Annotated in this window: 58 protein-coding genes, 1 tRNA gene and 1 pseudogene (2 of these 60 cut by a window edge); 38 read left to right on the top strand and 22 right to left on the bottom strand. The window is 64.3% G+C overall.

Features of this window, described 5'->3' with window-relative positions; genetic code table 11:
• On the top strand, positions 1 to 909 hold the 3' portion of the coding sequence (mutY, locus tag A9995_RS03200; protein WP_082992430.1) for an A/G-specific adenine glycosylase. Its footprint begins 111 nt before the window's first position; the window shows 909 of its 1,020 coding nt (coding positions 112-1,020); the start codon falls outside the window, past its left edge; its stop codon occupies positions 907 to 909.
• Here the strand turns inward: mutY and A9995_RS03195 are convergent.
• On the bottom strand, positions 906 to 1,127 hold the full coding sequence (locus tag A9995_RS03195) for a hypothetical protein (RefSeq protein ID WP_067609006.1): 222 nt from the start codon (positions 1,125 to 1,127) through the stop codon (positions 906 to 908). The two genes, mutY and A9995_RS03195, sit on opposite strands and share 4 nt — an antisense overlap.
• A gap of 143 nt (positions 1,128 to 1,270) precedes the next feature.
• Between A9995_RS03195 and A9995_RS03190 the strand changes: the two genes are divergently transcribed.
• Genes A9995_RS03190 through A9995_RS03180 form a run of 3 tightly spaced genes read left to right on the top strand, consistent with a single transcriptional unit; the run spans position 1,271 to position 4,124 of the window.
• A complete protein-coding gene (locus tag A9995_RS03190; protein ID WP_067609003.1) occupies positions 1,271 to 2,578 on the top strand; it encodes a serine hydrolase in 1,308 nt (435 codons plus the stop codon).
• Complete coding sequence (nudC, locus tag A9995_RS03185; RefSeq protein WP_067609000.1) at positions 2,578 to 3,435, top strand: NAD(+) diphosphatase; 858 nt, start codon at positions 2,578 to 2,580, stop codon at positions 3,433 to 3,435. The genes A9995_RS03190 and nudC overlap by 1 nt, the downstream gene beginning before the upstream one ends.
• A complete protein-coding gene (locus tag A9995_RS03180) occupies positions 3,432 to 4,124 on the top strand; it encodes a DsbA family oxidoreductase (RefSeq protein WP_067608996.1) in 693 nt (230 codons plus the stop codon). Before nudC ends, A9995_RS03180 begins: the two co-directional genes overlap by 4 nt.
• Here A9995_RS03180 and A9995_RS03175 read toward each other — a convergent pair.
• From A9995_RS03175 to mgtE, 4 genes are all read right to left on the bottom strand, one after another.
• Complete coding sequence (locus tag A9995_RS03175) at positions 4,121 to 4,666, bottom strand: hypothetical protein (RefSeq protein ID WP_067608995.1); 546 nt, start codon at positions 4,664 to 4,666, stop codon at positions 4,121 to 4,123. The genes A9995_RS03180 and A9995_RS03175 overlap by 4 nt on opposite strands.
• A 100-nt stretch (positions 4,667 to 4,766) precedes the next feature.
• Positions 4,767 to 5,012: a hypothetical protein gene (locus A9995_RS03170; RefSeq protein WP_067608991.1), complete on the bottom strand. Its 246-nt coding sequence runs from the start codon at positions 5,010 to 5,012 to the stop codon at positions 4,767 to 4,769.
• A gap of 52 nt (positions 5,013 to 5,064) precedes the next feature.
• Positions 5,065 to 5,454 (bottom strand): DUF1489 family protein, encoded by a 390-nt coding sequence (locus A9995_RS03165; RefSeq protein ID WP_067608988.1) that lies wholly within the window; start codon positions 5,452 to 5,454, stop codon positions 5,065 to 5,067.
• Positions 5,455 to 5,490: 36 nt separating this feature from the next.
• A complete protein-coding gene (gene mgtE / locus A9995_RS03160; RefSeq protein ID WP_067609511.1) occupies positions 5,491 to 6,939 on the bottom strand; it encodes a magnesium transporter in 1,449 nt (482 codons plus the stop codon).
• 132 nt (positions 6,940 to 7,071) lie between these two features.
• Between mgtE and A9995_RS03155 the strand changes: the two genes are divergently transcribed.
• From A9995_RS03155 to A9995_RS03130, 6 genes are all read left to right on the top strand, one after another.
• On the top strand, positions 7,072 to 7,536 hold the full coding sequence (locus tag A9995_RS03155) for a peptidylprolyl isomerase (protein WP_067608986.1): 465 nt from the start codon (positions 7,072 to 7,074) through the stop codon (positions 7,534 to 7,536).
• A gap of 120 nt (positions 7,537 to 7,656) precedes the next feature.
• Complete coding sequence (miaB, locus tag A9995_RS03150) at positions 7,657 to 9,000, top strand: tRNA (N6-isopentenyl adenosine(37)-C2)-methylthiotransferase MiaB (RefSeq protein WP_067608983.1); 1,344 nt, start codon at positions 7,657 to 7,659, stop codon at positions 8,998 to 9,000.
• Between the two features lie 162 nt (positions 9,001 to 9,162).
• Positions 9,163 to 10,206, top strand: a complete 1,044-nt coding sequence (locus tag A9995_RS03145; protein ID WP_067608980.1) for a PhoH family protein — start codon at positions 9,163 to 9,165, stop codon at positions 10,204 to 10,206.
• Positions 10,207 to 10,346: 140 nt separating this feature from the next.
• The gene (gene ybeY, locus A9995_RS03140) at positions 10,347 to 10,835 is read left to right on the top strand and encodes an rRNA maturation RNase YbeY (RefSeq protein WP_067609509.1); all 489 of its coding nucleotides are present in this window, start codon (positions 10,347 to 10,349) and stop codon (positions 10,833 to 10,835) included.
• A 20-nt stretch (positions 10,836 to 10,855) separates the two neighbouring features.
• Positions 10,856 to 11,773, top strand: coding sequence for a hemolysin family protein (locus A9995_RS03135; RefSeq protein ID WP_067608977.1), 918 nt, complete (start codon positions 10,856 to 10,858; stop codon positions 11,771 to 11,773).
• 44 nt (positions 11,774 to 11,817) lie between these two features.
• Entirely contained in the window at positions 11,818 to 12,702 is an 885-nt protein-coding gene (locus A9995_RS03130; RefSeq protein ID WP_067608974.1) for a LysR family transcriptional regulator, read from the top strand.
• On the opposite strand, the gene A9995_RS03125 is transcribed toward A9995_RS03130, so the two are convergent.
• The 7 genes from A9995_RS03125 to A9995_RS03095 all read right to left on the bottom strand — a co-directional run bounded on the left by A9995_RS03125 (position 12,699) and on the right by A9995_RS03095 (position 17,022).
• Entirely contained in the window at positions 12,699 to 13,610 is a 912-nt protein-coding gene (locus A9995_RS03125; protein WP_067608972.1) for a 1-acyl-sn-glycerol-3-phosphate acyltransferase, read from the bottom strand. The genes A9995_RS03130 and A9995_RS03125 overlap by 4 nt on opposite strands.
• Complete coding sequence (locus A9995_RS03120) at positions 13,582 to 14,004, bottom strand: Fur family transcriptional regulator (RefSeq protein ID WP_067608970.1); 423 nt, start codon at positions 14,002 to 14,004, stop codon at positions 13,582 to 13,584. The genes A9995_RS03125 and A9995_RS03120 overlap by 29 nt, the downstream gene beginning before the upstream one ends.
• Positions 14,005 to 14,076: 72 nt before the next feature.
• Positions 14,077 to 14,517 carry a MucR family transcriptional regulator gene (locus tag A9995_RS03115; protein ID WP_067608967.1) on the bottom strand — a complete coding sequence of 147 codons (441 nt, stop codon included), beginning with the start codon at positions 14,515 to 14,517 and terminating at the stop codon, positions 14,077 to 14,079.
• A gap of 136 nt (positions 14,518 to 14,653) precedes the next feature.
• The gene (locus tag A9995_RS03110) at positions 14,654 to 15,121 is read right to left on the bottom strand and encodes a GNAT family N-acetyltransferase (protein ID WP_067608963.1); all 468 of its coding nucleotides are present in this window, start codon (positions 15,119 to 15,121) and stop codon (positions 14,654 to 14,656) included.
• A complete protein-coding gene (gene tsaB, locus A9995_RS03105; RefSeq protein ID WP_067608960.1) occupies positions 15,118 to 15,747 on the bottom strand; it encodes a tRNA (adenosine(37)-N6)-threonylcarbamoyltransferase complex dimerization subunit type 1 TsaB in 630 nt (209 codons plus the stop codon). The genes A9995_RS03110 and tsaB overlap by 4 nt, the downstream gene beginning before the upstream one ends.
• Before the next feature lie 45 nt (positions 15,748 to 15,792).
• Positions 15,793 to 16,401 carry a malonic semialdehyde reductase gene (locus A9995_RS03100; protein WP_067608956.1) on the bottom strand — a complete coding sequence of 203 codons (609 nt, stop codon included), beginning with the start codon at positions 16,399 to 16,401 and terminating at the stop codon, positions 15,793 to 15,795.
• 39 nt (positions 16,402 to 16,440) lie between these two features.
• On the bottom strand, positions 16,441 to 17,022 hold the full coding sequence (locus tag A9995_RS03095; RefSeq protein ID WP_067608955.1) for a NifU family protein: 582 nt from the start codon (positions 17,020 to 17,022) through the stop codon (positions 16,441 to 16,443).
• 112 nt (positions 17,023 to 17,134) lie between these two features.
• Between A9995_RS03095 and A9995_RS03090 the strand changes: the two genes are divergently transcribed.
• The 8 genes from A9995_RS03090 (at position 17,135) to trxB (ending at position 27,677) form a co-directional block, all read left to right on the top strand.
• A complete protein-coding gene (locus A9995_RS03090) occupies positions 17,135 to 20,095 on the top strand; it encodes a pitrilysin family protein (RefSeq protein ID WP_067609507.1) in 2,961 nt (986 codons plus the stop codon).
• 200 nt (positions 20,096 to 20,295) lie between these two features.
• Complete coding sequence (locus A9995_RS03085; protein WP_067609505.1) at positions 20,296 to 21,669, top strand: class II 3-deoxy-7-phosphoheptulonate synthase; 1,374 nt, start codon at positions 20,296 to 20,298, stop codon at positions 21,667 to 21,669.
• A gap of 155 nt (positions 21,670 to 21,824) precedes the next feature.
• Positions 21,825 to 23,099 carry an ergothioneine biosynthesis protein EgtB gene (gene egtB / locus A9995_RS03080; RefSeq protein WP_233998074.1) on the top strand — a complete coding sequence of 425 codons (1,275 nt, stop codon included), beginning with the start codon at positions 21,825 to 21,827 and terminating at the stop codon, positions 23,097 to 23,099.
• Complete coding sequence (gene egtD, locus A9995_RS03075; RefSeq protein WP_067608951.1) at positions 23,099 to 24,097, top strand: L-histidine N(alpha)-methyltransferase; 999 nt, start codon at positions 23,099 to 23,101, stop codon at positions 24,095 to 24,097. The genes egtB and egtD overlap by 1 nt, the downstream gene beginning before the upstream one ends.
• Positions 24,098 to 24,112: 15 nt before the next feature.
• Positions 24,113 to 25,054 carry an NAD(P)/FAD-dependent oxidoreductase gene (locus A9995_RS03070; RefSeq protein ID WP_067608949.1) on the top strand — a complete coding sequence of 314 codons (942 nt, stop codon included), beginning with the start codon at positions 24,113 to 24,115 and terminating at the stop codon, positions 25,052 to 25,054.
• 70 nt (positions 25,055 to 25,124) lie between these two features.
• A complete protein-coding gene (locus tag A9995_RS03065; protein ID WP_067609503.1) occupies positions 25,125 to 25,787 on the top strand; it encodes a TIGR02281 family clan AA aspartic protease in 663 nt (220 codons plus the stop codon).
• Positions 25,788 to 25,830: 43 nt separating this feature from the next.
• A complete protein-coding gene (locus tag A9995_RS03060) occupies positions 25,831 to 26,610 on the top strand; it encodes a tyrosine-protein phosphatase (protein WP_067608946.1) in 780 nt (259 codons plus the stop codon).
• Between the two features lie 62 nt (positions 26,611 to 26,672).
• Positions 26,673 to 27,677 carry a thioredoxin-disulfide reductase gene (gene trxB / locus A9995_RS03055; RefSeq protein ID WP_067608941.1) on the top strand — a complete coding sequence of 335 codons (1,005 nt, stop codon included), beginning with the start codon at positions 26,673 to 26,675 and terminating at the stop codon, positions 27,675 to 27,677.
• Between the two features lie 20 nt (positions 27,678 to 27,697).
• On the opposite strand, the gene A9995_RS03050 is transcribed toward trxB, so the two are convergent.
• Genes A9995_RS03050 through A9995_RS03040 form a run of 3 tightly spaced genes read right to left on the bottom strand, consistent with a single transcriptional unit; the run spans position 27,698 to position 29,672 of the window.
• On the bottom strand, positions 27,698 to 28,132 hold the full coding sequence (locus A9995_RS03050; RefSeq protein WP_067608938.1) for an MAPEG family protein: 435 nt from the start codon (positions 28,130 to 28,132) through the stop codon (positions 27,698 to 27,700).
• A 58-nt stretch (positions 28,133 to 28,190) separates the two neighbouring features.
• Complete coding sequence (locus tag A9995_RS03045) at positions 28,191 to 28,643, bottom strand: MAPEG family protein (protein WP_067608937.1); 453 nt, start codon at positions 28,641 to 28,643, stop codon at positions 28,191 to 28,193.
• Between the two features lie 48 nt (positions 28,644 to 28,691).
• On the bottom strand, positions 28,692 to 29,672 hold the full coding sequence (locus A9995_RS03040; RefSeq protein WP_067608935.1) for a threonine/serine dehydratase: 981 nt from the start codon (positions 29,670 to 29,672) through the stop codon (positions 28,692 to 28,694).
• Between the two features lie 85 nt (positions 29,673 to 29,757).
• On the opposite strand from A9995_RS03040, the gene A9995_RS03035 reads away from it, so the two are divergent.
• The 7 genes and pseudogenes from A9995_RS03035 (at position 29,758) to A9995_RS03000 (ending at position 36,092) form a co-directional block, all read left to right on the top strand.
• Positions 29,758 to 30,969, top strand: a complete 1,212-nt coding sequence (locus tag A9995_RS03035; protein ID WP_067608931.1) for a saccharopine dehydrogenase family protein — start codon at positions 29,758 to 29,760, stop codon at positions 30,967 to 30,969.
• On the top strand, positions 30,969 to 31,532 hold the full coding sequence (locus A9995_RS03030) for a hypothetical protein (RefSeq protein WP_067608928.1): 564 nt from the start codon (positions 30,969 to 30,971) through the stop codon (positions 31,530 to 31,532). Before A9995_RS03035 ends, A9995_RS03030 begins: the two co-directional genes overlap by 1 nt.
• Positions 31,532 to 32,710 carry a carboxynorspermidine decarboxylase gene (locus tag A9995_RS03025; protein WP_067608926.1) on the top strand — a complete coding sequence of 393 codons (1,179 nt, stop codon included), beginning with the start codon at positions 31,532 to 31,534 and terminating at the stop codon, positions 32,708 to 32,710. Before A9995_RS03030 ends, A9995_RS03025 begins: the two co-directional genes overlap by 1 nt.
• A gap of 168 nt (positions 32,711 to 32,878) precedes the next feature.
• The gene (locus A9995_RS03020; RefSeq protein ID WP_067608924.1) at positions 32,879 to 34,081 is read left to right on the top strand and encodes a type III PLP-dependent enzyme; all 1,203 of its coding nucleotides are present in this window, start codon (positions 32,879 to 32,881) and stop codon (positions 34,079 to 34,081) included.
• 120 nt (positions 34,082 to 34,201) lie between these two features.
• Positions 34,202 to 35,196: pseudogene (locus A9995_RS15880) on the top strand (choice-of-anchor A family protein).
• A gap of 56 nt (positions 35,197 to 35,252) precedes the next feature.
• Entirely contained in the window at positions 35,253 to 35,780 is a 528-nt protein-coding gene (locus A9995_RS03005; protein WP_067608915.1) for a hypothetical protein, read from the top strand.
• 24 nt (positions 35,781 to 35,804) lie between these two features.
• On the top strand, positions 35,805 to 36,092 hold the full coding sequence (locus tag A9995_RS03000) for a PRC-barrel domain-containing protein (RefSeq protein WP_067608911.1): 288 nt from the start codon (positions 35,805 to 35,807) through the stop codon (positions 36,090 to 36,092).
• Between the two features lie 170 nt (positions 36,093 to 36,262).
• Here the strand turns inward: A9995_RS03000 and A9995_RS02995 are convergent, their stop codons facing one another.
• The 4 genes from A9995_RS02995 to murI form a co-directional block, all read right to left on the bottom strand.
• The gene (locus tag A9995_RS02995; protein ID WP_067608908.1) at positions 36,263 to 37,036 is read right to left on the bottom strand and encodes a hypothetical protein; all 774 of its coding nucleotides are present in this window, start codon (positions 37,034 to 37,036) and stop codon (positions 36,263 to 36,265) included.
• A gap of 53 nt (positions 37,037 to 37,089) precedes the next feature.
• Positions 37,090 to 37,785 (bottom strand): nitroreductase, encoded by a 696-nt coding sequence (locus A9995_RS02990; protein WP_067608906.1) that lies wholly within the window; start codon positions 37,783 to 37,785, stop codon positions 37,090 to 37,092.
• 63 nt (positions 37,786 to 37,848) lie between these two features.
• Positions 37,849 to 39,069, bottom strand: coding sequence for a 5-aminolevulinate synthase (hemA, locus tag A9995_RS02985; protein WP_067608905.1), 1,221 nt, complete (start codon positions 39,067 to 39,069; stop codon positions 37,849 to 37,851).
• 105 nt (positions 39,070 to 39,174) lie between these two features.
• Positions 39,175 to 39,978: a glutamate racemase gene (gene murI, locus A9995_RS02980; RefSeq protein ID WP_067608904.1), complete on the bottom strand. Its 804-nt coding sequence runs from the start codon at positions 39,976 to 39,978 to the stop codon at positions 39,175 to 39,177.
• Positions 39,979 to 40,089: 111 nt separating this feature from the next.
• On the opposite strand from murI, the gene plsY reads away from it, so the two are divergent.
• From plsY to A9995_RS02960, 5 genes are all read left to right on the top strand, one after another.
• Entirely contained in the window at positions 40,090 to 40,719 is a 630-nt protein-coding gene (gene plsY / locus A9995_RS02975; RefSeq protein ID WP_067608901.1) for a glycerol-3-phosphate 1-O-acyltransferase PlsY, read from the top strand.
• A gap of 2 nt (positions 40,720 to 40,721) precedes the next feature.
• Positions 40,722 to 41,822 carry a DNA-processing protein DprA gene (gene dprA / locus A9995_RS02970; RefSeq protein ID WP_369815801.1) on the top strand — a complete coding sequence of 367 codons (1,101 nt, stop codon included), beginning with the start codon at positions 40,722 to 40,724 and terminating at the stop codon, positions 41,820 to 41,822.
• Positions 41,813 to 42,049, top strand: a complete 237-nt coding sequence (locus A9995_RS16945) for a hypothetical protein (RefSeq protein ID WP_168157314.1) — start codon at positions 41,813 to 41,815, stop codon at positions 42,047 to 42,049. The genes dprA and A9995_RS16945 overlap by 10 nt, the downstream gene beginning before the upstream one ends.
• Positions 42,050 to 42,198: 149 nt before the next feature.
• A complete protein-coding gene (gene topA / locus A9995_RS02965) occupies positions 42,199 to 44,790 on the top strand; it encodes a type I DNA topoisomerase (protein WP_067608895.1) in 2,592 nt (863 codons plus the stop codon).
• The gene (locus tag A9995_RS02960) at positions 44,790 to 44,972 is read left to right on the top strand and encodes a hypothetical protein (protein ID WP_067608889.1); all 183 of its coding nucleotides are present in this window, start codon (positions 44,790 to 44,792) and stop codon (positions 44,970 to 44,972) included. The genes topA and A9995_RS02960 overlap by 1 nt, the downstream gene beginning before the upstream one ends.
• 14 nt (positions 44,973 to 44,986) lie before the next feature.
• Here the strand turns inward: A9995_RS02960 and A9995_RS16485 are convergent, their stop codons facing one another.
• Complete coding sequence (locus tag A9995_RS16485) at positions 44,987 to 45,235, bottom strand: hypothetical protein (RefSeq protein WP_145916769.1); 249 nt, start codon at positions 45,233 to 45,235, stop codon at positions 44,987 to 44,989.
• 94 nt (positions 45,236 to 45,329) lie between these two features.
• On the opposite strand from A9995_RS16485, the gene A9995_RS02955 reads away from it, so the two are divergent.
• The 4 genes from A9995_RS02955 to A9995_RS02940 all read left to right on the top strand — a co-directional run bounded on the left by A9995_RS02955 (position 45,330) and on the right by A9995_RS02940 (position 49,054).
• Entirely contained in the window at positions 45,330 to 46,202 is an 873-nt protein-coding gene (locus A9995_RS02955; RefSeq protein WP_082992427.1) for an N-formylglutamate amidohydrolase, read from the top strand.
• Between the two features lie 86 nt (positions 46,203 to 46,288).
• The gene (locus A9995_RS02950) at positions 46,289 to 47,413 is read left to right on the top strand and encodes a tyrosine/phenylalanine carboxypeptidase domain-containing protein (protein WP_168157313.1); all 1,125 of its coding nucleotides are present in this window, start codon (positions 46,289 to 46,291) and stop codon (positions 47,411 to 47,413) included.
• The gene (locus A9995_RS02945; RefSeq protein WP_233998056.1) at positions 47,410 to 48,528 is read left to right on the top strand and encodes a glutathione synthase; all 1,119 of its coding nucleotides are present in this window, start codon (positions 47,410 to 47,412) and stop codon (positions 48,526 to 48,528) included. The genes A9995_RS02950 and A9995_RS02945 overlap by 4 nt, the downstream gene beginning before the upstream one ends.
• Before the next feature lie 100 nt (positions 48,529 to 48,628).
• Positions 48,629 to 49,054 (top strand): YidH family protein, encoded by a 426-nt coding sequence (locus A9995_RS02940; protein WP_067608880.1) that lies wholly within the window; start codon positions 48,629 to 48,631, stop codon positions 49,052 to 49,054.
• A gap of 380 nt (positions 49,055 to 49,434) precedes the next feature.
• Here A9995_RS02940 and A9995_RS02935 read toward each other — a convergent pair.
• Together A9995_RS02935 and yghU are read right to left on the bottom strand one after the other, a co-directional pair.
• A tRNA-Gln gene (locus A9995_RS02935) sits at positions 49,435 to 49,509 on the bottom strand.
• A 124-nt stretch (positions 49,510 to 49,633) separates the two neighbouring features.
• The gene (yghU, locus tag A9995_RS02930; protein ID WP_067608878.1) at positions 49,634 to 50,485 is read right to left on the bottom strand and encodes a glutathione-dependent disulfide-bond oxidoreductase; all 852 of its coding nucleotides are present in this window, start codon (positions 50,483 to 50,485) and stop codon (positions 49,634 to 49,636) included.
• A 95-nt stretch (positions 50,486 to 50,580) separates the two neighbouring features.
• Here yghU and A9995_RS02925 point away from each other — a divergent pair, with 95 nt between their 5' ends.
• The 4 genes in view from A9995_RS02925 to A9995_RS02910 are tightly spaced (at most 54 nt apart) and all read left to right on the top strand, a layout consistent with a single transcriptional unit that may run on beyond the window.
• A complete protein-coding gene (locus A9995_RS02925) occupies positions 50,581 to 51,582 on the top strand; it encodes a DNA topoisomerase IB (protein WP_067608876.1) in 1,002 nt (333 codons plus the stop codon).
• Between the two features lie 52 nt (positions 51,583 to 51,634).
• Positions 51,635 to 53,689, top strand: a complete 2,055-nt coding sequence (locus A9995_RS02920) for an NAD(+) synthase (RefSeq protein WP_067608873.1) — start codon at positions 51,635 to 51,637, stop codon at positions 53,687 to 53,689.
• Between the two features lie 54 nt (positions 53,690 to 53,743).
• Positions 53,744 to 54,781, top strand: a complete 1,038-nt coding sequence (locus tag A9995_RS02915) for a type III polyketide synthase (protein ID WP_067608871.1) — start codon at positions 53,744 to 53,746, stop codon at positions 54,779 to 54,781.
• 6 nt (positions 54,782 to 54,787) lie between these two features.
• Positions 54,788 to 54,957, top strand: the 5' end (the start) of a protein-coding gene (locus A9995_RS02910; protein ID WP_067608868.1) for a methyltransferase domain-containing protein. The gene runs 517 nt beyond the window's last position; 170 of the gene's 687 nt are visible here — the first part of the coding sequence; the start codon lies at positions 54,788 to 54,790; its stop codon lies beyond the right edge, outside the window.

Genomic DNA, 54,957 nt, shown 5'->3' with positions numbered 1-54,957 from the left:
CTGTCCGAGGTGATGCTTCAGCAGACCACGGTCGCGGCGGTGAAGCCCTATTTCGCCGCCTTCACCGCGCGCTGGCCGGATGTCGCGGCGCTCGCTGCCGCGCCCGAGGAAGAGGTGATGGCCGCCTGGGCCGGGCTGGGCTATTATTCGCGCGCGCGCAATCTGGTGAAGGCGGCGCGGGCGGTGGCCGGGCGAGGCGGTTTTCCCGAGACCGAGGCGGGCTTGCGCGAATTGCCCGGGCTGGGCGCCTACACCGCCGCGGCAGTGGCGGCGATCGCGTTCGACCGGCGCGCGGTGGTGGTCGATGCCAATGTCGAGCGGGTGGTGGCGCGGCTGTTCGCCATCGAGACCCCGCTGCCGCAGGCGCGCAAACCGATTCGGGTCGCCGCCGAAACGATAACTCCCGAGACCCGTGCTGGCGATTTCGCGCAGGCGATGATGGATCTTGGCGCGACGATCTGCACCACACGCGATCCCCGCTGCCTGCTGTGTCCGCTGGCGGAGGGCTGCGCGGCGCGGGCGCAGGGCGACCCCGCGCGATTGCCGAGGAAAACAAAGAAGAAGCCCAAGCCGCTGCGCCTGGGCGTTGCCTTCTGGATCGAGCGCGACAATGCAGTCTGGCTGGTTCGCCGTGCGGGCAAAGGGATGTTGGGCGGGATGCGCGCGCTGCCCGACGATGGCTGGTCGGCGCAGGCCGATGGCTCGGGCGAGCCGCCGCTACCGGGCGATTGGGAGGCGCTGGGACGCATCAGCCACACCTTCACCCACGCCCAACTCGAACTAGCGGTCAGCCGCTATGCCGGTGACGGTTCGCCGGAGGGTGAGGGCGAATGGTGGCCGCTCGCAAGGCTTGAGGAAGCCGGCCTGCCGACGCTGTTTGCGAAGGCGGCGCGGCTGGCGCTTGCCTAGAAGATGCCGCCGCCAAGGCTAAGCCGGATGATCGCAATCGCCAGCACCACCAGGCAGAAATTGCGCCCGCTGCGATGCGAGGACAATTGCCCGATCACCACGCCGGCGACGATGATCGGCAGCGCGAACCAATTGCCCCAGCCCAGGAAGGGGATGGTGGCAGGGATGACGATCAGGAGCGAGAAGATCCCCAGCAGGATCGAGACGATGTTGAGCATGTGATTTAGATAGATAAGACAGCTCGGTGTTGCAAGCCTCGGGTTGCGAGCGAGCGCTGATCCAAGGTTGCAATTTGCAATCGGGTGTTCACAAGCGCGGATGCACCGGTGCGCCTTGCGCCCCGTCCATGGAGAGGAACCGAATGGCCTATCGCGAATTCGACAGCACGCAGATATCCCGCCGCAGCCTGCTTCGCGGGGGCGCGATGCTTGGCGCCGGAGCGGCCTTTGCCGGCGTCCCGGGCGCGGGCCTGTTCGCGCAGACCAGTGCCCAGCCCGGCCAGTGGCCGGCGGTGGCGGCGATGGTCGAGAAATATGTCGGTGAGCGCAAGGTCGCCAATATGGTCGCGACGATGGGCTGGGGCCAGCGCGATCCCTTCACCATCGCCAGAGGGACGCTCGCGATTGGGCATTCGGCGCGCGCCGACATGGACAGCCTGTATCGCATCTACTCGATGACCAAGCCGATCACCGGGATGGCGACGATGATGCTGATCGAGGATGGCAAGCTCGGCCTCGACCAGCCGCTGGCGGAGATTCTCCCCGCGTTTGCCAATATGCAGGTGCAACGCACCTATGATGGCTCTGCAACCGATCTGGTGCCGGCCGAGCGCCCGATTACCATTCGCCAGATACTCACCCACACCGCCGGTCTTGGCTACAACATCGTCCAGAAGGGTCCGATCTCGCAGCTCTATGTCGAGCGTGGGATCGTGCCGGGCCAGGTCAGCCGCATTCAAATTCCCGGTCTTGGTCGCGCCGAGGCGGTGCGTGGGCTGGACAATTTCGCCGACCGGCTGGCGCAAGTCCCGCTGGTGCTCCAGCCGGGTTCCAAATGGAGCTATTCGGTCGGGCTCGACCTGATGGGCCGGGTGATCGAGGTGGCGAGCGGAATGAGCTTCGATGCTTTCCTGCGCGAGCGGCTGTTCGAGCCCGCTGGCATGAGCAGCACTTTCTTCCGCGTCCCGCAAAGCGAGACCGGGCGTTTCACCACCAATTACGGCATTATCAATTCGACTCCGCTGCCGATCGACCCGGCGCGTGCCTCGATCTATCTCGACGAGCCATCCTTCCCCTTCGGCGGGGCGGGGCTGGTCTCGAGCCCGCGCGATTTCGATCGCTTCCAACGGATGCTGCTGGGATACGGCATGCTCGATGGCCGAAGGATCATGGGCGAGCTGGCGGTCCGGGTCGGCACCTCGGATATGCTGCCCGAAACCGCGACCACCGAGGGGACCTGGGTCGAGGGTCAGGGCTTCGGCGCGGGCGGGCGGGTGACCGACGGTTCCTACGGCTGGGGCGGCGCCGCGGGCACCGTGGCCTTCGTGAATTTCGACGCCGGGCTACGCGCCGCGATGTTCACCCAGTACATGCCGTCCGAAGCCTACCCGATCCACGGCGGCTTCCCGGTCGCCGTCGCCAAGGATCTCGCTGCAATGCAGGGCGCCTGATGCTGGCATTCACAGGGTCGCGGCTCGACCGGGCGGACAACGACCGCGCCGATCCGGAGCGGTTGGCAGGATACATGAACTGGCGCGCGCGACTGCTCGCGCTCGACGGGCTGATGCCCGGGATGGACGAGACCGGTGGCCTCAGCTGGGGCACGCTGGCCGATGCGTCCGAGGATGCCGAGCTGGTGTTTCTCGGACTGGACGCGGGTAAGCCCTGCTTCGCCTGCGTCCCGCCGACGGGCGATGCCGCGCCGCGGATAGCCAATCCGGCGCTGTGGCAGGCGATGTCCAGCCTGACGCCCGACGATCTGGCGATCTATGGCGGCGCGCGCAGCATCGTCGACTGGCACGCGCGGCACCGTTTCTGCGCCCAGTGCGGCGGTGCGACCACGATCGCCAAGGGCGGCTGGCAGCGTAATTGCAGTCAGTGCGAGGCAAGCCATTTTCCCCGTACCGATCCGGTCGCGATCATGCTGGTCGAATATGACGGCAGATTGATGCTGGGCCGCGGCAAAGGCTGGCCCGAGGGGCGGTTCTCGGCGCTGGCGGGCTTCGTCGAGCCGGGCGAGAGCATCGAGGAAGGCGTGGCACGCGAGGTGCTCGAGGAAAGCGGCGTGCGCGTGCGCGATGTCAGCTATATCGCCAGCCAGCCATGGCCCTTTCCCTCGCAATTGATGATCGGCTGCCACGGCTATGCCGACGACGATGCGCTGATCGTGGACGAAACCGAACTGGCCGAGATCCGTTGGTTCACGCGCGAGGAAGTGACAGCCTCGCTTGCCGGAGATGGCCCCTTCGCCGCGCCGCCCGCGCAGGCGATTGCGCATCACCTGCTGATTTGGTGGAGAGACCGATGACCCAGACCGCGAAATTGACCATCGATATCTGGTCCGACGTCATGTGCCCCTGGTGCCTGGTCGGCTGGGGTAATCTGCGGCAGGCGCTCGACCGGCTGGAAGGCGAGATCGAGGCGGATCTGCGCTGGCATGCCTTCGAGCTCAACCCGGATATGCCTCCCGAAGGCGAGGAGCGCACCGCGCATATCGCGCGCAAATACGGACGTACGCTGGAGCAGTCGAAGGATGTTCAGGGCCAGATGCGCGGCGCGGCGCAGAGCGCTGGTGTCTCGCTCGATTACGAAGGCGAGGAGCCTGCGCCCGAAGCGATGATGTGGAACACTTTCGCGGCGCACAAACTGCTCACCTGGGCGGGCGAGGCGCATGGCTACGAGCGCCAGACTGCGCTCAAGCTCGCGCTCTTCGCGGCGCATTTCAACCAGCGCCGCCCGATCGGCGAGCCCAGGGTGCTGCTCGATATCGCCGAGGAAACGGGTTTCGACCGCGCGGAAGCTCAGGCCGCGCTCGCCAGCGAGGAGATGGCGCGCAAGACCCGCGCCGAGGAGCGCGCCGCCTGGGACCTTAACATTTCGGGGGTTCCGGCGATGGTGGTAGCGGACAAGTTCCTCATCCCCGGGGCGCAACCGCCCGAAGCCTACATCGATGTCTTGCGCCGGGTGGTCGAAAAGACCGCGGAACCGGCCAGCTAGCGGATCGGGCCGGCCCCTCGCTCGCGCAGCGTCAGATAAAGACCCGTGAGAAGTTCCACAACCGCGACTGCAATGATGACCGCCAGGGTCTCGAATGCGGGCTCGAACAGCGCGACCGTGCCGATGGCGGTGAGGATGGCGGCCAGCAGCCAGAAGGTGCGGTCGCCATACAGTGTCGCAAAGGCGAAGTAGTGGGTCCCGACCGCAATCGCAGCGAACGGAAACACGGCGTCGGGCCGGAACGGCAGCATTAGCCAAGCCGCCGCCAACAAGGCGATCATCGCGATGGTGCTTTCCAGCCCAAGCATCCCAACCGCGTTATGAGGTGAGGGGGCGGGCCGCATCAGGAGCTTGCGGCAAACAAGCTGGGCCAGCGGAAAAATGGTCATTCCGCCGATGAACAGCGCGATGAAGCCGGTCCGCACATCCCACCGCGAGACGAAATAGGCTGCGATCCCCCAGACTATTCCAGAGACGATGATTCCGGGGCCGCCGCCAGCGTAGGCCCTTCGCATTTCGTGCTGCGCTGCGATCCCGCTCATGATTGCCTGCTCCCATCCCCGTCAATTGCGGGATAGTTCAACGCGCCACAAAAGCAAACGCCGCCCCGGGGGGCGGCGTTCGTTGCGCGTGGTAGCAGGGTCAGCTGTTGCGTTCGTCCTGAATTGCGGCACGGGTCTTGGGACCCTTCTTCGCATCCTGAGCGGGATTGTCAGAACCGACCTCGGGTTCGCGATTGTCGGGATCGGTGGCGCGATTGAGTTCGCCGCGCTTGCCGACATCGCGATTGACGTTGCCGCCCGAACTGCTCTGCTGCGAGGGTGTCGGGTTCTGGGTCAGTTCGTCGATCAGCTTGTTGTCGGGGTGCATGGATTGGCGTTCGGGCATAGAATATCTCCTTTCCCCACCAACGCATGACCGACCGTCGATGTTCCGTTTTTCAGATGAGGCCGAGCTTCTGGAGCCGGCCTGCGAGGCGCCCGGGCATGATGTCGCCGATATCCTCGCCTTCTTCCAGATCCCGCGGCGGATCGCCCTTGAGGTAGCGCCAGCCCTGATGCGCGCGTTTGGGCTTGGGGAGAACCGCGATCAGCCGCGGTTCGAGATCGATGAACCAGCGGCCATTGTCCTGTTCGGTGAAGCCGATGATCGGGCTGCGCGCGACCAGATTGTGCTCGTGAATCCAGAACAGCGAGCCGCCGATGCATTCCTCCCAGCGCGTCGGGCGATAGCGGGTGTTGACGCTCACCCGCGGGCGGTCGGCGTACCAGCCCTCGATCCCGGCATAGGATTTCGCGCCGAAGGCGATCTTGGTCAGATGAAGAGGCATGACAGCCTAGATAGGGCTATGGCGGCGGGCCTCAAGTCAGCCGACCACGCCGCTCACGACCGCCAGCCCGAGAAAGGCGAAAAAGCCCATCGAATCGGTGATCATGGTGACGAAAACGCTCGATGCGACCGCGGGGTCGGTATCGAGCCGGTCGAAGATCACCGGGACCATGACCCCCGCCAGTCCGGCGATGATCACGTTGACGATCATCGCCGTCGCGATCACCAGTCCCAGCATGGGGGTGAAGATCGCACCCGTCGCGAGGCCTATCAGCAGCGCGATGGTTGCGCCGTTGAGCGCCGCGACACGCATTTCGCGCATCAGCATGCGCTTGGTGTTGGAGCGTGTCAGCTGGTTCATCGCGATGGCGCGCACGGTGACCGCCATGGTCTGCGTGCCGGCGTTACCGCCGATGCTGGCGACGATCGGCATCAGCACCGCGAGAGCCACCAATTGCTCGATCGCGGCCCCGAAGGCGGCGATGATGAGGCTGGCGACGAGTGCGGTACCGAGATTCGCGACCAGCCAGCGCACCCGGCTGAAATAGGCGTCGCGGATCGGCTCGTTGATGTCGCCGTCGCCCGCGCCGCTCATCAGCAGGGCATCTTCACCCGCTTCCTCGGCGATAATGTGGACCACGTCGTCGACCGTCATCTGCCCGACCAGCCGGCCGCTCTCGTCGACCACCGCGGCGCTGATCAGCGCATATTTCTGGAACATGTTGCCGACCTCTTCCTGGTCGAGCGTGGCCGGAATCAGCGTCTGGTCGCGCTTCATCACATCGACCAGCGGGATCGTGCGCGGGGTGCGCAAAACCCACGACAGCTGGCAGGTACCCACCGGATGATGCTTTTCGTCGACCACGAAGATTTCGAAGAAATCATTGGGCAGCGCACGATCGTCGCGCAGGAAATCGATCAGATCGCCAACCGTGAGATGTTCGGGCACCGCGACGAAATCGAGGTTCATCAGCCGCCCGGCGGTCTCATCGGGATAGGCAAGCGCGCTCTCGATCGCGTGCCGGTCTTCGGCATCGAGTTCGGCGAGAATCGCCTGCTGGTTCTCCCGGCCGAGATCTTCGATCAGCTGGACCGCATCGTCGGTATCGAGCTGCTCGGCGATCAGCGCCACCCGCGCGGCGGGCAGCGATTCCATCATGTCGTCGCGGACGAAATCATTGAGTTCGGCGACGACATCGCTGGTCATCAGATCGGTAATGGCGGCGGCGAGCTGGTGGCGCTCGTCGCGCTCGAACAATTCCAGCAGATCGGCGATGTCGGCGGGATGGAGCGGTTCGACCAGCTCGTAGACCTGCGCGTCGTCGCCAGCCTCCAGGGCATCCTGCACGCTGCGGACATATTCGGGCTTGAGGATGTTCTCCTCGTCCATCCGCTCGTCGTCGATGCGATCGTCGGGGCGGCCATCAGGGCGGGGTTCGTGGCGATCCTCGGGCCGCGCGGACGTCTGCCGGCGCTCGCCCAGCATCGTTTCGTCGTCCGGGCGCTCGCGTTTTGCCATGGCGCCGCTCTAGGCGAGGAGGCACCAAAAGCAAGCCGCAGGTGGTGACATTGGCCGTGCATCGCCTATATCGGCGCCGCAACCTCAGGAGACAATATCATGGCCGACGAAAAGCTCACCCTCACCCTCGATTGCGGCGACGGAAAGGGCGGCGATGTCGTCATCAAGCTGCGCCCCGATCTGGCCCCCGGCCATGTCGAGCGGATCACCGAACTGGCCAAAAGCGGCTTTTACGACGGCGTGGTGTTCCACCGCGTGATCCCCGGCTTCATGGCGCAGGGCGGCGATCCCACCGGCACCGGCATGAGCGGCAGCGACAAGCCCGATCTCAAAGCCGAGTTCAATTCCGAGCCGCACACCCGCGGCACGTGCTCGATGGCGCGCACCCAGGTGCCCGACAGCGCCAACAGCCAGTTCTTCGTCTGTCTCGACGACGCGCATTTCCTCGACGGGCAATACACCGTCTGGGGCCAGGTCGAGAGCGGCATGGACCACGTCGACGCGCTCCCCAAGGGCGAGCCGCCGCGCGAGCCGGGCAAGATCGTAACGGCCGTTGTGAGCTGACCGGTTTGGGGGCCTCCGCCGACGCGGGGGCCTCCAACCGTCGCAAGTCCCCCTTGCGCTATCTCGCGCTATCCCGCGCCATTGAACCGGCGCCTTCTTTCCCTTAAAGCGCGGCCTCCCATGAAACCGACCAGCGCCCCCCGGACCTACAGGGTCAAGAGCTTCGGCTGCCAGATGAACGTCTATGATGGCGAGCGGATGGCCGAAATGCTCGGCGAGCGCGGGATTACACCTGCGCCGGAAGGCGAAGAGGCCGATCTGGTGGTGCTCAACACCTGCCACATCCGCGAGCGCGCTGCCGAGAAGGTCTATTCCGACATCGGACGGCTGGTGAAGGCGGGCACAAAGGCGGGCAAGACGCCGCTTATCGCGGTCGCGGGCTGCGTGGCGCAAGCTGAGGGCGACGAGATCATGGCGCGCGCCCCGGCGGTGTCGATGGTGGTCGGACCGCAGGCCTATCACCGCCTTCCTGCAATGATCGACAGGGCGGTGCAGGGCGAACGCAACACCGACACCGACATGCCCGCGATCGCCAAATTCGCGGCGCTGCCCGAGCGTCGCAGGAGCGCGCCCGCCGCCTTCCTCACCGTGCAGGAAGGCTGCGACAAGTTCTGCACCTATTGCGTGGTGCCCTATACGCGTGGCGCAGAGATTTCCCGCCCTTACGCCGATCTGACGCTGGAGGCGCGCAAGCTGGTGGATGCCGGAGCGCGCGAGATCACGCTGTTGGGCCAGAACGTTTCCGCCTGGAGCGGCGAGGACGAGCGCGGCCACAAGGTCGGGCTTGCCGGGCTGATCCGCGCGCTGGCGCAGGTCGATGGCCTGGCGCGGATTCGCTACACCACCAGCCACCCCGCCGACATGGACGACGATCTGATCGCCGCGCATGGCGAGATCGACAAGCTGATGCCCTATCTCCACCTGCCGGTGCAGAGCGGCTCCGACCGGGTGCTCAAGGCGATGAACCGGAGCCATAGTGCGGACAGCTATCTGCGCCTGCTCGAGCGCTTCCGCGCGGCGCGGCCCGATCTGGCGCTGAGCGGCGATTTTATCGTCGGGTTCCCGGGCGAGACCGAGGCCGAGTTCGCCGAGACACTCGCGCTGGTCGATGCGGTGGGGTACGCGCAGGCCTACAGCTTCAAATATTCGTCCCGCCCGGGCACGCCCGCTGCCACGATGGCCGATCAGGTCGGCATGGAGGTGATGGACGAGCGGCTCCAGCGGCTCCAGGCCGCGATCAACCGTGACCAGCACGCCTTCAACCGCGCGAGCGAAGGGCGCGATTGCGAGGTGCTGGTCGAGCGCAAGGGCAAGCTTCCCGGCCAATGGCTGGGCAAGTCGCCGTGGCTGCAATCGGTGTGGTTCGAGGGCGAGTGCGCGATCGGCGATCTCGTCCGGGTCCATCTCGCCGAGGCCGGGCCCAATTCGCTGCGCGGTCTCGTGCGCGAGACCGTCGCGGCCTGAGCGCCGCTCCCTCACCGCCGCTCCCGCACCGGACAATCCGCGCCAAACCATTGCGTCGGCGTGACAATCCCCCGCCATGCCGCAGCGCCGCTTGCACTGCGCGGTGACGGGCGTAAGTTCGCGACTCGCAAGGCCGCGCCTGGCCGAGTTGCAAAGGACCCTATGGCTCGAAAATCCGCCAGCAAACCCCGCAGCGGCGCCACTCCGGCGCTGTCGCGTCCGCCCGTTCCCCAGCGCGAGATTCGCCGCGCCCAGACCGAGATAACCTTCGACAACCAGAGCCTGCTTGGCGCGCTGTTCGGTCAGTTCGATGCCAATCTGGTCCAGGTCGAGAATCGCCTCGGCGTGTTCATCTCGGCGCGCGGCGACCAGATTCATGTCGAGGGGCCCGAGGACAGTGTCGCCCGCGCGCGCGACGTCCTGCAGGCGATGTACGATCGCCTTGCGCTGGGTGAGGATCTCGACGCCGGCACCATCGAAGCGGTGATCGCCATGTCGAACGAGCCGACGCTCGATGGCATCATCGAAGGCGAGCCCGATCTGCCGCCGATCATGATCCGCACCCGGCGCAAGACCATCGTGCCGCGCAGCGTTGCGCAGGCGACCTATATGCGCTCGCTCAGCCGCGACGACATCATCTTCGCGCTTGGCCCGGCGGGTACCGGCAAGACCTATCTGGCGGTGGCGCAGGCGGTCAGCCAGTTGATCAGCGGCAGCGTCCAGCGGCTGATCCTGTCGCGCCCCGCGGTCGAGGCGGGCGAGAAGCTCGGCTTCCTTCCCGGCGACATGAAGGACAAGGTCGATCCCTTCCTGCGCCCGCTCTACGACGCGCTCTACGATTGCATGCCCCCCGAACAGGTCGACCGGCGGATGGCCAGCGGCGAGATCGAGATCGCGCCGATCGCCTTCATGCGCGGGCGGACGCTGGCGGACAGTTTTATCATCCTCGACGAGGCGCAGAACACCACCCGCGAGCAGATGAAGATGTTCCTCACCCGTTTCGGCCAGAACAGCCGGATGGTGGTCTGCGGCGATCCCAAGCAGGTCGATATCCCCGGCGGGATCGGGATGAGCGGACTGGCCGATGCGGTCGACAAGCTGGAAGGCGTGGAAGGCTTCGGCACGATCCGTTTCGGTGTCGGCGATGTGGTCCGCCACCCTATCGTCGGGCGGATCGTCGAAGCCTACGAGGGGCCGGACGCTTAGGCGGACTGGCGGTTCGATGGGGCGGGGCAACGCGCGTTTGGCGGCTTTGCTCCGATTCCCGAACATACCATTTTTACCGCAATCGCCTTAGGCAGGCACGAGTGATCGCAGCGATGGCCCGAACCGAAAGCCCGAAGACAGTGGACCTGGACACCGAGATCGAGCCCCCTTGGCCTAGTGGCGACTGGTCGGGACTTGCCGACCGCGCGGCCCGCGCCGCCGCTGCAGTCGCGCCCGAGCTTGCTAACCTGCGCCTTTCGGCCAGCCTGCTCTTCACCTCCGATGCCGAGGTCCACGCGCTCAACCGCGAATGGCGCGGGCGCGACAAGCCGACCAATGTGCTGTCCTTCCCGATGCTGGCGCGCGACGACCTGCTTGCACTCGCAGCAGATGGGCCTCCCGAACTGCTCGGCGATATCGCGCTGGCGCAGGAAACCTGCGCGCGCGAAGCGGAGGAAAAGGGCATCGCGCTGGCCGATCACGCGGCTCATCTGATCGTCCACGGCCTGCTCCATCTGGCCGGGCACGACCATGTCGATAGCGACGAGCAGGCCGCCAAAATGGAGCGGCTCGAAATCGCGGCGCTTGAAATGCTGGCGATCCCTGATCCATATGGGGATCGTATCTAGAAGGAGTGCATTCCAGGGCCATGCCCGATTCGTCATCAACCGCGGGAGACGCGGAAAGTAGCAGCGGGCTCTGGCCCGCTATCCGCAGATTGTTCGACTCCGATAGTGGCGATCGCTCGCTGCGTGCGCAGCTCGAGGAAGCCATCGACGAGCACGAGGGCGAGAACTCCGGCACCCCCGAAACGGTCGAGAGCCGCAAGGGAGACTTGTCGCCGGTCGAACGCCAGATGCTGCGCAACCTGTTGCATTTCAGCGAGCACGACGCCGACGACGTGTCGATCCCGCGCGGCGAGATTATCGCGGTCGAAGCCAGCTCGAGCTGGGACGAGCTGGTCAATGTCTTCGCCGAACACGGTCATTCGCGCCTGCCGGTCTATCGCGACCAGCTCGACGAGGTGGTCGGCATGATCCATCTCAAGGACGTCTTTCCATTCCTCGCGCGCGGCGATGCACCCCCGGCCGACTGGACGGTGCTGATGCGCCAGCCGCTCTATGTGCCGCAGACCCGCAACGCGCTCGACGTGCTGGCCGACATGCGCGCGCAACGGATGCATCTCGCTATCGTGCTCGACGAATTTTCGGGTACCGACGGGATCATCACCATCGAGGACCTGGTCGAGGAAATCGTTGGCGAGATCGAGGACGAACACGATGAAACGCCGGTGGACCTGATCCTCTCGATCGGCGACGGGATGTGGGATTGCGATGCCCGCGTCGAGCTCGACGAGGTCGCCGAACGGATCGATCCGCGGCTGGCCGAGGTCGAGGAATCGGTCGATACGCTTGGCGGGCTGACTTTCGTGCTGGCCGAACAGGTTCCACCCGTCGGCGCGGTGGTCGACCACCCGAGCGGCTGGCGGATCGAGGTCATCGACGGCGACGAGACCCACGTCACTCGTCTGCGGTTGCACGAGCCCAAGCGCGAGGTCTCGGACTGATCGCGCACTCGACAGGACAGCTTGCGGACGCCATGGAGTAGGCGATGGTCATCCGCCGACTTCCCCCGCTCCGTGCGCTCGAAGCCTTCGCCCGCACCGTCCGTCTCGGATCGGCGCGTGCGGCAGCTGACGAGCTTGGTCTCAGTCCCTCCGCGCTGTCGCGCCGGATCGGCAATCTCGAAAGCTTTGTGGGCAAGAAACTGTTCACCCGCGCGCGCCAGTCGATGCAGCTGACCGACGAGGGTCAGGCCTTTTACGAATCGGTCAATCCGCATCTCGAGGCGCTGGCCCGCGCCGTGGAAAGCCAGTCGGAGAATTTGTCGCTGCTGCGGCTGAGGCTTGGCGTGTTGCCGCTGTTCGGCAGTCAGCGGCTGTTCCCGCGGCTGAGCGAACTGCGCGCGTCGCATCCGCTGCTGCATATCGATATCGACACCGGGCCGCATATCGAGGACCGGGTAGGGGACACGCTGGATGCCGGGATCATCCTGTCACGTGGCCCCGCCAGCGGACTGCATGCCGTGCGGCTCGACTACAACCGGGTCCACGCCATCGCCAACCGTGCGATTGCTGCGGCGGTCGGGGCCGAACCCGATCGCGAATTGCTGTCGAAGCAGACCTTCCTCATCCATCAGGAACTGCCCGCCAGTTTCGAGGCGTGGAAGGCGGCGCTCATGCTCCATGATCTCGAGCCCGCGGCGATCGACCACTACGATTCGGGCCAGCTGATGCTGGCGGCAGCGGCGCAGGGGCTGGGGATCGCAATCATGCACGACGACCACCTGCGGCGCGCCGCCGATGCGCGGCTGACCAATCTCTACGGGGTCGAGGTCGAGAGCCCCTACAGCTACTGGTTCGTCTGCCGCCCGACCGCGCTCGAGGAACGCCCGGTGCGGATCTTCCACGACTGGCTGGTCCGCGCCGAGCTCTAGTTGCGCGGTGGCGGGTTGCTCCCTGCCGCGCGATCTGCGGGCGCGACATAGCGGACCGGCGCGACCGTGTGAGCGAAATCGCGCAATGGATGATCGAGTGCGGCCAGCAACGCCTCTTCGATCTGCTCGCGCGCCTTGGCGGCGATCGCCTTGCGTCCGTGATATTCTTCCGGGCTGAAGGGGTCGAGGAAATGAATCCGCACCGGGAAGGTGCCACGCCGCGAGAGGATTCGCCTGGCGTTGTTGAGCCCGCCTTCATCGCCGATCCAGCCGATCTCCTCGCCCGCTTCGCCATAGTCGAGCATCACCGGCTGGACGAGCACGCCTGAGGGTGGGGGTTCGAGCACCGAAAGGATGCTCGACTTGAACGGCAGCAGCGAATGACCGTCGGTCGTGGTTCCTTCGGGAAAAACCGTCACCGACCAATTGTCCGCCAGCGCCTCGCGCAACGCGTTGATCTGCGAAGCGACCCCCAGGCGGTTCTCGCGCTGGACGAAAACGGTCCGGTTGAGCGAGCACAGCCAGCCGATGACCGGAACTTGCGACAACTCGTATTTGGCGACGAATGCCGTGCCGCTGGCGCCCGCGAGTGCCAGGATGTCGATCCAGGAGACGTGGTTGGAGATGAAGAATACGTCGCGCCGCAGCGGTGTGCCGATGATCTCGACCCGCGCGCCCGATACCCGCGCGACACAGCGCAGGAAATACATCGGGAAGGGCGAGCCATAGGCGAGAATGCGGAACAGGTAATGCAGCGGGACGAAGAAGATCAGCAGCGCAACGATCCCCGCCGACCGCAGCGCGAGCCGTATCCGGCCGGGTAGATCGAGCTGTGTGGTCTCACCGCGCATCGCGGCAAGCCGCGCGTTGCTGCGGGTTTCAGCCTTCGCGGTCGAGCCGGACGCCATAGAGTTCCATCCGGTGATCGACGAGGCGGTAACCCAGCTTCTCCGCGATCTGCTTCTGCAGGGCTTCCAGTTCCGGGTCGACGAATTCGACGACCTTGCCGCTTTCGACGTCGATCAGATGGTCGTGATGGGCTTCGGGCGCGGCTTCGTAGCGCGCGCGGCCATCGCCGAAATCGTGGCGGTCGAGAATGCCCGCGTCCTCGAACAGGCGGACGGTGCGATAGACCGTAGCGATCGAGATCTTGGCATCGATCGCCGAGGCGCGCTGGTGCAGCATCTCGACATCGGGGTGATCGTCGCTCTCGGACAGGACACGCGCAATGGTGCGGCGCTGCTCGGTTATCCGCAGCCCCTTGTCCGCGCAAAGCTGTTCGAGGTCGATCCGCTGCTGCAAGTCATGCTCCAATACAAAAACGCCCCGCACCCATAGAGGGGCGAGGCGTCTTGCTCAAGCTTCAGACCGCGCTCAGGCGGTATTCTTCTTGCTACCGCGCTTCTGACCGGGCTTGCGGCCCAGGCCGATCTTCTTGGCGAGGTCGCGGCGCGTAGCCGCGTAGTTCGGTGCAACCATCGGATAGTCGGCAGGCAGGTTCCAGCGCGCGCGGTAGTCGTCGGGGGTCATGTTGTACCGCGTCATCAGATGCCGCTTGAGCATCTTGAATTTCTTTCCGTCTTCGAGGCAGACGATATAGTCGGGTTTTACCGACGCGCGGATCGAAACGGCAGGTTCCGGCCTTTCCTCGACGGGCTCATCCTTGGTGCCGAGTTCGACAAGCGCACCGTAAATCTTCGAAATCAGCGTCGGGACTTCGTCCACGGAAACGCTGTTGTTGCTCACATGGGCAGCGACGATGTCGCTGGTGAGGGTGATGAGCATTTCGCTCGTGTCGTTCTCGAAATTATCCATTTTCAATCCTTCGCGATCCGGGTCGGTTGTAGTGGCCTCTTATTGCCGAGGCTTCTGACGCGGCCCCTTGAACCGTTCGGCCCCCAATTGCAACTGCAGTAGGCGGTTTTCAAGTAATACTCGACGAACAGGTCGATCATTTGGTTAAATTTTTACCGAAAGTGATCGCGTCGAGCTTCTGCCCGTCAGTGGTACGGTAATAATCCTTGCGCATTCCGATGCGTTCGAACCCGGCGGCGCGATAGATCCGTTCGGCCGGATTGTTCGCCCGCATTTCGAGAAACATCCGCGTCGCGCCTCTCTCGCGGGCGGACGCGGCGGAATATTCGATCATGCGCTTGCCCAGTTGCCGACCGCGATATTCGCGTATGATGGCGACCAGCAACAATTCTTCTTCATCCAGCACCAGGCGCGACAGCACGAAGCCGATCGTCTCTGCGGGATCTTGGGCGATATTGCCTTGTGCATCGATCAGCAGCGCATGGGTCGTGGAGAGCCCAAAACTGTCGGAGACCTGTTGCCGGTTCCAGGCTTCTCGCCAGAACGGATCGAATGCCCGTTCCATGACATGCATGATGGCGTCGATCGTTTCTTCCTGCGTCATGCCGGGAGTTTGGCGTCCGGAGGGCGGCCGTAGATCGGGGCGAGCCGGTCTGTGAGGAGTCGAGCGGGGAGGGCGCAGGCATAGCGCGCATCGGGCAGCAGGTTCAGCGCCTCGCCGCTGCCGCGCAGCGCCACCAGTTCATCCGCCCTGCTGCCGACGACCAGTTTCGTATCGGAGACGCGGGCGGCGCTGTCCGGGGCAAGCGAGGCATGGTCTGCCAGCGCCAGGCCCTGGGCATCAAAAGCCTGCACGAGAAATTCGCCATGACCGCCACTCATGGCCACCAGGAGCGGCGATCCGTTTGCGTTCTGCACAGCCCTTGCGGTCGCTGCGACCAGTGCGAGGGTCGGGAACCCCAGCACCCTGGAATCCCAGGCTATCGCCAGTGCGCGGGCCGTTGCCAGCCCGATCCGTGTGCCGGTGAAGCTGCCGGGACCCAGCGAGACCAGAATACGCCTCGCCTCCCCGCGATCGGGCAGTTCGGCAATCATCGGCACCAGCCGTTCGGCATGGCCGCGGCCGATCAATTCGTGACGATGATCCAGTAGTCGTGCGCCCGCACCCGCGCCCTCGAACAGGGCGACGGAGCAGGCTTCGGTGGCGCATTCGATTGCAAGCGTTCGCATACAGGTGCGATGCCTCAGCCTCGAACAACCTTCAAGCCGCGGGCCTCAAACGATCCGGGTGAATTTGTCGAAATCGGGACGCGGGCTGCGGTCGAAGATGCTTTTCGGATCGCCATAGCCGATCGAACAGACCCAATCCGCGCGATGGCGCGGCTGGTCGGCAAAAAAGGTCTTCGTGATCCCGTCGAGATCGACGCCGGACATCGGACCGCAATCGAGCCCGAGCGCGCGCGCCGCAACGATCATATAGGCGCCCTGCAGCGCTGAATTGCGCTTGGCACCCTCGATGCGGCCCGCCTCGTCGCCTTCGAACCAGCTCTTGGCGTCGGTGTGCGGGAACAGCCAGGGCAGTTCCTCGTGAAAATCGATATCGTAGCCCACGATCGCAGTGACCGGAGCAGCGCGGATCTTGTCCGCATTGGCATCCGAGGCCAGCTCGGCAAGCTTGTCCTTCTGCTCCTGCGACTTGACCCACACGATCCGCGCGGGCTGCATATTGGCCGAGGTCGGCCCCATCTTCGTCAGCTCGTAGATCGCATGAAGCTGCTCGTCGCTGACCGGCTTGTCGAGCCAGCCATTGTAGGTGCGTGCTTCGCGGAAAATCTGGTCGAGCGCGTCGGCGGACAGCGCATGGTCGTGGAATTGCTTGGTCATGGAAGTCCTAGTGCAGTACTATGATGGTGCTGGTCGAAATCAGGCGGCGCGGACTTCAACGACCTCGGGCACGTAATGTTTCAGCAGGCCTTCGATGCCGTGCTTGAGCGTGGCGGAAGACGACGGACAGCCCGAACAGGCACCCTGCAGCGTCAGGAACACGATCCCGTCCTTGAAGCCGCGATACTGGATGTCGCCGCCATCGCCGGCCACCGCGGGCCGCACGCGGGTGTCGAGCAGCTCGTTGATCTGCGCGACGATGTCGGCGTCCTCGGCATTTTCCTCGACCAGCAGATCGCCGCCTTCGGGCGGTACCGCGATCCCGGCGGCGGTGCCGGGCGCGAACAGCGGTGCCTCGGCGACGAAATGGTCGAGCAGGATCGAGAGGACCTGCGGTTTGAGCGCATTCCAGTCGACCCCCAGCGCCGCGGTGACCGAGATAAAGTCGCTGCCGAAGAAGACGTTTACCACCTCGCCGGTGTCGAAGATCGCCTCGGCCAGCGGACTGGCCTCGGCGGTTTCGGGATCGGCGAATTCGCGCGTCCCCTGCGTCATGACCTGCTGGCCGGGGAGGAATTTGAGGCTCGCCGGATTGGGCGTGGTTTCGGTCTCTATGAACATGCCTTGCGATGTAGGGTGCGCAACCGGCCGGGGCAAGGCACCACACCTCGCCTTCGCGTTCACTCATGCGCGTTCACTATCGCTTCACCCGAGGGCACCCTATATGGCGCTCATGACCATCTTCACGCGTGCTGCCCGACAGCTTGCATTTTTCGCCCCCATTGCGCTTTTCGCCCTGCAGCCCGTGGTGGCGCAGGAGATTGCGCTTCCGGTATCGGCTCCGGCGCCCGCCGCGCTGCAGACCGGGGACGAAGTGCCGTGGATCTATCGCGGCAGCGATGTTCCGCGCGACGATGAATGGTTGTTCGGCGAGATGGACAACGGCCTGCGCTATGCGGTGCGCCGCAACGGCGTGCCGCCCGACCAGGCGTCGATCCGCGTCCGCATCGATGCCGGTTCGCTGCACGAGACCGAGGATGAGCGCGGCTATGCGCATCTGCTCGAGCACCTGCTGTTTCGCGAGAGCAAATATCTCGGCACCTCCCAGGCGATTCCGACCTGGCAGCGACTGGGCGCGACTTTCGGCAGCGATACCAACGCCGAGACCAGCCCGACGCACACGGTCTACAAGCTCGATCTGCCCAATATCGATGCCGCCAAGCTCGAGGAAAGCATGAAGCTGCTTTCTGGCATGGTTCGCCAACCCGTGCTCAGCGATACCACCGTGGGTGCCGAAGTCCCGATCGTGCTTGCCGAAATGCGCGAGCGCGGCGGCGCGGCGCAACGCAGCGCCGATGCCAGCCGTGCGACACTGTTCGCCGGCCAGCCGCTCGCGACCCGCAATCCCATCGGTACGGTTGAAACGCTGCAGGCCGCAACCGGCCGCAGCGTCGACGCCTTCCACCGCCGCTGGTACCGGCCCGAGAACACCGTGATCGTTGCGGTCGGCGATGTCGACCCGATGCTGCTCGCGGCACAGATCGAAGCCAAGTTCGGCGACTGGGAAGGGCGCGGCGACCCCACGCCCGCGCCGAGCTTCGGCGATCCGGTGGCGCCCGAAGGCACCGATCCCGCCAACCCGGTGGGGGAGGCGGTGGTCATCGTCGAGCCCGATTTGCCGCGCAGCCTGACCTATGCGGTGCTGCGTCCGTGGCGCCCGGTGCAGGACACCATCGTCTACAACCAAGGTCTCTTACGCGATTCGCTGGCACAGGCGCTGATCAACCGGCGGCTGGAATCGCGCGCCCGCGCCGGTGGCAGCTATCTTTACGCGCAGGTCCAGCAGGACGACGTCAGCCGTTCGACCGATGCCACCTTCGTCAGCATGGCACCGCTAAGCGATGACTGGGATACCGCCCTGCGTGATGTTCGCGCGGTGATCGCCGATGCGCTGGCGACCCCGCCGACCGAAGAGGAAATCGACCGCGAGATCGCCGAATTCGAGCAGGTCTTCGAAAGCTCGGTTGCCGAACGATCGGTGATGGCGGGCGGAAGGCTGGCGGACGATATCGTTCAGGCGGTGGATATCCGCGAGGCGGTCGCTGCGCCTGAGACCGTGCTGACCGTGTTCCGCGGGATGAAGGATGCGATCACCCCGCAGCAAATTCTCGATCACACCCGCGCGCTGTTTGCCGGATCTGTGATCCGCTCCGCCTATGTCACCCCCGCCGCGGGCGAGGCGAGCGCGGAAGAACTGCGCGTCGCGCTCGCCGCTCCGGTCGAGCCCGACGGCAGCGCCCGGCTCACCGCCGCCACGATCGCCTTCGACGAATTGCCGCCAATCGGCGAGCCCGGCGAAGTCGTCCGGGCCGGGCCGATCGGGGTGCTCGATGTCGAACGCGTCGATTTCGCCAATGGCGTCAAGGCGCTGTTGTGGGCCAACAATGCCGAGCCGGGCCGCGTCTCGGTCAAGGTCCGGTTCGGCGGCGGCTATCGCGCGATCGATCCGGCGCAGGCCGCTTATGTCCGGCTCGGCGAGATGGCCTTGATCAGTTCGGGCCTCGGCGAACTGGGCGAGGAAGAGCTCGACCGGATCAGTACCGGGCGCAAGATGGGCTTCGATTTCGCGGTCGACGAGGGCGCCTTTACGTTCTTCGCGCAGACCCGCGCCGACGATCTCGCCGACCAGCTCTATCTCTTCGCTGCCAAGCTCGACATGCCGCGCTGGGATCCCAATCCGATATTGCGCGCGCAGGCAGCGGCACGACTGGCCTATGAAAGCTACGCCACCAGCCCGGCCGGCGTACTCAACCGCGATCTCGACGCGCTGCTGCGCGATGGCGATGCGCGGTTCGCGACGCCCGATCTCGCCGCGCTCGCCGAGACCGACCCAGAAGGCTTCCGCGCCTTCTGGGAGCCGTTGCTGGCGCAAGGTCCGGTCGAATTGCTGATCTTCGGGGATTTTGAACGCGACGAAGCGGTGGCGGCATTGGCGCGAACCTTCGGCGCTCTCGAACCGCGCGGCGATCTGCCCGAGGTCATTGCGGCCCGCGTGCCATCCTTCCCGGACGACGAGGACACCACCATCCGTTACCACCGTGGCGATGCCAACCAGGCAGCAGCGGTTATCGCCTGGCCGAGCGGCGGCGGGGTGGCTGGCCTGCCCGAATCGCGCCAGCTCGAAATCCTTGTCCAGCTGTTCAACAACCGGCTGTTCGACGCGATGCGTGAGCGGGCAGGGGCCAGCTATGCACCCATTGTGCGTTCCGAATGGCCCAGCGACATCCCGAGCGGTGGCCGCATCAGCGCACTGGCGCAATTGCAGCCGGGGGATGTTCCGATCTTCTTCCAGGAAGCGGAGCGGATCGCCGATGAACTCGCCACCACGCCCCCAGCAGCGGACGAGCTGGCACGGGTGACCGAACCGCTGCGCCAGTCGATCTCGCGCGCTTCGAGCGGCAATCTGTTCTGGCTGTATCAGCTCGAGGGTTCGACCGTCGATCCGCGGCGCATCGCGCTGCTGCGCTCGCTGCTCACCGATTATTCGCGCACCACGCCCGAGGCGATGATGCAGCTGGCGCAGAAATATTTCGGCGGTCGCGAGGGCTGGCGGCTGGCGGTGATACCCGAGGGCGCGGAGTTGGCCGGTGAAGTTCGCCCCTCGACTGCGCCGCCAGTGATGCAGGGCCGGTGATTCAGGGCCGGTGATGCAGGGCCGATAAAGCAGGCTCAATAACGCAGCCGCGCCGACACCGGTCCAGCATTCCCGATCTCGGCAATCGGGTTTTTGCGCTGGCCAAGCAAAACCTGCTTGCGCCATGAGGCGGCATCCGCTTGCGATTGTTGCGCAAGTGCGACGGCGATACTGCCGTATGGCGATTGAATGGACCGATGATGACGAAGGCGTGGACGCCCGACAGCTGGACGCAATTCGAAGCGCGGCATCTGCCGCACTACGAAGACGCCGAGGCGCTGGCCGCAGCGCAGGAGACGCTCACTTCGCACCCCCCGCTGGTTTTCGCGGGGGAGGCGCGCGCGCTCAAGGCTGATTTGGCCGAAGTCGCGGCGGGCCAGTCATTCCTGCTGCAGGGCGGCGATTGCGCCGAGAGCTTTGCCGAATTTCACCCCGACAACATTCGCGATACCTTCCGCGTCATCCTGCAGATGGCGGTGGTGCTGACCTTCGCCAGCAAGCACCCGGTGGTGAAGGTCGGGCGGATGGCGGGGCAGTTCGCCAAGCCGCGTTCATCGCCCACCGAGACGCAGGGCGATGTCACGCTGCCGAGCTATCTCGGGGACAATATCAACGGCATCGAATTCGACCCGGAGATTCGCCGTAACGATCCCCAGCGGATGGTGCGCGCCTATTCGCAGGCCGCGGCCACGCTCAATCTGCTGCGCGCCTTTGCGGGCGGGGGCTACGCCAATCTGCGGCAGGTCCACCAATGGACGCTCGACTTCATGGGCCGCAGCCCTTGGGCCGACAAATTCGCCGACATCGCCGACCGGATCGGCGAATCGCTCGATTTCATGGAAGCCTGCGGGATCGACCCGCACACCATGCCGCAATTGCAGCGGACCACTTTCTACACCAGCCATGAAGCGTTGTTGCTGCCCTACGAGCAGGTGATGACGCGGCGCGATTCGCTCACCGGCGAGTGGTACGACACCAGCGCGCATATGGTCTGGATCGGCGACCGCACCCGGTTCGAAGGCAGCGCGCACATCGAATTCGCGCGTGGCATCGGCAATCCGCTGGGCCTCAAATGCGGGCCGAACCTCGAACCCGAGGCGCTGCTGCGGCTGCTCGACACGCTCAATCCCAACCGCGAGCCCGGACGGATCACGCTGATCAGCCGCTTCGGCCACGATAAGGTCGAGAAGGGCTTGCCGCCGCTGGTGCGCGCGGCCAAGCGCGAAGGCCATCCGGTGGTGTGGAGCTGCGACCCGATGCACGGCAATGTCGTCAAGGCGGACAGCGGCTTCAAGACGCGTCCATTCGACCGTATCCTGAGCGAGGTGAAGGGCTTTTTCGCGGTCCACCGCGCCGAGGGCACGCATCCTGGCGGCATTCATGTCGAGATGACCGGGCAGGACGTCACCGAATGCGTCGGCGGCGCGGTGGCGATCACCGATGAGGCGCTGGGCGATCGCTATCACACCCATTGCGACCCGCGGCTCAACGCCGCGCAATCGCTCGAGCTGGCCTTCCTGTTGGCGGAGATGCTCAACGCCGAGGCGCAGGTACGCCGGGCCGACGCCGCCTGAGCCACCGATTGTAAAATCCGCGCCCTGAGATGGTGCGGAAAAGGTTTTTCGCGGAACCCCTTTCGGAAACGGCGGTTTCTCGTCATTGTGGGGTTAGATCGCGGTTGAATGGCGGTCGAATTTATGTCGCTGCTACGTTGCAGGTACCAGGGGGTCTGACCGTGACTCAGTTACAGCCTAGATCCGTCATCGCGCCTTCGACCGGGCTGGCCGAGCGGTTTCGTGCTACCCGGGCGCTGAGCGAGGCACTGGCCGCGCCGCTCTCCGATGCCGATGCCACGATCCAGTCGATGGCCGATGCATCGCCCGCCAAATGGCATCTGGCGCATACCACCTGGTTCTGGGAAACCTTCCTGCTGCGCGAACACGCCGCGGATTATGCGTTGTTCGACGAGCGCTGGGCCTTCATCCACAACTCCTATTACGAGACCGAGGGCGAGCGGATCGCGCGGTTTGCGCGCGGCATGCTTTCGCGCCCTTCTCTCGACGAGGTGCTCGGCTATCGCGCGCATGTCGCCGCCGCGATGGAGGGGCTGCTGGGCGATCCGAAGCACGCCGAACTGATCGCGCTGGGCATCGCGCATGAGCAGCAGCATCAGGAACTGCTGCTGACCGATATCAAGCATGCGCTGTTCCAGAACCCGCTGGGCCCCGCGATGTTTGATGCCGAGCCGATCGGCGAGAGCGAGAGGCCGTTAGCGCCCGCCGACGATCTCTGGCACCGCCATCCTGGCGGGATCGCCCGGATCGGACATCAGGAAGATGGCTTCGCCTTCGACAACGAGGGCCCCGCGCATCGCACGCTGCTCGAACCTTTTGCGCTGGCCAAGCGGCTGGTGAGGAATCGCGAGTGGGAGGCCTTCATCGCCGATGGCGGCTACGACACCGCGACGCTGTGGCTCTCCGATGGCTGGGGCTGGGTGAAGGAGAACCGGGTGTCCGCGCCGCTCTACTGGCGAGATGATGAGCAATTCACGCTGGCCGGCTGGCAGCCCCGCGATCCCGATGCGCCGGTCACGCATATCTCCTATTTCGAGGCCGATGCCTTCGCCAGCTGGGCGGGCGAGCGGCTGCCCACCGAGAGCGAATGGGAAGCGACCGCGCGCGGGCAGGAAGGCGAGGGCGCGGCTCACGACCCCGACGCGGGCAACCAGCTCGATACGGCGTCCCCCATCCAGCCGCGCGGCAGCGAGGGGCTGTTCGGCGATTGCTGGCAGTTCACCCGCTCGGGCTATCTGCCTTACCCCCGGTTCCAGCCCGCGCCGGGCGCGGTGGGCGAATACAACGGCAAGTTTATGAGCGGACAATGCGTACTGAAAGGTGCCAGTTGCGCCACCGCGCGCGGCCATTCGCGCGCCAGCTACCGCAATTTCTTCTACCCCCACCAGCGCTGGCAGTTCACCGGCCTGCGCCTCGCCAGAGATTTGTGATGAAGACCAGCGAAGGAATAACCCTCGTCGATCGCGACGAGGGCGGGATTGATCGCGCGTTTCGCGCCGATGTGCTCGAGGGTCTGCGCGCGGGGCATAAGGCGATCCCGGCGCGCTGGCTCTACGACGATGCCGGGTCGCAATTGTTCGAGGACATCACGCAGGTCCCTGAATACTACCCCACCCGCGCCGAAACCGAAATCCTCTCCGAACGCGCGAGCGAGATCGCCGCCGCGGTCGGTCCGGACCGCGCGGTGGTCGAATTCGGCTCGGGCAGTTCGGTCAAGACCCCGCTGCTGCTCGCGGCGATTGCGCCGTCCTCCTATGTCCCGCTCGACATCGCGGGCGATTTCCTGCGCCAGGCGGCTGCTGAACTCTCGGCGAAGTTTCCCGGGCTACCCGTTTATCCGGTCGAGGCCGATTTCATGGCCGAGGTCACGCTTCCCGCCGATGTGGAGCGCGCTCCGAAGCTGGGGTTCTTCCCCGGTTCAACCATCGGCAATATGGTCGCCTGGACCGCGGTCGAGTTGCTGCGCTCGATGCGGCTTACGCTTCAGGCCGATCACGGGGTCCAGCCGCTGCTGCTGATCGGGATGGATCTGGTCAAGGATACAGCGGTGCTCGAGGCCGCCTATGACGATGCGGGCGGGGTGACGGGTGAGTTCAACCTCAATCTCGCGCGGCGAATCAACCGCGAGCTCGAGGGCACAATACCCGTCGAGAGCCTGCGCCATGTCGCGCGCTGGAACGACGCCTATGCGCGCGTCGAGATGCATCTCGAGGCGATGCACGATATCGAATTCTCGGTCTCGGGGGAAAACTTTGCCATGGCGGGGGGCGAGACGATCCACACCGAAAACAGCCACAAATTCACCCGCCGCAGCGCCGACATGCTCCTCCATGCCGCCGGCTGGTCCCCGTGCAAGCGCTGGCTCGATGGCGAGGAGCGCTTCTCGCTGATCCTCGCCGAGGCGACCGACCCGCGCAAGGCGCCCTGACGCGGTGACCCTGCCATGACCCTCGCGATCATCGGGGCCGGGATGGCCGGTCTTTCCTGCGCCCGGGCGCTGAAGCAGGCGGGTCTCTCGGTCGATATCTTCGACAAGGGTCGCGGGCCGGGAGGGCGGATGTCGACCCGGCGCGTGCAGGTAGAAGCGCGCGAATTGCGTTTCGACCACGGCGCGCAATATTTCACCGCGCGCGACGAACGGTTTCGCGCGGAAGTTGCACGATGGCGCGATGCGGGCAGGGTGGCGCCCTGGCCCGCAGCGGGCGCCGAGGCATTGGTTGGCGTTCCCGGAATGAACGAGCCGGTCCGCGCCATGGCCGAAGGGCTTGATGTCCAATGGGCGACGCGGATCGAGCGACTGGAGCGGCGTGCAGGCGAATGGGTGCTGCATGGCGCGGAAGGCGCGCACTCGGGCTATACCCACGTTGCGATCGCCGTACCGGCCGAGCAGGCGGGGCCGCTGGTGGCGCCCTTCTCGCCCAATTTTGCCGATCGTGCCGAGCGAACGACATCGGAGCCATGCTGGACGGTGATGGCCTGTTTTGCGCAAACCCTGCCGCTCGCCGATACGATCACGACGGGCGATGCGGTGGCATGGGCGGCGCGCGATGGCGCCAAGCCGGGGCGCAGCGGCAGCGAAAGCTGGGTTCTCCAGGCTTCTCCCGACTGGACGCGCGACCATCTGGACCTTCGGGCCGAGCAGGTTGCCGAGCAACTCCTCGCAGTCTTCTGCGCCGAGAACGCAGTCGAGCCGGCGCGCCCGATCTATCTCGCCGCGCATCGCTGGCTTTATGCCAAGGCGCAGCCGGTTGCGGGCGAACCCGCGCTGTGGGACGCTGCGCTCGGTCTCGGCCTTGCGGGCGACTGGCTGCTTGCTCCGAGAGTCGAAAGCGCATGGATTTCCGGGCGCGAACTGGCCGATCGCGTGATCGCCGAATCCAGCTGAGCGCCTCCCCCGTCGCGGCAAACCGCTGCGGTTCATGGACCCGCAGGGGTCGCGTTCCTATATCGCGGTGATGGACTTCGCCCCAGCCTTCGATGCGATCGCCGATATCGTGCGCTCGATCCCTCGCTTTGACCTGCTGATTGCCGCCATCGTCGCGATGGTAGGCGGCTGGATCGGGGCCGTCATGGTGCATCGCCGGGTTCCCGCCGGGCGCGTGGTTCGCACGCTGAGTACGCTGGCGCTGGGTGCGATCCTGATCACCGTGGTGCTCCAGCTCTCGCGCTTCGATTCGCGCATCGATCTGGCGGTACCGCAACTGGGCCTGCCGTCGCAGGTGGTCGAGGGCGGCGAAACGCGGATCCCGGTTTCGCCAGACGGGCACTACTGGCTGGAGGCCCAGCTCAACGGCGTGCCCGCAAATTTTCTCGTCGATACCGGCGCCACGGTAACCGCGGTCTCGCAAGAAGTGGCCGATCGTGCCGGCCTCGCCGCGCGCACCGGCGGTATTCCTGTACGGATCACCACCGCGAATGGCGCGATCAACGCGCAGATATCCACCGCCGACACGCTGAGCTTCGGCAATGTCGAGGCCAGCGGTATCGATGTCATTATCGTCCCCAATCTCGGGCAGACCAATGTTCTTGGCATGAATGTCCTATCGCGGCTCTCTGGCTGGCGGGTCGAGGACCGGACGCTGATCCTCGTGCCCGCGCAGGCGGATCTCAGCGAGTAGACTGCTCTTGTTGCCGGGGCCCGGCGCTGCCACTCTCTTCCGCATGATTCGCGAACCATTCGTCCCCACCGAGGGCATTCACAATTTCCGCGATTACGGCGGCTGGCAGGTGTCGGGCGGCGGACATGTCCGCAGCGGGCTGCTCTACCGCTCGGGCCAGCATGTCGGCGCGAGCGATGCCGATCTCGCCGCCATCGACGCGCTCGATATCCGCACCGTGATCGACCTGCGCGGCACTTCGGAGCGCGAGCGCAACCCCTGCCGTCGCGGCGAAGGCTTTGCCGCAGAGGTGATCGCGCATGATGGCGAGACCAGTTCCAGCCCGCCGCATATGGATGTCGATGCCGACACCACCACCGCCCAGTTCGCGCGCCAGCGGATGATCGCGGTCTACACCCGTATGCCGCGCAATCCGGCGATGATCGCGATGTTCGGTCGCTATTTCCGCGCGCTCGACCAGCGCGATGGTGCCAGCCTGGTGCATTGCTTCGCGGGCAAGGACCGCACCGGTGTGGCGGCCATGCTGCTGCTCCATGTCTTGGGCGCCAGCGAGGAGGATCAGCTGGCCGAATTCCTCCGCACCAATCAGGCTCCGACCATTTCGGTGCTGCGCGAACAATCGGTCCCCGGGATCGAGCAGCGGCTGGGTCGCAAGCTGGAAGAGGATGCGATCCGCGCGCTGCTCGAGGTGCACGAGGACTATCTTGCAACATACCGCAAGGAGGTGGCGCGCGACCACGGTTCGCTCGATGCCTATCTCGAGACGGTGATAGGTGTGGACGAGCCGATGCGCGAGCGGCTCCACACGCGGCTGGTGGCGTGACAGCGGCGCATCCGCTCCCCATATAGCCACTTCAACGATCCATTTTCCCCGAGAGACTTTCCATGGCTACCCATCGCACCAAACTGCTCATCATCGGCTCCGGCCCCGCGGGCTATTCCGCCGCCATCTATGGCGCGCGCGCGATGATGGAGCCGATCGTGGTGCAGGGCCTCCAGCCCGGCGGCCAGCTCACGATCACCACCGATGTCGAGAACTATCCCGGCTTTCGCGACGTGGTGCAGGGCCCGTGGCTGATGGAGGAGATGCAGGCGCAGGCGGAGCATGTCGGCACACGGATGATGTGGGACACCATCGTCGAGGTCGATCTGGCGGGTGGCTCGCCGTTCCGCGCGGTGGGCGACAGCGGCGACGAATATATCGGCGATGCGCTGGTTATCGCTACCGGGGCGCAGGCCAAATGGCTGGGCGCGCCGGGCGAACAGGAGCTGGGGGGCAAGGGCGTCTCGGCCTGCGCCACCTGCGACGGGTTCTTCTACCGCGGCAAGAAGGTCGCGGTCATTGGCGGCGGCAACACCGCGGTCGAGGAAGCGCTCTACCTCACCAATCATTCCGACGACGTCACGCTGATCCACCGCCGCGATTCGCTGCGCGCCGAAAAGATCCTCCAGGAGCGTCTGCTCAACCACCCCAAGATCTCGGTGCTGTGGAACAAGGCGGTCGACAGTTTCGCGGGCGATCCGCTCGCGGGCGGGCTGACCCATCTCAATCTGCGCGACACCGTCGATGGCTCTGCAAGCGAGCTCAAGGCCGACGGAGCCTTCGTCGCGATCGGCCATTCGCCCGCCACCGAACTGTTCAAGGGCAAGCTGGAGATGGACGATGGCGGTTATCTGCTGGTCGAAGCGGGCACGCCCAAGACCGCGATCCCCGGGGTCTTCGCGGCTGGCGATGTGACCGATCACGTCTATCGCCAGGCGGTGACCGCCGCGGGCATGGGCTGCATGGCCGCGCTGGATGCCGAACGCTTTCTCGCGAACCTCGAGATCGACACCGACGGCCACGCCCACGCTCCCGCCGAAGCTCCAGAGCGCGAAGCGGCGGAGTGACCTTTTAGCGGCGTGACCGGCTAGAAGTGGATGTCGAAGGCCCAGATGGCGGCGTGGAAAACGAGCGCGAGCAGCACGAGGCTCGATAGAGCGAACAGCGCGAAGCGCACCGCCACCGCGTTAACCGTCGCCTGCACCAGCGAATGTAGCACCCTGAGGCCGACATAGGCCCAGGCCAGCCAGGCGTTGAACCCGTCGCCCCAGCCCACCATCGCGAGCACCAGACAGACCGCGTAGAACACGGTCGGCTGCTCGTGCAGATGGTTGTAATTGTGTGCCTTCCACTGGATCTGCGCCGGCAGGCGCTCGTCGAGCACGCCGATCTGGCGCGCGTCGTTGGGCGCGAGCCCGGCCTTGGTCATCGCGGGCAGGCGGGTGGCGTACATCCATACCCACATGACCATGGTCCAGGCCAGCAGCACGACCACCGGCTGGAGGATGGCGGACTCGTTCATCGCACTCTCCCTTGATTGGGCCTCGATCAGGCCATCGATTGGGCGCCCCGTTGGGCCCTCAGCTAGGCGCCAGGCCGGGGTCGAACAGCAGCGTCGCCATCAACGCGCGCACCGCCAGCACGATCAGCGCAAAGGTCGAGAGCATGAAGAACGCGAAACGGATCTTCACCACATTCACCGTCGCTTGATAGACCGAGTGGACGATCCGCAGCGCGACATAGATCCACGCCATCAGCACATCCAGCGCGCCTGCGCCCATGATCGCCAGGATCAGCGCGGTGGCGTAGAAGATGGTCGGCTGCTCCATCAGGTGCACGTAATTGTGCGCCTTCCAGTTGACCTTGTCGGGGATCACACCCTCGAGGTTCTGGCCGCGACCGCCGGGCTTGGCGTCTTTCAACCCGCCGCCAAGGCCCTTCATCGCGGGCAGACGAGTGAACGCCATCCAGAACAGCATCACGAGCGTCCAGAGCACCAGCACGGCGGCCGGTGCGAGCATTTGAGCCTGCATTCAATATTCTCCCTGTTGCGCGCGAATCTAGGCGGCAACGGGCGATTGTCAAACGCGCGATTGGGGCGCGCCGGTCCGGGTTATAGTCGCGGCATAGCTGGCGGCGTCGGTGTTGCCGCCGGTGAGCATGATCACGCTGCGCTCGTCGAGCGCAACCTTGCCCGCCAGCGCCGCCGCCAGCGCCGCGGCGCCGCCCGGCTCGATCACCAGCCGCAGCGTCGAAAAGGCGAAGCGCTGCGCGGCGCGGACCTCCTCGTCGGTCACGGTGACGCCGGGCTCGGCGCGGTCCCGCAGCACCGCCAGATTGATCGGCTTGGTGGCATCGGGCTGGAGCGCATCGCAGATCGTCGCCGGCGGATTGGCGCCGACCGACACGATTTCGCCGCTGGCGAGCGCTTGTCCGACCATATCCCAGCCCTCGGGCTCGACCGGCACCACCGCGCTGGTCGGGCAGGCCAGTGCCAACCCAGCCGCCAGCCCGCCGCCGCCGCAGCAGACCACGATCCGCGAGGGTTCGCCGCCCAGCTGCGCGGCAATCTCGATCCCGGCGCTGCCCTGGCCTTCGATCACCCAGGGGTCGCCAAAGGCATGGACCAGCACCGCGCCGCGCCGTTCGACCTCGCGCGCGGCGACCGCATCGCGATCCTCGCCGGGGCGGTCGTAGAGCACGATCTCGGCGCCCAGCGCCCTTGTCGCCTCGAGCTTCACCTTGGGCGCGTTGCGCGGCATCACGATGGTCGCCGGTATCCCCAGCCGCCGCGCCGCCCAGGCGACGCCTTGGGCATGATTGCCGCTTGAGACCGCGACCACGCCAAGCTCGCGCTCCGCAGGCGTCAGGTTCGACAATCGCCACCAGCCGCCGCGAATCTTGAACGCGCCCACCGGCTGCAGCGTCTCGGCCTTCACATGGCAGCGCACGCCGCCGATCTCGACCGGGAGCAGCGGGGTGGGGGGCAGGATCGCGGCGATGCTCTGTGCAGCGGCAATGACACCCTCGCGGGTCGGGATGCGGATGGTTTCTCGGATCATGTTGCGGGGCTAGCGCATTTCCCTATGTGAGCAAGTATCACACCGGCCCCGCGAGCGCGCCGGTCGGGCAAGCAATGGAGTTACTATGTCGACAGTTCTGGTCATCGGCGCGGGCGGCGTCAGTTCGGTGTGCGTGCACAAGATGGCGATGAATGCGGATATCTTCGCGGACATCCATCTCGCCAGCCGCACGAAGTCGAAATGCGATTCCATTGCGAAGAGCGTGAAGGAACGCACCGGGCAGGACATCGCCACCTACGAGATCGACGCCGAGGAAGTCCCGGCAATGGTCAATCTGATCCGCAAGATACAGCCCAGCCTAGTTGTCAATCTGGCGCTGCCCTATCAGGACCTGCCGATCATGGACGCATGCTTGGAGGCCGGGGTCCATTATCTCGATACCGCTAATTACGAGCCCAAGGACGAGGCCAAGTTCGAATACAAATGGCAATGGGCCTATCACGACCGCTTCAAGGAAGCGGGGATCATGGCGCTGCTCGGCTCGGGTTTCGATCCGGGCGTCACCAGCGTTTTCACCATGTGGCTCAAGAAGCACAAGCTCAAGACCATCCGCCAGCTCGACATTCTCGACTGCAATGGCGGCGACCACGGCCAGCATTTTGCCACCAATTTCAATCCGGAAATCAACATCCGTGAAATCACCGCGCCCGCGCGCCACTGGGAAAACGGTGCTTTTGTAGAGACCCCCGCGCTGGCCAAGAAGGTCGAATTCGACTTCGAGGCGGTCGGCCCCAAGAACATGTACATGATGTATCACGAGGAGCTCGAAAGCCTTGCGCGCTTCGTTCCCGAACTCGAGCGCGCGCGCTTCTGGATGACCTTTGGCGACCAGTACATCACCCATCTCACCGTGCTGCAGAATGTCGGCATGACCAGCATCGAGCCGGTAAAGTACCAGGGTCGCGATATTGTCCCGCTGCAATTCCTCGCTGCCGTGCTGCCCAAGCCGGAATCGCTGGGCGAGACCACCAAGGGCAAGACCAATATCGGCGTGATCGCCACCGGTGAGGCGCTCGACGGTTCTGGCGAGAAGACCTTCTATATCAACAATATCTGCGATCACGAGGACGCTTATGCCGAAACCGGCAACCAGGCGGTTTCCTATACTACCGGCGTGCCTGCGATGATCGGCAGCGCGATGGTGCTGCAGGGGGCGTGGAAGGGTGAGGGCGTGTTCAACATCGAGGAATTCGATCCCGACCCCTTTATGGACATGCTCAACGCCCACGGCCTGCCGTGGAATGTGGCCGAGCTGGATGGGCCGGTGGATTTTTAATGGTCTGGGAAAGTTGGTATTGGAAGTTGCGCCTCAAAGGCCTGATCGCTGAGATTGAAACTTTGGCGGACCAACCTGATGCTTCTGATCTCGACATCTCAAATCTAGAAATCGCTGTTTTTACAGGCTTCTTTCTGACGCGAAAATTGATCGAGGCCGAAACGAAGATTTCTTTCAAAACTGAGAATCAAAGGGTTCTGTGTCAGACCTCCGGCAAGAAGCCGGATGCCCCACTCGTTGACGTGATGAATCGCTTTGATACGCATAAACTCTATGACCTTGACGGCTTCGTTAAGTCGCACATTTCTTTGAAGAAGGTCTGTAACATCTTCGTCCACAGCGTCTTTTTGTGGATGGTTTACGATGTAGAGGAATATTCCGAAGGAGAGGGTGTGGTCGTTGGAGTTCACCTAACCTCGAGTTACGACAAACAAAAATCCATCTACTGGATCAAAACATCTGAGATATTGAGAGTATTTAATTCTGTAGTTGCCGATTCATTGGATAAGCTCGATATGGATCGTGATCCTGAAACTCGCGAGATGAAAGTGCGCAAGGCGTAATGGAAACCAAAGCCGGTGATCCGGGCGCCTTCGCGCAATTCGATCTCTCCCGCGTCGACAGCCCTGCCTTCGTGGTCGATGCCGCCAAGCTGCGCGCCAATTGCCAAGTGCTCGCCGATATTCGCGACGCCGCCGACATCAAGGTATTGTCCGCACTCAAGGCGTTCTCGATGTGGTCGGTCGCGCCGCTGATCGGCGAATATCTCGACGGGGTCTGCGCCTCGGGCCTGTGGGAAGCCCGGCTGGCGGGCGAGTTCTACGATGGCGAGATCGCCACCTATTGCGCCGCCTACAAGCCCGAGGATCTCGAGGAGATCTGCCGGTTGTCGGATCACCTGATCTTCAACTCGCCCGCGCAGATGCGCCGCGCCGCGCTGATCCTCGAACAGGGCCGCGCGACAGGCGGCGATTTCGATGTCGGGCTGCGGATCAACCCGCAGGTCCCCACCGGCGAGGTGCCCCGCTACGATCCCTCCAGCCCCGGCTCGCGGCTCGGCTTCCCGCTCGACCAGCTTACGCCCGAAATTATGGAAGGGGTCGAGGGGATACACTTCCACAATCTGTGCGAGCAGGATTTCACGCCTCTCGCGCAGACCTGGGATCGGGTGTTCGATGCGATCGAGCCGTATTTCGGCCAGCTCAAATGGATCAACATGGGCGGCGGGCACCACATCACCCGCGCCGACTACCAGCGCGATGAGCTGATCGAATTCCTCCGTGATGCCAAGGAGGACACCGGCGCCGAGATATATCTCGAACCGGGCGAGGCGGTCGCGCTTGATGCCGGCATTCTGGTGGGCACCATTCTCGACACCGGGGCCAATGAGGTGCCCTTCGCGATCACCGATATTTCCGCCACCTGCCATATGCCCGATGTGATCGAGGCGCCCTATCGCCCGGCCATGCTGGGCGAGCTCGCAGGCGGTGAGGGCAGTGCGATTCGCCTCGGCGGGCCGTCCTGCCTCGCGGGCGATGTCATCGGCGATTATCGCCTGCCGGTCCCCGCCGAGCCGGGCCAGCGGATCGCCTTTCTCGACCAGGCGCATTATTCGATGGTCAAGACCAACACCTTCAACGGCGTTCCACTGCCGTCGATCTGGTTGTGGGACAGCGAAAGCGATGCGCTCGAACTGGTGAAAAGCTTCGGCTACGAGGATTTCCGCAACCGGCTTTCGTGAGCTCGCCCTGCGCCATAAACCGCACCTCGGCGGGGGAAATTTCCTTGCTTTTGCAGCGGCAGGCCTTACATGCGCTCTCCCGCTGCCGGAGCCCCTTCAACAAGGGCGGGACTGACGACCGCTAGGCAGCCCTTGTCACGCATCGAACCGTTTTGGGGGTCCCTTGAATTGCACACCTTTCCCGACGCCCGGTCCGTAGTTCGCGCTCTAGCGCCCGACGAACCCGTTATTCTGAACCGTCCGCACGCAGCCACGCGCGCGGCGCGCTTCTTCGTCGAGAAATTTCCCGGCAAATCGCTCTACGCGGTGAAGGCCAATCCTTCGCCCGATCTGCTGCGCGTGCTGTGGAACGCCGGAGTAACGCATTACGACGTCGCCTCGATCGCCGAGGTGCGGCTGGTGCGCGGGATCCTGCCCGAAGCGGTGCTGTGCTTCATGCACCCGATCAAGGCCCCCAGCGCCATCCGCGAGGCCTATCGCGTTCATGGGGTGAAGACCTTCAGCCTCGACAGCGTCGAGGAACTCGAGAAGATCGTCGCCGCCTGCACCGATGATGCGGGCGAAGCGGCCACCGACCTGCGGCTCTGCGTGCGGCTCAGGGTGTCCTCCGAATTTTCCGAGCTGAGCCTTGCCAGCAAGTTCGGCTGCGATCTCACCGAGGGACCACTGCTGCTCCAGCAGGCGCGCCAGCATGCGGACTGGCTGGGTGTGTGTTTCCACGTCGGCAGTCAGGCGATGAGCCCGTTCGCCTTTGTCCAGGCGCTCGATCGCACCCGCGCGGCGATCGCCGAGGCATCGGTGGTGATCGACATGATCGATGTCGGCGGCGGGTTTCCCAGCGTCTATCCCGGGCTCGAGCCGCCACCGCTCGAGGATTATTTCACTATCATCCACCAGCATTTCTACGCGCTGCCGATCGCTTATAACGCCGAGCTGTGGTGCGAGCCGGGCCGCGCATTGTGCGCGGAATATTCCTCGCTGGTGGTCAAGGTCGAGAAGCGCCGCGGCGAGGAACTCTACATCAACGACGGTGCCTATGGTGCGCTCTTCGATGCCGCGCATGTCGACTGGAAATTCCCCGTCCGCGCGCTGGAAGACGACCTGATCAAGCCCGCAGCGGATTTCGCCTTCTACGGCCCGACCTGCGACGATGCCGACTACATGCCCGGCCCCTTTGCGTTGCCCGAGGACATTCAGGCTGGCGACTATATCGAGATCGGGATGCTGGGTGCCTATGGCGCGGCGATGAAGACCGATTTCAACGGCTTCGGCGCGACCCAGAGCCTGATCGTCGAGGACGAGCCGATGGCCAGCCTCTACGACGGCAGCCGTGTCCGCAAGGTCAGCGATAACGTGGTAAGCCTGCGTTAAAGCGTTAAAGCCCGCTAAAAGGGTTACAGTGCGGCGCCCGGGTCGGCTGACTTCCTATGATGCTCGCACCGCAATTTTTGTGACGAAACCAATGGCGCAAGCGCCCGAAAGACATGTGCGGTGAGAACTCCGAGGCGTAGCGGCCTCACCATCGCAGGAATCGCAGTGGTCACGGCTTTGGCCGCGTCGCCGCTGCTTGCCTCCACTCCGGGTGGGCTGGATGCGCTGCGCGAATACAATCTGGTCGTCTTCAAAGACCTCGATTCGATATCCGAAGTCGAGGGGCGGCCTTTCGTCGGAGGGGATCTCAATGGTTCCTCGTCCAATTACAATATCGGCAACGCGCCTGCATCGACGAATGGCTCGCCCCAGACGGTGAACGTCGGCGGTTCGATTGCGACACCAACGTCAACCAGAACACCGTCAATAGCGGTCTTGCCGCATCGGACCCGCAGTTTCTGGTCAACCTGAAACAGGACGCGAGCTTCCTCGAAACCAGCCTCGGCAATCTGTCGCGCGATCTGGGCGGACTGGGGACGACCAGCGAATTCGTGAAGCAGGGCAATCGCGGCATTTTCAACGCCACTCCGGGTGCCGACGGCACGGCGGTGTTCAACATCACTTCGGCCGATCTGAACTCGATCGGTGAAATCCAGTTTGCCAAGAACGGCGCCGAAACCGTGATCGTGAACGTGAGCGGCAGCGACATCCTTCTCAACGACGATTTCCTCGGCAATTCAGCCAAGCTGGGCGAAAGTGTGATCTGGAACTTCCCGGATGCGGAAAAGCTCAGTGCGACCACCGCATGGCGCGGTTCGGTTCTCGCTCCGAACGCCGCTGCGACCACCGGCAATTTCATCGAGGACTCCGCGGTCTTCTCCTCGCTGACCCAACGCGGCGAGTTCCACCTCGGCACGTTCAACTCGAGCTATCAGCCACCCAGCAGCTCGAGCTCGAGCTCAAGTTCCGGTGGTTCATCGTCCAGCGGGGGTACCGAGGTGCCGGCACCGGGGATTCTTCGGCGCCCAGTCCAGCCCGCCGTCGTGCGCGGTGGCGATACGGCGGGCGTGGAATTGGGCGCCCATGGCGTAATTTCAAAGGCTTCGGAACGATAAACGGCGACATTCGCTGTTGAAATGCGCACGTCCGCGCTAGCAACAGGAGTATTATTGTGGCCGAAATCCCGGTGGAAAAGAAATCGTCGATGACCTGGCTCTGGGTTCTGTTGGCTCTCGTCCTCGCGGCTCTGCTGATCTGGTGGTTCGCGGCTGGCGATGATGACGTCGACCCTGTCGTTGATGATACGTCCGAGACCGAATTGGTCGCGACCGAGACCCCGATCGCTGCAGATGCGATGCCGCTGACGCTGGCCGCCGTCGTGGCTCAGCCCCAGGACTACATCGGACAGGAGTTCTCTGGCGAAGTCGGCGTCGATGGCCCGCTGACCGATCGCGGCTTCTGGATCGAGAGCGACGGCGCACGGATGTTCGCGCTGATCATCGATGAACCCATGGAAGTCCCGCTGGACATCAATGCCGGTCAGACGCTGCAGATTTCGGGTGGCACGATCCGCGCCGGCGGCGAGGTGACCGAAGTGGAGGGTGCTCCCCTCGACGACGATACCCGCTCAGTGATCGCCGATCAGGAAGTATTCCTGATCGTGGACGAAGCGCGCATCGAGATTCTCGAACGCAGCTAATTTATTTCCAGAAAGGAATTTCCCATGCAGAACGATGATCGTTTCGGAAAACTTGAGGCGCTGGACGCCTGGCAACTCGTCGATGACGAGCAGGATATCAGGGGTCGTGAGGTCGTTTCGACAACCGGTGCAGCCTACGGGCGGATCGAAGACTTGTTGGTGGACAAGGACAAGGAACACGTCGCGGCCGTCAAGCTGAGCGATGGACGGCTCGTGGCCGTCGACAATCTCGAGATCCGCGCTGACGACGTCGTCTATCACGACGATCTCGCGGCATCTCGAGTCCACTATACCAAGGTCCGCGCCCGCTAGCCCGGTCCTGCCACGTATAGGTGACGAAGCTGAGGCAACGTTCCGGAAGGGGCGTTGCCTCAGTCATTTCGGCTATCGTACCGGCCTGTCTCTCCACTGGCGCACTGAAATGGGCCAGTCATGGCAAACGTACTCCAGTCGGATGTGCACCTGAACGATGCACGGTCCGGTCAGCCGTACTGCGCGCGGTGCTTGTCCAGCACCGGCTTCACGCGGGCGAGGGCCGCGCCGATGCGTTCGGGAAATTCTTCGGGCCCAAGTTCCAGTACGCCATCATGCGCGGTCGCGATGCGGCGGGCATTGGCCCAGTCGATCCCTAGCCCGATCGCCCATTCGCGAAACGCATCCGCAGCGCCTGCTTCGGGGTAGAGCGCTTTCGCCAGCGTCGGGTGGAAGGAAAAGCGCCGGTTTATCGGTAGCAGGCTGAAGGGGAATCCCTTGTCGAGATAGACGAAGGTATCATCGATATGGATCGTGCCGGAATGCTTGTGCAGCGCCAGTACGGAGGCGAAATGCACCGCCTCGTCCTCGCAGACCAGCGGCATCCCGCGCGGCACCGAAAACGCGAAGTCCTCGGCGAACAACTCGGCCAGCGCATCCTTTTCGCAGGCGACCTCGTCCCATGGCAGATGCGGCAGCTGCGAGCGATGCCGCGCCGTTCCGTAGAGCGTCGCATCGGGATAGGCCTGGTGCATCCATTCGCAGTGCAGCGTGTGGAACGGGTGCAGGTTGAGGATTGCATCCACCAACTTTCCGCCATCGGTGAGCGCGTCGATCTGCGTCTTGATACCGTCGGGCAGGGTGTAGCTGTCGAGGAAGACGAATCGTCCGTTGGCGCGCCGCACCAGCGCGCAATGCGTCCCGATATCGAGCAGGCCGCCGATCTTGAATTCGCCGCGCACGGACCAGAACCCGTCCGCCAGTTCGACCAGTTTCTCGCTCATGCCAAATTCTCCTTCACGCGTATGCTCAGCTGCGGTCGGCGTCGCTCAGTCTATTAGTCCGCAAAGCCTACGAACCGCGCCGCTTCTTCCAGTGGCTTGCGGGTGCTCACCACCGCGTTGGCCGGAAACTCTTCGTCGGGCCAGCCCATCGCCACCGCTTTCATGATCACCTGATCGTCGGGGATGCCCGCATGTTCGCGCACCACCGGGCTTTGCATGATGCCTTGCGAGTTGATGACGCACCCCAGTCCGCGCGACCATGCGGCGTTGACGAGGCAGGTCGTAACCGCGCCGCAATCGAAGGCGGTGTCGTCGCTCTCGGATAGTTCGCGGTCATAGGCGATTATCACGCAGACGGGCGCATCGAACTGGCGGAAGCCGCGCAGCACCCAATCCTGCCGCGCATCCTTGTCGTCGCGTTCGATGCCCATGGCGCCGAACAGCTGCTTGGCGACGCCGATCTGGCGATCGCGGTGGACACCGGCGAAGGGCTGCCCGCGCCGGAACTCGCGGCTGTCGGGCTCGCCCGCGAGAATACGCTCGGTATTGCCCTTGCGGATGCGGTCGAGCGGCTCGCCGGTGATGACGTGCAGATGCCAGGGCTGCGTATTCATCGAGGATGGCGAGCGCGTGGCGAGGGTAAGAACCTCCTCGATCAGTTCGCGCGGAACCGGCTTGTCGAGGTAGCCGCGCGTCGAGCGGCGACCATGCACGATCTCGGCGTATGTCTGCTGCGGGGTCCCGCTCATGCTATCTCCTGCCATTTTGCAGGCGTGTTAGCGCAGCAGCGGGTTTGCGCAAATCCCTTGCGGCTAGGCGGCCTGCGCCAGTTCCATATCCAGCCGCGACCAGATCTCGACCAGCGCGTCGCCGAGCTGGTGCATCATCTCCACCGTATGCGCCGGGCCGGGAGTGAAGCGCAGCCGCTCGGTCCCGCGAGGCACGGTGGGGAAATTGATCGGCTGCACATAGACGCCGTACTCGGCCAGCAGGATGTCGCTGATCTTCTTGGCGCGCACCGGATCGCCAACCATCAGCGGAACGATATGCGTAGTCGAGAGCAGCACCGGAAGCCCGCGTTCGTGGAGGATCGCTTTGAGCATCGCGGCATTGGCCTGCTGCGCGTCGCGCTCCTCGCTCGAACCCTTGAGGTGCTTGACCGCTGCCAGCACGCCCGCGACCAGCACGGGGCTGAGCGAAGTGGTGAAGATGAAGCCGGGGGCATAGGAGCGGATGCAGTCGATGATCCGGTTGTCGGCCGCGATATAGCCGCCCATTACCCCGAAAGCCTTGCCCAGCGTGCCCTCGATGATGTCGATCCGGTGGGCGGCTCCGTCGCGCTCGGTGATACCGCCGCCGCGCGCGCCGTACATGCCCACCGCGTGGACTTCGTCGACATAGGTCAGCGCGTTGTATTCCTCGGCGAGGTCGCAGATCGCGTGGACCGGGGCGACATCGCCATCCATCGAATAGACGCTCTCGAAGGCAATCAGCTTGGGTGTGGCCTCATCCTCGGCGGCGAGAAGCTCTTCGAGATGCTCGAGGTCGTTGTGGCGGAAGACCCGCTTCTCGCAGCCCGAATTGCGGATGCCGGCGATCATGCTGGCATGATTGAGTTCGTCGGAAAAGATCACGCAGCCCGGCAGCAGCTTGGCGAGCGTCGACAGCGTCGCGTCGTTGGAAACATAGCCGCTGGTGAACAGCAGCGCGCCTTCCTTGTCGTGCAGATCGGCGAGCTCGTGCTCGAGCTCGATGTGGAAATGGGTGTTGCCGCCGATGTTGCGGGTGCCGCCCGAACCGGCGCCGACATCGTGCAGCGCGGATTCCATCGCCTCGATCACCTTGGGGTGCTGGCCCATCGCGAGATAGTCGTTGGAGCACCACACGGTGATCGGCTTGGGACCATTGTGACCGTGGAAGCAGCGCGCGTTGGGGTAGGATCCCTTGTTGCGCATGATGTCGATGAACACGCGATATCGGCCCTCGGAATGGAGCCGGTCGATTGCCTGGTCGAATACCTGTCCGTAGTTCACGCGTCACCGCCTGGTCGCGCCGCCCGAGGCGGCCATCTGGAGCGCCGATTTAGGGAGAAACCGGGGCATTTGCCACCGCGATCTTTGCGAATGACTCGCAAGGTTTCAGAAGCGCTCGAGCCGGGTGATCTTCTGCGCCGCGAAGGCCGGAGCCAGTGCCTTGAAATCCGCAAGGTCGCCGGTGGTGACAGCGAAATCGGAACGGCTGCGTTCGAAGGCCTGACCCTGCGTCAGCGCCACGATCCGCCGGGCGATTCCTTCGGAGCCGTCGAGAAAGGTGATGCTCTCTCCGAACGCGGCGCGCAATTCGTCTGTCAGCAGCGGGAAATGGGTGCAGGCGAGCACCACCGTGTCGATTGTGTCGCCGCCCTGCTGGAGCACCAGGCCCTTGGTCTCCCGCGCCACCGCATCGACCGACACGCTCTCGCCGCGCAGCTTGGCCTCGGCCAGCGCGACCAGCCCGTTGGCACCGTGGCGCAGCAGCACCTTGCCTTGCGCGAAATCGCGCTCGAGCTCGTCGACATAGGCCTGGCGCATGGTCGCCTCGGTGCCGAGCAGGCCGAAGGTGCCGGACTTTGTGAGCGCAGCGGCTGGCTTGATCGCGGGCACGGTGCCGACGATCGGAGTCTCGAGCACCTCGCGGACCATCCCCAGAGCGATCGTACTGGCGGTGTTGCACGCCAGGCAGATCAGCCGCGGCTGGTAGCGTTCGGCCATCCGCCCGAGCAGGCCCGCAACCCGCGCGGCAACCTCGGCCTCGCTCTTGGCGCCATAGGGCAGCCCGGCCATGTCGGCGGCGTAGATCACCGGCGCTTGCGGCAGCAGGAGGCGCAATTGCGCCAGCACCGTCAGCCCGCCGATGCCGGAATCGAACACCAGTATCGGGGTATGTGGCTCGGATCTGTCCAATTGAGTTCGTCCTGAGCTTGTCGAAGGGGCGCTGCTTCCGGTAGGTGCGCTAGGGCAAAGGGCGGGGCTTGGACAGGCTCGCCCGCACCAATTGTGGGGAATCGCGCAAACATGGGTACCGAGTTCACGATCTCTACGCTGTGGGCAGCGCTGCTCGGCTATGGGCTGGGCTCGATTCCTTTCGGGCTGATTCTCGCAAAGCTGGCGGGCAAGGGGGACATTCGCCAGATCGGCAGCGGCAATATCGGCGCGACCAATGTGCTGCGCACCGGCAGCAAGGGGCTGGCGGCGGCGGTGCTATTGCTCGACCTCGCCAAGGGGTTCCTGCCGGTGTTTCTCGCCTGGCGGCTGTTCGACCAGCCCGAGGCGATGCCGGGCGCTGCCTGGGGCCCCGTTCCGGCCGCCGCGCTCGGAGCAGTGGTGGGGCACTGCTTTCCCGTCTGGCTGGGCTTCAAGGGCGGCAAGGGCGTCGCCACCAATGCCGGGGTGAGCCTCGGCATCGCCTGGCCGATCGGGCTGGCCTATGCGCTGGTCTGGCTGGCGGTGCTGGCGGCTTCGCGGATCAGCTCGCTCGCCGGAATGTGCGCGGTGGTCGCTGCGGCACTGGCGGCGGCGCTGCTTGGCTATCCGGTATTCATTCCCGTCCTGGCGCTGATCGCGCTGCTGGTGATCTGGCTCCACCGCGCCAATCTCGTGCGGCTGGCGGCGGGCACCGAGCCCCGGCTGGGGCGCAAGGGGTGACACTGGTGGCTCCGGTGCTCGACCAGCCCGAAGCCTTCGCCCGCATCCGCCTGCTGCGCTCGCCCAACATCGGCCCGGTCAGCTATGCCCAGCTGCTGATGCGCTTTGGCAGCGCGCTCGCAGCGCTGGACGCGCTCCCCGAGCTCGGCAGGCGGGGTGGACGCGCCTACCGCGCTGCTCCCGCCGAGACCATCGAGCGCGAAATCGAGGCGGTGCGCCGCGCGGGCGCCAAATACCTGTTTCACGACCAGCCGGGCTATCCCGCGCTGCTCGGCCAGCTCGACAGCGCGCCGCCGATCCTGACCTGGCGCGGCGATCTGGCGCTGGCGGCGCAGCCCTGCGTCGCGATGGTCGGCGCGCGCAACGCCAGCGCCGCAGCGGTCAAGCTGGCGCGCGATTTCGCGTCGGCGCTGGCGGAGGCGGGCTTCACCGTGGTCTCGGGCCTGGCGCGCGGGATCGACGGCGCGGCACACGAGGGCGCCTTTCCACGCACCGTGGGCGTGATCGCCAGCGGGATCGACATCGCCTACCCGCCGCAGCACGCCGCTTTGCAGGAGCGGATCGCCAGCGAGGGACTGCTGTTCGCCGAACAGCCGCCCGGCACCGAGCCGCGCGGCAGCCATTTCCCCAGTCGCAACCGCATCATCGCCGGGCTTGCCGCGGGCACGCTCGTGGTCGAGGCGGCGGTGCGCTCGGGCAGCCTCATCACCGCGCGGCTGGCGGGCGAGGCGGGGCGCGAGGTGATGGCGATCCCCGGCAGCCCTCTCGAGCCTCGCAGCCATGGCGGCAACCACCTGATTCGCGAAGGCGCGGTGCTGGTGCAATCGCCCGAGGAGGTGGTGGAACTGCTCTCGGGCTTCGACGGCATCCCGCGCTCGACCTTCCGCGAGCCGGCCGGCGATTTCGATCACGCGCCGGAGGAATTGGCGAACGCCGAACCCGCCGATATCGCCGCCCTGCTTACCACCGCGCCCATCGCGGTAGACGAGCTGATCCGCCAATCAGGGGAGAGCGCCGCGGCGGTGCAATTGGCGCTGCTCGAGCTTGAGATCGCAGGGCGGCTGGAACGACATGCAGCGGGTAGGGTGAGTTTGTGCGGCTGAGTTGGACGAACTTCACGACGGGAGAGCGAATTGCTCTGGTGCTGCTTGGAATGGCGCTGGCCTGGTCCGGCTGGGTTGCGTGGCTGGACGCGATTGCGGAACCCGGAACCGTCCTGGGTGGTGTCTATATTGCGATGGTTTTCGTGGCCAGTGCGGTCGCCGAGTTCATAGGATTGATCGTAGCGGTTTCGATGGTGTTCATTGGCGGCGATAGCGATCATGGATAATTCCGAAGGATCGCCGATCGCTTTTTACCCTTGGCGACCTTCATGCTCCTCATGATCGTACTCCAAATGTCCGCTTGACGCCCGGCCGACCCTAACCCCACTTTCGCGCGTACGTACACGTACACACGTAAGGGACAGCTTTCACACTCATGCAACTCGTCATCGTCGAATCGCCCGCCAAGGCCAAAACCATCGAGAAATATCTCGGCAAGGACTTCAAGGTCCTGGCATCCTACGGTCATGTCCGCGACCTGCCGCCCAAGGATGGCAGCGTCCGTCCGGACGAGGATTTCGCGATGGACTGGGAGCTCTATCGCGACAAGCAGAGCCGCTTCAAGGAGATCAGCGACGCGGCCAAGAAGGCGACGCGGCTGGTGCTCGCGACCGACCCCGATCGCGAGGGCGAGGCGATTTCCTGGCATGTCCGCGAGCTGCTGGCCAAGCGCAAGGCGCTTCCCGACAAGGTCGACCGGGTCACCTTCAACGCCATCACAAAGGGCGCGGTGACCGAGGCGATGAAGGCTCCGCGCGAGCTCGATATGGACCTCATCGACGCCTATCTGGCGCGGCGCGCGCTCGACTATCTCTACGGTTTCACGCTCTCGCCGGTGCTGTGGCGCCGCCTGCCCGGCGCCAAGAGCGCTGGGCGCGTGCAATCGGTCGCGCTGCGGCTGATCTGCCAGCGCGAGCGCGAGATCGAGCTGTTCCGCGCCGACGAATACTGGTCGGTGATCGCCAAGCTCCAGCATGACGGCACCGAATTCGATGCCCGGCTGGTCAAATTCGACGGCAAGAAGCTGGAAAAGCTGACGCTGGGCGACGAGGCGGGCGCGATGGCGGCCAAGGCCGCGGTCGACGAGGGCCGATTCACGGTCGAGGAAATCGAGACCAAGCCGCTCAAGCGCAACCCGGCGCCGCCCTTTACCACCTCGACCCTCCAGCAGGAGGCCGCGCGAAAACTGGGCTTTTCCGCCAGCCACACGATGCGCTGCGCCCAGTCGCTCTACGAAGCGGGGGCTATCACCTATATGCGGACCGATGGCGTTCAGATGGACCCCGGCGCGATCGACGAGTGCCGCGCTGCCATCACCCAGCGCTATTCCGCCGATTATCGCCCGGAGAAGCCGCGCTTCTACGCCACCAAGGCCAAGAACGCGCAGGAAGCGCATGAGGCGATCCGCCCCACCGATTTCAGTAACGATCGCGCCGGATCGGGCGACGAGGGCAAGCTCTACGACCTCATCTTCAAGCGCGCGATGGCCAGCCAGATGGCGACCGCCCAGCTCGAGCGCACCAGCGTGACCCTGCGTGACCCGACCGGGCGGCACGAGTTGCGCGCGACGGGCCAGGTGGTCAAGTTTCCTGGCTTTCTCGCGGTCTATCAGGAAGGCTTCGACGACAAGGAAGGCGAGGAGGACGAAGGCCTGCTGCCGGTGATCCGCAAGGGCGATTCGCCCAAGAAGAACGCGGTCGATGCGAACCAGCATTTCACCCAGCCGCCGCCGCGTTTTTCGGAAGCCAGCCTGGTCAAACGGCTCGAGGAGCTGGGGATCGGGCGCCCCTCGACCTATGCCAGCACCATCCAGACTTTGCGCGATCGCGAATATGTCCGGATGGAAAAGAACCGCTTCTTCGCCGAGGAAAGCGGACGGCTGCTGACCGCCTTCCTCGAGCGTTTCTTCGAGCGCTATGTCGCCTATGATTTCACCGCCGGGATGGAGGACGAGCTCGACGAGGTTTCGGCCGGGCGGGAGGCGTGGAAGACCTTGCTCGCGCAGTTCTGGAAGGACTTCCAGCCCAAGACCGTGGAGGTCATGGATCGCAAGCCCTCCGAAGTCACCGAGGTGCTCGACGAATACCTATCCGACTATCTCTTCCCCGAACGCGCCGACGGCAAGGATGCGCGCTTTTGTCCGCTGTGCGACAAGGAAGGCCGAGAGGGCGGGCGCCTCGCGCTGCGCGGCGGGCGCTATGGTGCCTTCGTCGCCTGCGCCAATTATCCCGATTGCAAGTTCACCCGCCGCTTCGCCCAGCCGGGCGCCGATGGCGAGGAGGCGGCCGAGGACGCGGTGATGGGCGAGGACCCCGCTACCGGCCTCCCGGTCGAGCGCAAGACCGGGCGCTTCGGCCCCTATATCCAGCTCGGCGAGGGCAAGGAGGCCAAGCGCGCCAGCATCCCCAAGGATCTCGACGATTTCGATCTCGAATGGGCGCTGAAACTACTGGCGCTACCGCGGATCGTCGGGACGCATCCCGAGACCGGTCAGGAGATCGAGGCGGCGATCGGGCGCTACGGCCCGTATCTGCGCCACGACGGCAAATACGCCAAGCTGACCAGCACCCGCGATGTCTTCGACACCGGGATGAACACTGCGGTTTCGCTGCTGGCCGAAGCCGCCAATCGCAAGGGTGGGTCGCGCGGGAAGGCCGAGCCGATCAAGACGCTGGGCGTCCACCCGGTCAGCGGCGCGGAGATGAAGGTGATGCCCGGGCGCTACGGCCCCTATGTCACCGATGGCACCACCAATGCGACCATCCCCAAGGACGCCAAACCCGAGGATCTGACTGACGCCGAGGCCATCGCCCTGATCGATGCCCGCGTCGCCAAGGGCCCGGTCAAGAAGAAGCGCAAGGCCCCGGCCAAGAAGGCGGCACCCAAGAAGAAGCCCGCCGCCAAGAAGGCTCCGGTCAAGAAGAAGGCTCCCGCCAAGAAAGCAGTTGCCAAGAAGGTCACGGACTGATGGCGAAGGAACATTTCGAACGCCACAAGCAACCCTGGCGCGCCGACGAGGCGGGCATGCTGCGCACGCTTGCCGCCAAGGGCAAGGGCCTGCGCGAAATCGCGAAAGCGCTGGGCCGCAGCGAGGAATCGACCCGGGACTTCGCGAAGAAAAACGGGATCGAGATACTGAAAAAGCGGTGATGTGATGGCTCGCCTTATCGCATCGTGAGAGTCGCGGGCGGAATGCGGGTCACCGTGTTTGGGGAACAGGTGGAGGCCGAAATCGCCGACACCGCCAGCCCCATTCCTGTGTTCGGTGACGGCAGGCGCGCAGCGCACTCCGGATGTGCTTCTTCGCGCTGATCGCCGGAAACCGGGGAAGAGCCCAAGCTGTTCGCCGCCGCCGCCGCCGGTGCAAGGCCTTCTTCTTGTTGGCTGTTTCTCCTGCCCGCCATGGTCTGCATGGCTGAATGTCGATCGCGAGGTCCGACCCCGGAAAGCTGGCAGGTCCGCTCCGCATCTGGTGGAACGGCACCGCTCCTACCTCGTTAGCACTCCATGCAGCAAAGCCTTGAGAACCGAACGACCCTTGAGAATGGCCACGCGTCCGTCGATCATCCGGACTCGCCAGCCGCAATCACCGAGCCATGGGATACGGTCGTTCAGCCCGGCCCGGTCATGGTCACGGCCATTCACGCGGGCCACACCATTCGCAATTCTCTGCGCCCATGGCTGGAGATCGAAGATCAGGCGCGGCTTCGTGAAGAAGATCCGCTCACCGACTTCTTCCTTCCGTCCGGGGACACGATCGTTCGAGCCAATCGCTCACGCTTCGAATTCGATCTCAATCGCCCTGCCAGAAAGGCAGTGACAGTCGATCCCGAGGACACTTGGGGGCTCAGGATATGGAGCCCCGATCTGCCCCGAGATGAGATCGAGACTTCTCTCGATCTTCATCGCCGGTTCTACGCCCTGATGGCTGAGCGGGTGGAAGCGATGATCGCCGAACATGGTCAGATCCTGGTTCTGGACATCCACAGCTACAACCACCGTCGCAACGGGGCGGATGGTGCGGCGGATCCGCAGGCCGAGAGCCCGGACATCGACCTTGGCGCCACCACGCTGAACGAGGCCATATATGGCGACCTCCTCGAGGAATTTGCGCAAGGACTGCGCTCGCGTCCGGTGCGGGGGCAATCGCCCGATGTGCGGGTGAACGTGCGCTGGGAAGATGGGGGTCACTTCCCCGAATGGCTGCACACGACCTACGGCGACGCTGCCTGCGTCATCACTCTGGAATACAAGAAGATATTCATGGATGAGTGGGGGCACCATGCAGACATTTTGGCGCTGCAGGACCTGCGCGAAGGATTTCTCGCCGGGCTGGCGAATGCGCGGAAATGGCTGGCAGCGTCGCGGGGGCAAGGATGATGGGAACGCGAGAAGCCGACACGCAGCCGGCCCCCACCCACCGCCTGTGTTCCGCAGCTCTCGAAGTCGACCGAGCGCTCGCGAGGATGGACGAAAAGGTCGACTGGCTGACGCGGCTCACGCCAGTCAACATCACCGAAATCTGGGAGGGCTTTCGCGATTCCAACTATCGCTCCATGCCCGACAGTCGCTTCAGCGAGGGTCTGGAGAACGATGCCCCGGTCCTTCGCAGCGAACTGTTCGACCTGCCGGTTCGCGAGATAGAGAACCATCTGCTGCAAGCCTTGATGCTGGAAAAGCAGCGCGAGATCGACCAGCAGATCGAACTGGTGCGGATGCGGGGAAAAGCCGGCTTCATCCTGGCGAGCATCGACCTTTTCGGTCACGTCAGCGAACAGCTACTGCAGGACGCACGCGACCTTCTTGAAGCGGTTCCGGTGGTCGCCCCCGATCCGGATGATGTCGGTGCCGCTGAAATCTGCGAGGCCGCGCGCATTGAGGTGGCGAAGTATCGCAAACGTCACCCGGACTTTCAATGCGAGGTGGTCGTTGATCCCACCCCGGGGACATCGCTTTACGTCTCGCAGGGCGATTTTCATGTCGCCCATGATTTTCGCACCTCGCGTTCGCGGGTCGACCCCCTGATACAGCACGAGATCGGCACCCATGCGGTGACCCGGCACAATGGTCTGCGTCAGCCATTGCACACTCTGGCCGGTGGTCTTGCCGATTACGACGAACTTCAGGAAGGCGTGGCGGTGCTGGCCGAATATCTGGCCGGCTATCTGCCGGCGCAGCGATTGCGGACTCTGGCCGCACGGGTGGTCGCGGCTCATATGGCGGTCGAAGAGCGAGCGGGGCCGGAAATATATGCCTGCCTCGTCGATGAGTGTCGCATCGACTCCAAAACGGCGTTCAATACCGCATTGCGCGCCAAGCGAGGCGGCGGGCTGACCAAGGATGCGCTCTATCTCAAGGGGTTGGCGGAGCTGCTGGCCTACCTGCGCGGCGGTGGGGCATTCGAGATTCTCTTTCTGGGCAAGTTCGCGCTCAAGCATCTGCACAGCCTGGAAACCCTGATCGACGACGGCATCTTGCATCAGCCCGAAATCCTGCCGCCCTATCTCGACGACCCATCTGCAATGGGCCGGCTAGCCAAGGCTCGCCAGGTACCCCTTTCGCAATTCTATCAGGAACGCGCTCCATCATGACCGACGTCAAGAACAAGAAAAAGAGCAAACCCAAGTCCAAGCCGCGAGGCGAGGCCGGAAACGGAGCCATCAAGATCGCCTTCGTGGTCAACTCGGTTGCCACAGAGCAAGATAATTACACCACCATTCGGCTCGCCCGCAAAGCCGTGGCGCGGGGGCACGAAGTCGCGTTGATCGGGCTTGGCGACTTTATCTACGACTGGCAGGACGGCATCTGCGCGATGGCGACGGTGAGCAAGATCGCCGAGTTCAAGGACGACACCACCTATCTTGCCCATCTCCAGGATTCGGGCATGGAGCGGGCGCGCATCAACTTGTCGGAATACGACATCCTCATGTTGCGTAGCGACCCGGCGACGGAATTGACCACACGCAACTGGGCTCCGTCCTCCGGTCTGCTGTTCGCGCAGCTCGCGTCCTTGGACAGTACGATCGTCTTGAACGATCCCAACCAACTGACCGATGCGGTCAACAAGACCTATTTCCAGGGCTTTCCCGAGACGGTCCGGCCCGCGACCAGCATCACGCGCGAACCCGATGAGATCAGCCGCTTCCTCGATGCGCACGGTGGCATGGGCGTGATCAAACCCTTGCAAGGTTCAGGCGGACAGGGCGTGTTCCTGATCGATGAGGGCAATCGCCAGAACCTCAATCAGATCGTCGAGGCGGTGATCCGCGATGGCTACGCCATCGTTCAGGAATATCTGCCCGCCGCCAAGAAGGGCGATCTGCGGATGATTACCCTCAATGGCCGCCCGCTCAAGGTGGCCGATACCTACGCATGTATCCACCGGTTCAGCCAGACCGAGGATCATCGCTCCAATATCTCCGCCGGTGGAGGTGTGGAGATGGCGGAACCCGACGAGGTCGCGTTGCGGATCGCGGAAATAGTCGGTCCCAAACTGATCGACGATGGCATGTATCTGACCGGGCTCGACATAGCGGGCGACAAGATGATGGAGGTCAATGTCGACACTCCAGGCGGCCTTAATTTCATGGAGGATCTGAGCGGGGTCGATTTCAGCGGTGCGATCCTGGACGATCTCGAGCGCAAGGTCCGGTTGCAGCGGCAATATGGTGGCACACTTACCAACCGCCAGCTGGCGGTGATCTAAGGCCGCGTCCTGCCAACCCTTTTGGCCTGCATCCTTTGCGATCAGGCAGAATATAACGTTGCGCAATTGCGCTCAGCGGAGGCGAGAGTAACGCGAGAGAATGGCGCAAGATGACAATCCCGACGATCAAAGCGATTCCGAGAAGAACACGGAATGGGCCGAGTTTCGCACAGATCTGGCCGAGGACCGCACGATCCAGGCTACGGAACGTACCTTCGCGGGCTGGTTGCGCACCGCTTTTGCAGCGATCGGCGTCGGGATCGCCTTTCACGTCGTGTTCGGCGAATTCCAGCCGCCCTGGCTCGCGCAAGCGATCGCATCGCTGTTTATCGTGCTGGGCATGACGGTCGCTTTTACCGCACAAAGAAGAGCCGCCCAGAGCTTCTCTCGGCTTTCCACCCACGAGATCGACAGGCCTCGAACACCAAATATTCGCTGGATGAGCTGGTCGATAATTGTTGGTGGACTGGCGCTCATCGCAGGGATCTGGATACTCAACGACGGGTCGATCGGGCCAAACGGCTAACCGCTGATAAGTGGCTCGGAGGTACCAAGCTGGTCGCAGCCATGAAGAATAGGTTCTGAAATCATGGTGCTAAAAGGGATCCCCAAAATTGCCCCGTTCTGATCGAAGACTGCTTCACTAGGAGCAGTCATGGGTCGCGGGGATTTGTCGACCTCGTCGCTACACGCATACGCTAGGCCGCAAACGGTTGCCGTCTGGCAAACAACGCGACCGGCGAAACCGGTAAATCGCGCCGGGACGCCTGGTGTTCGGGATTGAAGTCTCTGAAAGATCCTTCCGTTCCCCTCGGCTGTGATACAGCTCGTCGGTACAGTGACTGGGCGAAAAGCCGGTCGCCGACAATAGGACTCAGTTCAATTTCAATGACTTGTTGGGGGTGTTGGCTGGGGTGGCAGGGATCGAACCTGCGAATGCCGATACCAAAAACCGGTGCCTTACCACTTGGCTACACCCCAGCAAGAACGCGCCCATATAACGGCTTGCGCGGCGATGAAAAGGGCTGTCGACCGGCGCGTGCCTGAATGAACGGGGAGAGCGGGCGCGACATTGCGTAGCGTCCGCTCTCCCGGCCAGTTCGCGCTAGAGCGCCTTGCCCTCGAAATCCTTGGCCGAATGGCGCTCGCGCAATTGCTCGTCTTCTTCGCCCCAGGTCTTGTTGACGATCCTGCCGCGCTTGACAGCGGGGCGTTCGGCGATGGCTTTCACCCAGCGCTCGACATGCTCGTATTCGTGAATCGACAGGAATTTGCGCGCTTCGCCGTAAATTCCACCGAAGACGAAAGGGGCGATCCAGGGGAAGGCCGCGATATCGGCGACGGTGTAGTCCTCGCCGCCCAGATACCGAGATTGCGCCAGCCTCTTGTCCGCGACGTCGAACAGGCGCTTGGTTTCCATGGCATAGCGATTGATCGGATATTCGAATTTCTCCGGCGCATAGGCATAGAAATGACCGAAGCCACCACCGATGAAGGGGGCGCTGCCGACCTGCCAGAACAGCCAGCTCAATACCTCTGCGCGGGTATGATCGGTGGGCAGGAAAGCGCCGAATTTCTCGGCCAAATGCATCAGGATCGCGCCGCTCTCGAACACCCGGACCGGTTGCGGACCGCTGCGGTCGAGCAGCGTGGGGATCTTGGAATTGGGATTGAGATCGACGAAGCCCGAACGGAACTGCGCGCCGTCGCCGATATCGATCGTCCAGGCGTCGTATTCGGCGCCCGAATGCCCTGCCTCGATCAGTTCCTCGAGCATGATCGTCGCCTTCACCCCATTGGGTGTCGCCAGCGAATAGAGCTGGAAATCGTGCTGGCCGAGCGGAAGCTCTTTTTCCTCGCGCGCACCCGAGGTCGGCCGGTTGATGCTGGCGAACTTGCCGCCATTCTCGGCATCGTGCGACCAGATTTCGGGCGGAGTGTAGGTGGCGTCGGGCAATGCTTGTCTCCTGGCTTGTGTGCGGCGGTAGGTGGGGCGCGCAGGAGCGGCAGGCAAGCGGAACCCGATCGCCGTCGGGCGGTTTGGCCTTCACCATGACGAAGCTCATCTATGTCGACGACGATCTCCCCGGGATTAGCCGCAAGCGCGCGGGGCGCGGCTGGGCCTATTACGATCCCGAAGCCAGGTTGATTGCCGACCGCCCGGAAAAGCGGCGCCTGAACGCGATAGCGCTGCCACCGGCCTATATCGATGCATGGTTCTGCCCGGCGCCCAACGGCCACATCCTCGCCACCGGTTATGATGCCAAGGGTCGTAAGCAATATCGCTACCACCCGGATTTTCGCGCCCGGCAGGAGAGCGAGAAATACGACGGCTGCATCACCTTCGGCAATCTGCTCCCGCTCGTTCGCCGCCGGGTGGAGGAGGACCTGCGCACTCGCACGCTGACCCGCGAGCGCGCTGTGGCAAGCGTGGTGCGGCTGCTCGATCTGGGAGCGGTGCGGATCGGCAACGAGGGATACGCGGCGCGCAACAAGAGCTACGGAGCGACGACCTTGCGCCAGCGTCATGCCGAGGTCACCGGCCATACGCTGCGGCTGCGGTTCAAGGGCAAGGGCGGGAAGCTGCGCGAGATGACGGTGACCGACAGCAGTCTGGCACGGGTTGTCCGCAAGATGCAGGATCTGCCCGGGCAGCACGTCTTTCAATATATCGACGACGAGGGCGATCATCACCCGGTCGGGTCTTCCGACGTCAACACCTATCTGCGCGAGACGATGGGTGAGGATTTCACTGCCAAGAATTTCCGCACCTGGCATGCCAGCGTGCTCGCTTTCAGCCTGCTGGCTGGCAGCGAGGAGGTCCTGACCATCAAGGCCGTGCTGGAGGAAGTTGCCGCGCATCTCGGCAACACTCCGGCAGTGACGCGCAAAAGCTACGTCCACCCCGCAGTCATCGATTTGATCGGCAAGCAGGTGGAGTGGCGCGCGAACCTGAGCTTGCCGCGGAGCACCAAATGGCTGAGTCGCGAAGAGCGTGGCTTGCTTGCGCTCCTGCAAGACGGGCCGCGCGCGGCCGAACTGCTCGCCGCCTGAACCGCAGTCTGGTCGATTGCGCGGCGGGGTGTCTGCCGATACGGATGTCGGCATGACCCGGACCCATCGCTTTTTCGACATGCACACCCACGGATTCGTGCGTGTCGCGACCAGCACTCCCAAGGTGCGCACCGCCGATGTCGCCTACAATGCCGATGGCATCATCGGCGAGGCTCGCAAGGCCGCTGGGCAGCATGTCGATGTGCTGGTCTATCCTGAATTGTGCCTGTCCGCCTATGCGAACGACGATCTGCATCTGCAGGTGGCCCTGCTCGACGCCGTGGAGGTCCATCTGGAGCGGATCGTCGAGGCGAGCCGCGACTTTCCCACCGTGCTTGCGATAGGCGCGCCGCTGCGGCGAAACGGGCGGATCTACAATTGCGCCATCGCCATCGCCCGCGGGACGATCCTGGGAATCATACCCAAGAGCTATCTGCCCAATTACCGCGAGTATTACGAGAAACGCTGGTTCGCGCATGGGCGCGACTGCGTCGATCTCGCCTTCCCGATCAACGGCGTGGAAGTGCCGTTCGGCATCGACCTGATTTTCGCGCATGAGAGCATCCCGGGCTTTACCTTCGGGATGGAGATCTGCGAGGATTTCTGGAGCCCGGTGCAGCCGGGGACGCAGGCGGCGCTCGCCGGCGCAACCATCCTTCTCAACCTCTCTGCCTCCAACATTACTATCGGCAAGTCGGACGAGCGCCATATGCTCAGCCGCGCGAGCTCCGCGCGTTCGGTCTGCGCCTATGCCTATTCGGCCAGCGGCCACGGCGAGAGCACCACCGATCTCGCCTGGGACGGGCAGGGGATGATCTACGAGCTGGGCGATCTGCTGGTCGAGAGCGTGCGCTTCGACCGCGAGCCCGAACTGTGCATCGCGGACATCGACTGCCAGCGCATTCTCAACGACCGGATGCGGATGCAGACCTTCAACGACGCGGCCGAGGCTTCCGGGCGACCCGAGGATCGCTTCCGCACGGTCGTGTTCGATCACGAACCCACGGGCGGTGATGTCGGTCTCAATCGCCCGGTCCGGCGCTTTCCCTTCGTCCCCAACCGCCAGCACAAGCTCGACGAAGATTGCTACGAGGCGTTCAACATCCAGGTCGCCGCGCTGATCCGCCGGATCGAGGCGACCAACCCGCAATCGCTCGTGATCGGCGTGTCGGGCGGTCTCGACAGCACCCACGCGCTGATAGTCGCGGCGAAGGCCTGCGACAGTCTGGGCCTGCCGCGCTCGACCATTCGCGGCTATACGCTGCCCGGCTTCGGAACTTCGGACACCACCAAGTCCAACGCCTGGAAGCTGATGGACGCCTTGCAGATCACCGCCGAGGAAATCGACATCAAGCCCACCGCGCGGCTGATGCTCGAGAACATCGGCCATGCATTTGCCGATGGCGAACCGCTCCACGATGTGACCTTCGAGAATGTGCAGGCGGGGCTGCGGACCGATTACCTGTTCCGGCTGGCGGGGCAGCATGGTGGGTGGGTGATCGGCACCGGCGATCTCAGCGAGCTGGCGCTTGGCTGGTGCACCTATGGCGTGGGCGACCAGATGAGCCATTACAACGTCAATTCCGGCGTCCCCAAGACCCTGATCCAGTACCTGATCCGCTGGACCACCACCACCCACCAGTTCGACGAGACCTGCGATGCGGTGCTGCTGGATATCCTCAATACCGATATCTCGCCCGAACTGGTACCTGCCGGCGAGGATGGGGCGATCCAGAACACCGAAGACACCATTGGACCGTTCGAGCTCAATGATTTCTTCCTCCACCATATCGCGCGCTGGGGGCAAAAGCCCAGCCATGTCGCTTTTCTCGCGTGGCACGCCTGGAAGGACGCGCAGCAAGGGGACTGGCCCGAGCACTTCCACGACGAGCGCAAGAACGAGTATGATCTTGTAACTATCGCCGGCTGGCTGGAGAAATTCCTTCAGCGCTTTTTCCAGTTCAGCCAGTTCAAGCGCAGCGCCATGCCCAATGGGCCCAAGGTCAGCGCCGGCGGTGCGCTGAGCCCGCGCGGGGACTGGCGCGCGCCGAGCGATGCGGTTGCGGATCTGTGGCTCGCCGAATTGCGGGATAATCTGCCGAGCTAGGAAACTTGCGGAGCGTGCGACCGTTGAAGGGATCAAGCAAGGATGTCTTCCCAAATGACTGCGCGTATCAATGCCATCGCTACAGCCGTGCCCGATTGCGACTTCGAGCAGGACTATCGCCATTGGGCGATGCGCCAGCTCGAGGGACGCCGCGAGGCAAAGCTCTACGCGCGGATGGCGGAACGCTCGGGGATCGAGCATCGCTGGTCGGTACTCGACGAAGAGGACGCCAAGCTCGACGAGGGCGCAGGGTTCTATGCTGCCGAACCACCGAGCACAGCAGAGCGGATGGCGATCTATGCCAAAGAGGCTCCCGAGCTGGCCTTGCCTGCGATCGGAAAGCTCGGAGAGCTCGGCACGATTACGCATATCGTCGTGGCAAGCTGCACCGGCTTCGTGGCGCCGGGCATCGACCAGATCATCGCGCGGCGGCTGGGGCTCGCGGGCTCGGTCGAGCGGGTGCTGGTGGGGTTCATGGGCTGTTATGCCGCGGTCACCGCACTGCGGACCGCGCGCCATATCGTCCGCAGCGAACCGGGCGCGCGAGTGCTGGTGGTGACGGTCGAGCTTTCCAGCCTCCACCACCAGGACCATGACGAGATCGAACCGCTGCTTGCGGGCGCGCAGTTCGGCGACGGCGCCGCGGCGGCGATCGTCAGCGGCGAGGGTCCGGGGCTGGAACTGGGCGAAGGCCTTTCGGCCACGCTGGAAGACAGCGACGGGCTGATCACCTGGCATATCGGCGACACTGGCTTCCACATGCATCTTTCGGGCGAGGTCCCCGGCAGGATCCGCGACGCCTTGACGAGCCCTGAGGTCCGCGCGCGGATCGCGGGGGACGAATTGCCCGAGGCCTTCGCGGTCCACGCTGGCGGGCGCTCGATCCTCGACGCTGTCGAGAGCGGGCTTGGACTTGCGCCGACTGCTCTGGATCATTCGCGCGCGGTGCTGCGCGATTTCGGCAATATGTCTTCTTCGACGCTGATGTTCGTGCTCGAGCGGACGCTGCGCGATAAGCCGCGCGACGGGGTGGCGCTGGCCTTCGGCCCGGGGCTGGCGATGGAAGGGTTCCGCTTCGGCTGGAGCGATTGATTGCGAATGCTCGAAGACCGCCTCATCGCCGACGAAATGATGGACGAGCCGGGAATGGACCTGGCGACCTATCGCAACGTCCTGCAGGATCTCGCCAAGGTCAATCGCACCACCATGGCGCATGCGCCAACGCTCGCCTTTCTCGACCGCGCGCTGGCGGGCCGCGATTCCTTCCG

It is taken from the genome of Erythrobacter sp. QSSC1-22B, from assembly GCF_001678665.1.
GTDB lineage: Bacteria > Pseudomonadota > Alphaproteobacteria > Sphingomonadales > Sphingomonadaceae > Qipengyuania.
Note: the sequence above shows the minus strand (reverse complement) of the source record. Positions and strands in the feature narration are given on the sequence as shown.

What these genes read in the sequence shown, in the direction of transcription:
- topA (WP_067608895.1), top strand. Translation starts at nt 42,199, where the DNA reads ATGCAACTCGTCATCGTCGAATCGCCCGCCAAGGCCAAAACCATCGAG.
- A9995_RS03035 (WP_067608931.1), top strand. Translation starts at nt 29,758, where the DNA reads ATGTCGACAGTTCTGGTCATCGGCGCGGGCGGCGTCAGTTCGGTGTGC.
- A9995_RS03030 (WP_067608928.1), top strand. Translation starts at nt 30,969, where the DNA reads ATGGTCTGGGAAAGTTGGTATTGGAAGTTGCGCCTCAAAGGCCTGATC.
- A9995_RS03025 (WP_067608926.1), top strand. Translation starts at nt 31,532, where the DNA reads ATGGAAACCAAAGCCGGTGATCCGGGCGCCTTCGCGCAATTCGATCTC.
- A9995_RS03040 (WP_067608935.1), bottom strand. Translation starts at nt 29,672, where the DNA reads ATGATCCGAGAAACCATCCGCATCCCGACCCGCGAGGGTGTCATTGCC.
- A9995_RS03070 (WP_067608949.1), top strand. Translation starts at nt 24,113, where the DNA reads ATGACCCTCGCGATCATCGGGGCCGGGATGGCCGGTCTTTCCTGCGCC.
- A9995_RS03045 (WP_067608937.1), bottom strand. Translation starts at nt 28,643, where the DNA reads ATGCAGGCTCAAATGCTCGCACCGGCCGCCGTGCTGGTGCTCTGGACG.
- A9995_RS03195 (WP_067609006.1), bottom strand. Translation starts at nt 1,127, where the DNA reads ATGCTCAACATCGTCTCGATCCTGCTGGGGATCTTCTCGCTCCTGATC.
- A9995_RS02960 (WP_067608889.1), top strand. Translation starts at nt 44,790, where the DNA reads ATGGCGAAGGAACATTTCGAACGCCACAAGCAACCCTGGCGCGCCGAC.
- A9995_RS03135 (WP_067608977.1), top strand. Translation starts at nt 10,856, where the DNA reads ATGCCCGATTCGTCATCAACCGCGGGAGACGCGGAAAGTAGCAGCGGG.
- A9995_RS02990 (WP_067608906.1), bottom strand. Translation starts at nt 37,785, where the DNA reads ATGAGCGGGACCCCGCAGCAGACATACGCCGAGATCGTGCATGGTCGC.
- nudC (WP_067609000.1), top strand. Translation starts at nt 2,578, where the DNA reads ATGCTGGCATTCACAGGGTCGCGGCTCGACCGGGCGGACAACGACCGC.
- A9995_RS03000 (WP_067608911.1), top strand. Translation starts at nt 35,805, where the DNA reads ATGCAGAACGATGATCGTTTCGGAAAACTTGAGGCGCTGGACGCCTGG.
- A9995_RS02995 (WP_067608908.1), bottom strand. Translation starts at nt 37,036, where the DNA reads ATGAGCGAGAAACTGGTCGAACTGGCGGACGGGTTCTGGTCCGTGCGC.
- miaB (WP_067608983.1), top strand. Translation starts at nt 7,657, where the DNA reads ATGAAACCGACCAGCGCCCCCCGGACCTACAGGGTCAAGAGCTTCGGC.
- A9995_RS03175 (WP_067608995.1), bottom strand. Translation starts at nt 4,666, where the DNA reads ATGAGCGGGATCGCAGCGCAGCACGAAATGCGAAGGGCCTACGCTGGC.
- A9995_RS16485 (WP_145916769.1), bottom strand. Translation starts at nt 45,235, where the DNA reads ATGCAGACCATGGCGGGCAGGAGAAACAGCCAACAAGAAGAAGGCCTT.
- A9995_RS02920 (WP_067608873.1), top strand. Translation starts at nt 51,635, where the DNA reads ATGACCCGGACCCATCGCTTTTTCGACATGCACACCCACGGATTCGTG.
- A9995_RS03170 (WP_067608991.1), bottom strand. Translation starts at nt 5,012, where the DNA reads ATGCCCGAACGCCAATCCATGCACCCCGACAACAAGCTGATCGACGAA.
- A9995_RS02955 (WP_082992427.1), top strand. Translation starts at nt 45,330, where the DNA reads ATGCAGCAAAGCCTTGAGAACCGAACGACCCTTGAGAATGGCCACGCG.
- A9995_RS02945 (WP_233998056.1), top strand. Translation starts at nt 47,410, where the DNA reads ATGACCGACGTCAAGAACAAGAAAAAGAGCAAACCCAAGTCCAAGCCG.
- A9995_RS02915 (WP_067608871.1), top strand. Translation starts at nt 53,744, where the DNA reads ATGACTGCGCGTATCAATGCCATCGCTACAGCCGTGCCCGATTGCGAC.
- A9995_RS03190 (WP_067609003.1), top strand. Translation starts at nt 1,271, where the DNA reads ATGGCCTATCGCGAATTCGACAGCACGCAGATATCCCGCCGCAGCCTG.
- trxB (WP_067608941.1), top strand. Translation starts at nt 26,673, where the DNA reads ATGGCTACCCATCGCACCAAACTGCTCATCATCGGCTCCGGCCCCGCG.
- A9995_RS03115 (WP_067608967.1), bottom strand. Translation starts at nt 14,517, where the DNA reads ATGGATAATTTCGAGAACGACACGAGCGAAATGCTCATCACCCTCACC.
- A9995_RS03100 (WP_067608956.1), bottom strand. Translation starts at nt 16,401, where the DNA reads ATGACCAAGCAATTCCACGACCATGCGCTGTCCGCCGACGCGCTCGAC.
- A9995_RS03180 (WP_067608996.1), top strand. Translation starts at nt 3,432, where the DNA reads ATGACCCAGACCGCGAAATTGACCATCGATATCTGGTCCGACGTCATG.
- A9995_RS03085 (WP_067609505.1), top strand. Translation starts at nt 20,296, where the DNA reads ATGACGAAGGCGTGGACGCCCGACAGCTGGACGCAATTCGAAGCGCGG.
- egtD (WP_067608951.1), top strand. Translation starts at nt 23,099, where the DNA reads ATGAAGACCAGCGAAGGAATAACCCTCGTCGATCGCGACGAGGGCGGG.
- A9995_RS03155 (WP_067608986.1), top strand. Translation starts at nt 7,072, where the DNA reads ATGGCCGACGAAAAGCTCACCCTCACCCTCGATTGCGGCGACGGAAAG.
- A9995_RS03145 (WP_067608980.1), top strand. Translation starts at nt 9,163, where the DNA reads ATGGCTCGAAAATCCGCCAGCAAACCCCGCAGCGGCGCCACTCCGGCG.
- A9995_RS02950 (WP_168157313.1), top strand. Translation starts at nt 46,289, where the DNA reads ATGGACGAAAAGGTCGACTGGCTGACGCGGCTCACGCCAGTCAACATC.
- A9995_RS03065 (WP_067609503.1), top strand. Translation starts at nt 25,125, where the DNA reads ATGGACTTCGCCCCAGCCTTCGATGCGATCGCCGATATCGTGCGCTCG.
- A9995_RS02925 (WP_067608876.1), top strand. Translation starts at nt 50,581, where the DNA reads ATGACGAAGCTCATCTATGTCGACGACGATCTCCCCGGGATTAGCCGC.
- A9995_RS02940 (WP_067608880.1), top strand. Translation starts at nt 48,629, where the DNA reads ATGGCGCAAGATGACAATCCCGACGATCAAAGCGATTCCGAGAAGAAC.
- A9995_RS03130 (WP_067608974.1), top strand. Translation starts at nt 11,818, where the DNA reads ATGGTCATCCGCCGACTTCCCCCGCTCCGTGCGCTCGAAGCCTTCGCC.
- A9995_RS03165 (WP_067608988.1), bottom strand. Translation starts at nt 5,454, where the DNA reads ATGCCTCTTCATCTGACCAAGATCGCCTTCGGCGCGAAATCCTATGCC.
- A9995_RS03095 (WP_067608955.1), bottom strand. Translation starts at nt 17,022, where the DNA reads ATGTTCATAGAGACCGAAACCACGCCCAATCCGGCGAGCCTCAAATTC.
- A9995_RS03110 (WP_067608963.1), bottom strand. Translation starts at nt 15,121, where the DNA reads ATGACGCAGGAAGAAACGATCGACGCCATCATGCATGTCATGGAACGG.
- A9995_RS03125 (WP_067608972.1), bottom strand. Translation starts at nt 13,610, where the DNA reads ATGGCGTCCGGCTCGACCGCGAAGGCTGAAACCCGCAGCAACGCGCGG.
- A9995_RS03050 (WP_067608938.1), bottom strand. Translation starts at nt 28,132, where the DNA reads ATGAACGAGTCCGCCATCCTCCAGCCGGTGGTCGTGCTGCTGGCCTGG.
- plsY (WP_067608901.1), top strand. Translation starts at nt 40,090, where the DNA reads ATGGGTACCGAGTTCACGATCTCTACGCTGTGGGCAGCGCTGCTCGGC.
- tsaB (WP_067608960.1), bottom strand. Translation starts at nt 15,747, where the DNA reads ATGCGAACGCTTGCAATCGAATGCGCCACCGAAGCCTGCTCCGTCGCC.
- A9995_RS03090 (WP_067609507.1), top strand. Translation starts at nt 17,135, where the DNA reads ATGACCATCTTCACGCGTGCTGCCCGACAGCTTGCATTTTTCGCCCCC.
- A9995_RS03060 (WP_067608946.1), top strand. Translation starts at nt 25,831, where the DNA reads ATGATTCGCGAACCATTCGTCCCCACCGAGGGCATTCACAATTTCCGC.
- mgtE (WP_067609511.1), bottom strand. Translation starts at nt 6,939, where the DNA reads ATGCTGGGCGAGCGCCGGCAGACGTCCGCGCGGCCCGAGGATCGCCAC.